This window comes from Enterobacter sp. (genome assembly GCF_977039595.1).
The window spans coordinates 56196-113256 of the sequence record NZ_CDRQYH010000004.1; the positions used below are offsets into that span (position 1 = coordinate 56196).

Sequence of the window (57061 nt, forward strand, 5' to 3'; positions counted from 1 at the left end):
CAACTGGTGAATGTTGAAGAACATGTCGAAGGTTTTCGCCAGGTCCGTGAAGCGCACCGGCGTGAACTGATTGATGATTATGTTGAACTCATTTCCGATCTGATTCGTGAGGTTGGTGAAGCGCGCCAGGTCGATATGGCCGCCAGGCTGGGGGTTTCACAGCCAACTGTCGCTAAAATGTTAAAACGCCTGGCCTCCGTGGGCTTAATTGAAATGATCCCCTGGCGCGGTGTTTTTCTGACGCCGGAAGGGGAGAAACTCGCGCAGGAGAGCCGCGAGCGCCATCAGCTTGTCGAGAATTTTTTACTGGTGCTGGGCGTCAGCCCGGAGATTGCCCGCCGGGATGCGGAAGGCATGGAACACCACGTCAGCGAAGAGACGCTGGTGAAGTTTCGTGAATTTACCCTTAAATATGGTCCCTCCGCTGAATGAAAATCCCTGGACTGCAGGCCCTGGCACGCGATCGTTTCTTCCATCTCTTATTACTCATTGGCGTAGGGTTAAGCCTCTTTGTGCCGTTTACGCCGCAGGCCTGGCCCGCCGCGATTGACTGGCGCACCATCATTACCCTGAGCGGCCTGATGATGCTCACCAAAGGGGTTGAGCTGAGCGGCTACTTTGACGTTCTTGGCCGTAAAATGGTGCGCCGCTTTGCCACCGAACGCAGGCTGTCCCTGTTTATGGTGTTTTCTGCCGCGGTGCTGTCGACGTTTCTGACCAACGATGTGGCGCTGTTTATCATCGTGCCCCTCACGCTTACGCTGCGTAAGCTGTGCGAGATCCCGGTCAGCCGGCTGATCATCTTTGAAGCGCTCGCCGTCAATGCAGGCTCACTTCTGACGCCAATCGGCAATCCGCAAAATATCCTTCTCTGGGGACGTTCCGGGCTGTCGTTCGCCGCCTTTACCTGGCAGATGGCCCCTCTGGCGCTGGTGATGATGCTGTCGCTGCTGGCGGTATGCTGGTTTGCGTTTCCTGATAAAAAACTGCAGTACCACAGCGGTACAACGGGCCCGCAGTGGCAGCCGCGTCTGGTGTGGAGCTGCCTCGGGTTATATATTGTCTTTCTCTTTGCGCTGGAGCTGAAGTATGAGCTGGCGGGCGTCCTGCTCGTTGCCGCAGGCTTTGTCGTCCTCGCGCGACGCGTGCTGGTCAGCGTGGACTGGACGCTGCTGCTGGTCTTTATGGCGATGTTCATCGACGTGCATCTGCTTATTCAGCTCCCGGTACTGCAAACCGTCCTGCACAGCGTCAGCAGTCTGCCGCAGGCAGGGCTGTGGCTGACGGCGATTGGCCTGTCGCAGTTTATCAGCAACGTGCCTTCCACCATTCTGCTGCTCAACTATGTTCCGCCGGACACGCTGCTGGCCTGGGCGGTGAACATCGGCGGGTTTGGGCTGCTGCCCGGCTCGCTGGCAAACCTGATTGCCCTGCGTATGGCCAACGATCGTCGTATCTGGTGGCGCTTCCATCTCTGGTCAATCCCGATGCTGGTTTGGGCCGCGGCGATCGGTTTCGGAATATTCCTTCTCATATAGTGCGCAATTTGTCAGTTTTTCCTGGCAAACGTATAGCAACGTCCTAGCTTTAGTGAACGGCATAGTGTGATGCCGCTCACTGACAGGACCGTTGCTGAACTATGGCTGAAGATCAAAACCCGCCTGCTGACGAGCAGGACAAAAACAATAATGAGCGTAAGCGCCCGGGCAAGAAACCGTTAATTATCCTCGGCATTGTCGTCGTGGTAATGGTCGTCGTGGCGCTGGTCTGGTGGTTTTTAACCCGTAACGAAGAGACGACCGACGACGCCTTTACCGACGGCGACGTGGTGACGATTGCCCCGAAAACGGCGGGCTACGTCACCGAGCTGCGCGTGCGTGATAACCAGCGCGTGAAAAAGGGCGATCTGCTGGTGGTCATCGATCCGCGGGATACCACCGCGCAGCGCGATCAGGCCCAGGCCCAGCTTGGGCTGGCTATCGCGCAGCTGCATCAGGCCCAGGCGCAGCTGGCGCTTTCAAAAGTCCAGTATCCCGCCCAGCGTGACGAAGCCAAAGCGCAGGTGCTGAAAGCGCAGGCCGATCTGGCTAACGCACAGGCGGAGTACCGTCGCCAGCGCGGCGTCGACCCGCGGGCAACCACCCAGCAAAGCATTGATTCCGCGAACGCTCAGCTGCGTAGCGCCCAGGCAGGGCTGGCCAGCGCCCAGGCGCAGCTGGAAGTGGCAGAGCAGGTACAGCTGCAAATCCGCCAGCAGGAAACCAACGTTGAAGCGCGCGAGCGTCAGGTCGATCAGGCGAAAGCGCAGCTTGAAACGGCCAATCTGAATCTCTCTTACACCGAAGTCCGCGCCCCGTTCGACGGATTTGTCACCAAACGCAACGTGCAGCCCGGCACGCTGGTGCAGGCGGGAACGGCGCTGTTCTCACTGGTTTCGCCGAACGTGTGGGTGGTGGCGAACTTCAAAGAGTCCCAGCTTGAGCGCATGAAGCCGGGCGATAAGGTCACCGTGTCAGTCGACGCGTGGCCGGATATGGAGCTTGAGGGGCACGTAGACAGTATCCAGCAGGGCAGCGGCTCGCGCTTCTCCGCCTTCCCGGCAGAAAATGCCACCGGTAACTTCGTCAAAATTGTGCAGCGCGTGCCGGTCAAAATCGTGATTGATAAAGGCCTCGATCCGAACAAACCGCTGCCGCTGGGGCTGTCGGTTGCACCGAAGGTGACGGTGGAATGACGGATCACAGCCACGACAGCTGGAAGCCCGCCAGCAATCCGTGGGCGGTGGCGATTGTCGTCACCCTGGCGGTGTTTATGGAAATTCTGGACACCACCATCGTCAACGTGGCGCTGCCCCACGTGGCGGGTTCGCTCTCGTCCAGCTATGACGAATCCACCTGGGTGTTAACCAGCTACCTGGTCGCGAACGGCATCGTGCTGCCCATCTCGGCGTTTCTGAGCCGGGTATTCGGCCGCAAGCAGTTCTTCCTGATCTGCATCGTCATGTTTACCGTCTGCTCGTTTCTGTGCGGGATTGCCACCGAGCTGTGGCAGATCATCCTGTTCCGCGTGATGCAGGGCTTTTTTGGCGGCGGGCTGCAGCCCACGCAGCAGTCGGTGCTGCTCGACTACTTCAAGCCGGAGGACAGGGGCAAAGCGTTTGGGCTCTCATCCATCGCGATTATCGTTGCACCGGTCCTCGGCCCGACGCTGGGCGGCTGGATCACCGACAACTACTCCTGGCGCTGGGTGTTCTTTATCAATATTCCGGTGGGGATTGTCACGGTGCTGGCGATCTACCAGCTGCTGGAAGATCCGCCGTGGGAGAGCAAATCAAAAGAGAAGCTGAGTATCGACTGGACGGGGATCGGCCTGATCGCGTTAGGGCTTGGCTGCCTGCAGGTGATGCTTGACCGGGGAGAGGATGAGGACTGGTTCTACTCGAACTTTATCCGTACCTTCGCAGTGTTAACGCTAATCGGCATTATCGGTGCCATTTACTGGCTGGTGTATGCCAAAAAGCCGGTGGTGGATCTGCACTGCATGAAGGACCGCAACTTTGCCATCTCCAGCCTGCTGATGGCGGGGATGGCGATGATTTTGTACGGCAGTTCCGTGGTGATCCCGCAGCTGGCGCAGCAGGACCTGGGCTATACCGCCACCTGGTCCGGGCTGGTGCTGTCGCCCGGGGCGGTGCTGATTGTGCTGACTATTCCGCTGGTGCTGAAGCTGATGCCGGTTGTACAGACGCGCTGGATTATCGCCTTTGGCTTTACCTGTCTGGCGGTGTCGTTCTTCTGGTCGCGCACGCTGACCCCGGATATCGACTTCGAGACGCTGGTGCTGTTCCGCAGCGCCCAGTCGCTGGGGCTGGGATTCCTGTTTGTGCCCCTGACCACCATTGCCTTTATTTCGATCCCAAGACGGCTGAATGCCGACGCGGCGGCGCTGTTCACCATGTTCCGCAACGTGGCGGGCTCGGTCGGGATCTCGCTGTCGACGGCGGCCATCACCGAACGGTCTCAGGCGCACAGTGCGCACCTTGCGTACCACGCCTCGCCGTTTAACGAGCAGTTCCAGCTGGCAATACGCGAAAGCGCCCAGGCAATCCAGAACTTCACCACCCAGGTAGGGGACCCCACCGGGATTGCCACCGGACGCATGTACCAGACCATGATTGAGCAGTCGCGCTTTTTGGCCTACATCGACGTCTTTACCATCCTGAGCGCCGTGGCCTTGTTACTGATTCCGTTTTGTTTGTTGCTCTCGCCGGTTAAGAGCGAGGGGAGTGCAGGAGCACATTGATGATACACAGACGTTTACACCCCCTGATGATAATGATGCTGCTGGCAGGCTGCGCCGTCGGGCCGGACTATCAGCCGCCCGCACCCCCTGCCGTCACGCACTGGAACGATAAGGTCGACAGCACGGTGAAATCGCAAACTACCTCCGCCGCGACAAACCCGCGCTGGTGGAAAACCTTCGGTTCGCCGCAGTTAGATAGCCTGGTTGAGCGCGCCATCGCCGGGAACCTGACGCTGCAGCAGACGGTGCTGCGCATCGCCGGAGCGCGTGAGCAGATTAACCAGGCGGGCGGGGCGTTTTACCCGTCGGTGAACGGCAATCTGCAGGCGACGCGCCAGCAGCTCGGGCTGGAAGGGGAGCTGAAGTCCCACGGCGTGTACGACCAGCTGGATAATGTCGATCCTGAGCTGCGGGGCGCGTTAGGCCCCCTGACGCAGCCGATCAACCTCTACCAGGGCAGCTTCGACGCCCAGTGGGAAATCGACCTGTGGGGCAAGGTACGCCGGCAGGTGGAAGCCGCCGAAGCGCAGCAGAAAGCCGCTATCGAGCAGCGTAACGACGCGCTGGTGTCGCTGGAGGCGGAAGTGGCGCGCGCGTGGCTCCAGCTGCGCGGGGCGCAGAGCATTATCGCCACGCTGAACACCCAGATTAAAAGCGCGCAGCAGACGCTGGATCTTACCGAAAGCCGCCAGCGCGGCGGACTGTCTCCACAGATGGACGTGGAAAACGCCCGGGCGCAGCTGGGCAACCTCGAAGCGCAACTGCCGCAGTATCAGGCGCAGGAGCGGCAGGCGATGAACGGCCTGGCGATCCTCCTCGGCAAGCCGCCGGGGGCGCTGGATGCCGAACTACAATCCGCGCAGCCGATGCCCGCGCTGCCGGATATCGTGCAGACCGGCATTCCGTCGACGCTTGCGCGACGGCGTCCGGACGTGCGCGAAGCAGAAGCGAACCTCCATGCTGCCACGGCGCAAATTGGCGTCTCGGTGGCGGAGCTGTTCCCGAGCTTTACCCTCTCCGGGCAGTTTGGCCTGCGCAACAGCGAAACCAACTGGCTGACCGACTGGAGCAGCCACTTCTACAGCTTTGGCCCGCAGGTCTCAATTCCCATCTTCCAGGGCGGGAGGCTGGTCTCCAGCGTGAAGGTGGCGCGCGCGCAGCAGGGGGCGGCGGTGCTGGACTATCGTCAGACGGTGCTCACCGCGCTTGGCGATGTCGAAAATGCCCTGGTGAGCTATCGCACCGACCAGCAGCGTGAAGCGGGCCTGGCGAAAACCATTGATGCCCTGCAAAACGCCTTCGATTTAGCCAGCGATAGCTACCGCCAGGGGATCGCCAGCTTTATTGACGTGCTGGACGCCCAGCGGCAGCTGGCGCAGGCCCAGCAGCAGCGCGCGCAGGCGCAGGTGCAAAGCGCCCTCGATCTGGTGGCGCTCTACAAGGCGCTCGGCGGCGGCTGGGAACCGTATCAGCAGGTGCAATTACCGGACTACAGCGTCTTTGGCGACGCCCCGCGCGGATAAATTCAGAGGATTGGGCAAGAAACGGACAGGAACACCACATTCGCGATGGCTGAGGGGCGGGTATAACTATCGTGTACCCCTTAAACGACATGCGAGGATTATCTTATGCGTTATCAAAAACTGGGCAATACCGGTCTGTTCGTTTCTGAACTGTGCCTCGGCACCATGACGTTCGGCGGTGAAGGCGGCATGTGGGGCAAGATTGGACAGCTCCAGCAAAGCGAAGCAGAACAGCTGGTGGGCCGGGCGCTGGATGCCGGGATCAACTTTATCGATACCGCGGACGTTTACTCGGAAGGGCGTTCGGAGGAGATCGTCGGCCAGGCGCTGAAAAACCTGAAAATCCCTCGCGAGAACGTGGTGGTCGCGACCAAAGTGTTCGGCGAAACCGGAACGGCAGGGGTGAACTCGCGCGGCAGCTCGCGCTATCACATCATCAGCAGCGTGAAGGAGAGCCTGCGCCGCCTGCAGCTCGATCATATCGATCTCTATCAGCTGCACGGCTTCGACCCGGCCACGCCGATTGAAGAGACACTGTATGCGCTGGAGAACCTGGTGCAGCACGGCCACGTGCGCTATATCGGCGTCTCGAACTGGGCGGCGTGGCAGATTGCCAAAGCGCTGGGTATTTCCGAGCGTCTCGGACTGGCGCGTTTCGCATCCCTCCAGGCGTATTACACCATCGCCGGACGCGATCTTGAGCGCGAGCTGGTGCCGATGATGCAGAGCGAAGGCGTCGGGCTGATGGTATGGAGCCCGCTGGCAGGCGGCCTGCTGAGCGGAAAATATGGTCGCGACGGGCAGAGCGAAGCCGGTAGCCGCCGTCTGGAGTTTGACTTCCCGCCGGTGAACAAAGACCGCGCCTTTGACTGCGTGGACGTGATGCGCGTGATTGCCGAAAGCAAGGGCGTCTCCGTCGCGCAAATCGCGCTGGCCTGGCTGCTGCATCAAAAAGCCGTGACCAGCGTGATTATCGGGGCCAAACGCGTCGAACAGCTGGACGACAACATTGCCGCCACCGGGATCCGCTTAAGCGAAGACGAGCTCAAACAGCTGGATGCGGTGAGCGCGCTGCCGCGGGAATACCCTGGCTGGATGCTGGAGCGTCAGGGGGAATATCGCCGCAATCAGCTGGCGCAACAGTAACCTTTTTCATCAGGTGATTTTAAATTTCTTAGCCCATCGTTACAGCAATCGGCGAAAGCGGCTTATTTCACTGAGCATGCTTTTGCCGATTCAACGATGGGCTCTGGCGGAAATCAGCAACCGTCTTTGCAGGTTGCCGCTGGATTTTGCTCAAGAACTCTTACCAGCAGGGCTCGGGGTTCTCTTACTACATCCGTTCCAACTGACAGTACTTTGCCGTCCCGCTCTGCTGAATACTTCGCGACAACATCACCGAATGCATTTCGCTGCAGGGCGACTTCTTGTCCTGCTTTTACCGTATCGCCGGGCTTAACGAATACTTCCGCAAACCCACCCGTGGTCGCTCGTATTGAACTGATAGCATTACCAATATACGTTTTATTGCTGCTGGCGGTTGCGCCGATTTTGCCTTCAATCACCTTATAATGGATCAGTACATTGCGGGCACCTTCTACACCCCGGGCAATCATATCCTGCTGGTAAATCCTCGGCTCTCCCGTCTCGGCCGTTATCGCCGGGATACCATTTTGAATAAAGGTGGTTTCCATTGAGCCGGCTTCACCGGGATCTTTCTTAATTTGATCTGCCGGAAAAAGTTCTGCAATAGTCCGGGCATCCGCATTGCGGTAGTCGGCATAAATGAACAGCGGATAAGCCGTTCCGGTAGACTGGGTGTGATAGTCAATCGCCAGGTCGACATTTCCCTTGTAAACGTTATTCCACATCATCCATGCCTGACGCTCGGCAGGGTTACCCGTTTCTTTTCCCGGATGCACGCGGTTGTAGTCGATCGTCTCACCCCCATCGGTTGAAACGGACCATGTCCGGGAGACCCTTTCAAGGCCAGAACGGTTTGGACCAATAATGGCAATAACGCTGCCGTTCATTTTTGCAGGGTCCAGTTGTTCCATCACTTTTTGTACGATGCGCACTCCGTTTAGCTCATCTCCATGGACGCCCGCCTGCAGCAGAACTTTCTTCCCGTCCGTTTTCCCTTTTGCCACCATGATGGGTACATACCAGCGCTGTCCCGTTCCTGTCTCAACCCCCTCGAACATGAAGCGATGTTGTCCTGCTGTCAGGTCTGATACATCCAGAGTCGAGATGACCGGCACTCCCTGTACCTTATCACCCGTATACACCGTTGCCGCGTAAGTCATTGAGCATGGCAGCGCTAAGCTGAGAGCGAATGCGATACGGCCAGTAGATATCTTCATGAGCGTCATTTTCCATTTGATAGAGTTAAGATTTTTTACTTTCCGGCCTGGGCCGTGGTTCGTGCTCATTAAGTTAATAGTGATTTTATGAGGCCAGCCAGTGGCACGAGCGGGAAATGTGATTTTGCATAGGCTAAGGCACCGGCTTCAATAACAGGGTTTGCGCGATTCATTTCCTGCCCGACGTTTCTTTCCGACATGCCTCACAAAAAACGATCCTCCGCTTTGATCGACATGCCATCTTCACCTATATGACTAGTCATGAATTTTTAAATGACTAGTCATATAGGGAGGGACCATGAACAATCAGCTGCCGGCAAACTTTTTATGGGGCAACTCGGTATCGAGCATGCAGACGGAAGGTGCCTGGAATGAGGGCGGAAAGGGGATGTCGGTGTACGACATTCGTGAAGCCGGGGAGAATGTCTCCGACTGGAAAGTGGCGACCGACTCCTATCACCGCTACCGTGAGGATTTCGACCTGATGCAGGATCTGGGGATGAACTGCTACCGCTTCCAGATCTCATGGAGCCGCGTCTGCCCGCTGGGAGACGGCCCGTTCAACGACGAAGGCATCGCGTTTTACGACCGCTTTATCGACGATCTCATCGCCCGCGGCATCAAGCCGATGATCTGCCTGTACCACTTCGATATGCCGCTGGCGCTGGCGCAGGAGTACAACGGCTTCAACGACCGCCGCGTGATGGACGCCTTTATCCGCTACGGCAAAAAGATGATCGACTGCTATGGCGATCGCGTGAAGTACTGGCTGACCTTCAACGAGCAGAACATCTTCCATATGCCGGAAGCGTTTCGCATTTCTGGCTACATGAAAGGCGAGAAAACCCTGCGCGAGCTGTACGAGCTGCAGCACCACACCATGGTGGCGCACATGTCGCTGACCGAATACCTGCACCAGACCAAACCGGGCCAGCTGATGGGCGGCATGCTGGCGCACCAGCTGATCTATCCGGCCACCTGCAAACCGCGCGATATTTTCTGCGCCCAGCAGTATGACGAATTTCTTAACCAGAACCTGCTGCGCGTCTTTGCCGGGCAGGGCTACAGCCCGGCGGTGATGGCGGTGGTGGAGCAGGAGGGCTTCGGCGATATCTACCGCGCTGAAGATTTAGCGCTGCTGGCGCGCACCAAAAACGACTATATGGCCTTCAGCTACTACGCCAGTAAAACGCTGGACAGCGATGCGATCCCGGAAGGCACGCCCGTGAACTATTACCTGCTGCACGGCGAGAAAAATAACCCGTACCTGAAAGCCACCGAGTGGAACTGGCAGATCGACCCGCTCGGTTTTCGCACCATCATTACCCGTTATTATAACGACTGGCGCCTGCTGGTATTCCCGATCGAAAACGGCATTGGGGTGATTGAGTCCTGGGACGGCGTGAACCCGATTGAGGACACCTACCGCATTGACTACCACCGGGCGCACATCGAGGCGATGAAGGCGGCGATGTTCGAGGACGGGGCAGCGGTCATTGGCTACCTCGGCTGGGGGTTAATCGACATTCTCAGCTCTCAGGGTGATATGCGTAAGCGCTACGGCGTGGTCTATGTCAACCGTGAAAACCACGACCTGAAAGACCTGAAGCGCGTGCCGAAGAAGAGCTACGCGTGGTTAAAACAGGTTATCCATACCAACGGACGCGAGATGTAAGCCGTACGCTGCCGGGCCGTTTTTGTGACTGATTGATGGGAAATATCCGCTATGTCTGAAACAAAAATAACACCGCACATGCAGTCTTTTGTCGATAAATTTGTAGAGTTCTCGGCGCGCCTGGCAAACCAGGTGCACCTTCGCTCCCTGCGCGACGCCTTCGCCACGGTGATGCCCATTTTCATCCTCGCCGGTCTGGCGGTGCTGGTGAACAACGTGGTGTTTCCGTGGATTTTTCACGGCGACACGCTCGCGCAGTGTAAGGTGTGGGGCGAGGCGATTATCAACGGCACGCTGAACATCGCCGCGCTGCTGCTAGCCCCGATGATTGCCTGGTCGCTGGCGCGCAACAAAGATTTCGACAATCCGGTCTCGGCAGTGGTTATCGCCGTCAGCAGTTTTATCATCATGATGCCGATGCGCTTACAGGTTACGCCCGTTGGCAGCGACGCTGCGGTGAACGTCACGCAGGTGCTGACGTTCGCCAATATCGGCTCAACCGGCATTTTCGCCGGGGTGCTGATTGGGCTGCTCTCAACGGAAGTGTTCATCGCTATTTCGCGCCTGAAGGCGCTGCACATATCGCTCGGGGAAAATGTGCCCCCGGCGGTGAGCAAATCCTTTACCGCGCTGATCCCGACGATCCTCACGCTCTCCCTGTTCGCAGTGCTGGCGGCGATACTGGCAAACGTGCTGCATACGGACCTGATCCATCTCATTACGACCTTTATCCAGCAGCCGCTGCGGCTGATCAACACCAGCCTGCCGGGGACGATTTTCATCTACAGCTTCGGTAACTTCCTGTTCACGCTCGGTATTCATCAGTCAGTCGTTAACAGCGTGGTGCTGGAGCCGTTCCTGCTGATCAACACCAACGAGAACATGCTGGCCTTCGCCAACGGCCAGCCGATCCCGCACATCATCAACAACATCTTCGTGCCGACCTTTGGCATGGTGGGCGGTACGGGCAGCACCATCTCGCTGCTGATTGCCATCTTTATCTTCTCCCGACAAAAGTCGGCGAAGCAGGTGGCGCGTCTGTCGCTGGCGCCGGGCCTGTTTAACATCAATGAACCGGTGATTTTTGGCCTGCCGATTGTGTTTAACCTGCCGCTGATGATCCCGTTTGTGCTGCTGCCCGCGATAGGCATTTACGTCGCCTGGCTCTGTACCACGCTGGGATTAATGTCGCGCTGCGTGGTGATGATCCCGTGGACCACGCCCCCGATTCTCAGCGCCTGGCTGGCGACGGCAGGGGACTGGCGGGCGGTAGTGGTGCAGTTGGCAATCATCGTATTTGGTGTATTCTTCTACCTGCCTTTCCTCAAAATTGCCGAGCGAGTGGCCTTGAAAAACAGCGGGATAGAAAACTAACAGAAAGGAAGGACGATGGCGGCGAAGTACATCACCATAGCGCGGGAAATCAAGAAACGCATTATCAGCCAGCAGTACGCCGCCAATGAACCGCTCCCGGACCAGTTTGCGCTGGCGGCGGAGTTCAGCACCAGCCGGATGACCATTCAGCAGGCGATGCGCCAGCTGATCGTCGAAGGTCTGGTCTATACACGTCAGGGCCAGGGCACATTTATCCGCAAAAACTTCCTCCAGCTCTCGCAGTGGGATCTCTCCGGCAGCGACTACTTCGGCGCGACTAAAACCTGGGAACACCTGGGCAAGGTAACCAGCCAGGTGGTGCATTTTGAGCTGCGCTTCCCGAACGAGAAAGAGCAGGCGTCGCTGATGATCAATGCCGATGCGCCGATCTATGACTTCATTCGCCTGCGTTTGCTGAACGGTGAACCTATGTCGCTGGATTCCACGGTGATGCCGATGAATCTGGTGCCGGGCCTGACGAAAAACCATCTTGAAGGTTCAGTGTTCCAGTACGTGCAGGAGACGCTGGGGCTGAAAATTATGGGGTCGTATCGGGTGGTGCGGGCGCTTAAGCCCAGCGCGCTGGACAGGGAGCATCTGGTCTGCGAGGAAACCGATCCGGTCCTGGAGGTAGAGCAGGTCATTTATCTGGAAGATGGCACAGCGCTGGAGTATGCCCACTGTCACTATCGGTACGACCACGGCGGGATTGTGATCGTGAATAACGGGTAAAAAAAAGCGGGCAACGAGGCCCGCTTTTTTAATGCTTCTCTATCAGTTCAAACGCACCGGCATACCGGAGCGGTTCTGCACGGCCTGGTCAACAATCGCCGTTTCAACGTCTGGCTGAGAAGTCACCGCCTGTACCGCGCTGTTCAGCGTAACAGGAACGACTTCGTTGTTGTTGATCTGGTCTTCGCTGGTGGACAGCGGGTTGTGCACTTCGATGTAGCGGCTGCCGTCTGGCTCAGAGGTCGCTTTCACCGGTTCGTTGATGAACTGCACGCGCGTACCGACCGGCACGTTTTCGAACAGGAATTTAATGTCATCGTTACGCAGGCGCACGCAGCCGTGGCTCACGCGCAGGCCGATACCGAAGTTGGCGTTAGTACCGTGGATAGCGTACAGGCGACCAATGTACAGAGCATACAGACCCATCGGGTTATCCGGGCCTGCCGGTACTACGGCTGGCAGCGGTTCGCCCGCAGCGATGTATTCCGCGTGCATTTTGGCAGTCGGCGTCCAAGTCGGGCCCGCTTTCTTACGCTCGACTTTCGTGGTCCAGTTCATCGGGGTATCTTTACCCAGCTGGCCGATACCGATTGGCAGCACGATAACGGTGTTGGTGCCTTTCGGGTAGTAATACAGACGCATTTCGGCGCTGTTAATCACGATACCTTCATGAACGGTATCCGGCAGGATCAGCTGCTGAGGAATATTCAGCACGGTACCCGCTTTTGGCAGATACGGGTCAACGCCCGGGTTTGCTTCCAGCATGTTAGACAGGCCCAGCTGGTACTGCGCAGCGAAATACTCCAGCGGCTGAGAGTTACCTTCTGGTACCGTCACCACTTGGTTTTGACCCACCAGACGGCTTCCGTCGGTCGGCAGGGGATACGTCACCGCAGACGCGGTCTTACAAAAACCTACTACGGCTAACGCCGCCGCAAAAAGCGTTGTTAATTTCATGTTCATGTTGTGCGAGGTATCTAAGCCATTCTGGCGATGAGTTGATAAGTCTGAATCTGTGATGGGAGCGCATTATATGTGCATTCCCGCTAACAGGGAATTCAGATGTGTACGAAATCACATTTTTTTCGATTTTGTTAAAGTTTAGTGGATTGCCGCAACACGGGATCTCAATTCGGAATTGTGGCATAATGCCGTGTTTATCACACTTTTCGCAGGAATCTCCCCGTGTTAGTTACCAGCAACGTCACTATGCAGTTTGGCAGTAAGCCGCTGTTCGAAAACATTTCCGTCAAATTTGGCGGCGGCAACCGTTACGGCCTGATTGGTGCCAACGGTAGCGGAAAATCCACCTTCATGAAGATCCTCGGCGGCGATCTGGAGCCGACCCTCGGCAACGTCTCGCTCGACCCGAACGAGCGCATCGGTAAGCTGCGTCAGGATCAGTTCGCCTTCGAAGAGTTCACCGTGCTCGACACCGTGATCATGGGGCACGCGGAGCTGTGGGAAGTGAAGCAGGAGCGCGATCGCATCTACGCGCTGACCGAAATGAGCGAAGAAGATGGCTATAAGGTGGCCGATCTGGAAACGCAGTACGGCGAGATGGACGGTTATTCTGCGGAAGCGCGTGCGGGCGAGCTGCTGCTGGGCGTGGGGATCCCCGTTGAACAGCATTACGGCCCGATGAGCGAAGTTGCCCCTGGCTGGAAGCTGCGTGTGCTGCTGGCACAGGCGCTGTTCTCTAACCCGGACATCCTGCTGCTCGACGAACCGACGAACAACCTGGACATCGACACCATCCGCTGGCTGGAGCAGACGCTGAACGATCGCGACAGCACCATGATCATCATCTCGCACGACCGTCACTTCCTGAACATGGTCTGTACGCACATGGCGGATCTCGACTACGGCGAGCTGCGCGTGTATCCGGGCAACTACGACGAGTACATGACCGCGGCCACCCAGGCGCGCGAGCGTCTGCTGGCGGATAACGCCAAGAAGAAAGCGCAGATTGCCGACCTGCAGTCCTTCGTCAGCCGCTTCAGCGCTAACGCCTCTAAATCGCGTCAGGCAACCTCGCGTGCGCGTCAGATTGATAAAATCAAGCTGGAAGAGGTTAAAGCCTCCAGCCGTCAAAACCCATTCATCCGCTTCGAGCAGGACAAGAAGCTGTTCCGTAACGCGCTGGAAGTGGAAGCTCTTACCAAAGGCTTCGATGAAGGCCCGCTGTTTAAAAACTTCAACCTGCTGCTGGAAGTGGGCGAGAAGATTGCCATTCTGGGCGCCAACGGCGTGGGTAAGTCCACCATGCTGAAAACCCTGGTCGGCGAACTGCAGCCGGACAACGGCACCGTGAAATGGTCCGAAAACGCGCAGATTGGTTACTACGCGCAGGACCATGAATATGAGTTCGAGAATGACCTGACCGTCTTCGACTGGATGAGCCAGTGGAAGCAGGAAGGCGACGACGAGCAGGCGGTACGCAGCATTCTGGGTCGTCTGCTGTTCAGCCAGGACGACATCAAGAAGCCGGCTAAAGTGCTTTCCGGTGGCGAGAAGGGACGCATGCTGTTCGGCAAGCTGATGATGGAAAAACCAAACATCCTGGTGATGGACGAACCGACTAACCACCTGGATATGGAATCGATCGAATCCCTGAACATGGCGCTTGAGATGTATCAGGGCACCCTGATCTTCGTCTCTCACGACCGTGAGTTCGTCAGCTCGCTGGCGACCCGCGTGATCGAAATTACGCCAGAGCGCGTGGTGGACTTCACCGGTAACTACGAAGATTACCTGCGCAGCAAAGGTATCGAGAACTAAAAACGCCGGGTGGCGGCTTCGCCTTACCCGGCCTACGTTCTATCCCCTCTCCCTGTGGGAGAGGGTTAGGGTGAGGGCATCCGCCCGCACTATACCACCCACTCGCTCCCTTCAGTCCCGTTCACCAGCAGTTTGCGTTTCTCCCCCGCCGGTAACGACACTTTCAGCGCTTTCCACGCTGGACGATAATCCCCGCGCGCGTTCACCTTCAGGTTGATGGTTGCGCTGTCGCACACCATCTCCCATTCCACCCACAGCGCATTGCCGTTCTGGTAGCCCCAGCTTTCACCGTCGTCTTCAAACAGCAGCCCCGAGCTTGTGCCGACGCCTTTCACCGGGAACAGCTTCAGCTCGCGGGTCGTATCTTTTTCGGCACTCACATGCGTGATGCGCTCGCTCAGCGGCAGACCGGCTCCGGCGCGCACCAGCAGCGGCAGTTTTTCCAGCGGCGCATCGAGGACGATCGATTGTCCGCCCGCATACCACGCGTGGGTGTAAAAATCGTACCAGCCCGTTTCGTTATCCGGCAGCCAAACCCGGCGCTCGCGCTGCCCGGCTTCGACGACGCTGGCGACCAGCAGGTCGCGGCCAAGCAGGAAGTCGTCGCACTCTTCGAAGGTCTGCGCATCGCGCTCGTGGTCGAGGAAGGTCGGGCGCAGCATCGGCTCGTCGTCGGCGTGCGCCTGCCAGAGCAGGGTGTAGAGATACGGCAGCAGGCGGTAGCGCAGCTCAATCGCGCCGCGAATGGCAGGCGTGACGCCCGGATACATCCACGGTTCGTTGACGGTGTGGTCATCGTTCCACGAGTGAATGGTAAAGCGCGGGTGCATCACGCCGTTCTGCACCCAGCGCACGAACAGCTCGGCGTCCGGCTTGTCGCCGGAGAAACCGCCGACGTCGTGGCCGACGTTGAACAGCCCGGACAGGCTCATGCCCAGCCCCATGCGGATGTTATAGCGCAGCGTGTCCCAGCTGGTGCGGTTGTCGCCGCTCCAGGTCTGAACGTAGCGCTGCATCCCGGCGCATCCGGAGCGGGAGATGAGGTACGGGCGTTTTTCTGGCGCAAAGCGCTGCTGGGCTTCCAGCGAGGCGCGCATCATCAGCAGCGGCATGACAGGGCGAATATGCTTGATGGCGATCTCCTTGCCGAAGCCAAAGCAGCGGGCTTCTCCGTCCCACACTTCGTACTCGTTGTTGTCGTTCCAGGTAGAGTCGATGCCCATCTCCAGCAGCTGCGTAGTGACGCCGTTCTGCCACCACTGCACCGTCTGCGGATTGGTAAAGTCGAGGTGCGAGCCTTCGTCATCCCAGAAGCTGGAGCGCTCGGGTGCATCGGTTTCTGAATCGCGAATGAACAGGCCGCTCTCCGCCACTTCGTTGTAGCGCGGATGGTCCTGCAGCAGGCACGGCTTGATGTTAGCCGCAAGCTTCAGTCCCGCGTCATGGAACGCCTGGCTCATTACCTTCGGCTGCGGCACCTTGTCGTAGTTCCAGTTGAAGACGTAGCGCTTGCCGTTGATGGAGGTATAGCCGGAGGAGAGCTGGAACGAGTCGCACGGAATGGCGTGCTCTTCGCACAGGAGGATGAAGTTCATCAGCTGGTTTTGCGCGTCCGGCGCGTCGGTGTAGTGCATGGTCGAACCGCTGTAGCCCAGGCTCCATTTCGGTCCGAACAACGTTTTCCCGGTGAGGCGAACAAAGGCTTTGGTAACGTCCAGCACGCGTTTGCCGGTAAAGATGTAGTAGTCGATATCGCCCGCTTCCGCCTGCCAGCGGCGATAGGCGGTATGGTAGTTGTCGATCTCGTTGCCCAAATCCAGCCAGCAGCTGCTCAGGTTGTCGTAGAACAGGCCGTAGCTCACGTCGTCGCGGCGGGTGATAGTGAAAGGAATATGCTTGTAGAGCGGGTCGGTGCTGGCGGCGTTATAGCCCATGGCGTCGAGGTTGCGCATCTCATAGCGTTTACCGTTGCGCTGCAGATCGCCCGCTTTCTCGCCCAGGCCGTAGAAACGCTCGTCCTTGCGGCGGCTCAGATAGTGCGCCACGCCGTCGCCGTGGGCGTTCAGCAGGTAGGCGCTGGTGGGGCGGTCGTTGACCAGCGGCTGCCACTCGCCCGCGTCATTGCGATAGTGCCACTCCAGCCACAGCGGCTGGTGCACGGTGACGCGCAGCTGTTCGGTTGCCACGGTTAACGTGTCGTCCTGCTGCGTCAGCGTCCAGGTCGGGCAGGTGAAGCCGCTGATATCGTCACGACGGCGCCCTTCCCAGGGAACGTCTTGTTCCGGCGCGATGCTCCAGGTGCGGTCCAGCGCCAGCTCGCCCTTGCGTTTGATCAGCACGCGGAACAGGTTCTCTTCCAGCACATACAGGCACAGGCGGTGCTGGTTATCGACCAGCAGTTCCAGATGGTTTGCCGACTGCGTATCAACGGTCCAGTTTTTCAGGGTTTTCATATGCAATACATCCACTATCAGGCGCGCTTGGCGCGACGTTCAGCAATAAATGCTACCAGGAAGACGGCGCCAATCAGGTCAAAGAAGCCCATGGCGATAAAGAGCGGGTTAAAGCCGATTTTGTCGGCGGTCACACCGATTAACAGGGAGAACAGGAAGCTGGCGATCCACGCCGCCGAGCCGCGCATGCCGTTGACGGTCGCCATCTGACCTTTGTCGAACGACTCCACGACCAGGGCGCTCAGCATGCAGGAAATAATCTGGTGCCCGAAACCGCCTATGGAGATCAGCACGATGGTGATGTACGGGTCGCGGGTAATGGCCACGATGCCCAGCGAGATCATCAGGAACGCGCCCGTCACGGAGCTGGCTACGACAGAGTTAACGCGTGAGCAGCCGAACATGCGGGTGTACAGACGCGTCAGGTAGCCGCTCGCCACGCTGCCGAGGTCGGCGGCGAGGAACGGCAGCCAGGCAAACATCGCAATCTGCTTCAGGTCCATGCCGTGCTCTTTGGCGAGGTACAGCGGTACCCAGAAGCTCAGCACCGCCCAGGCCGGTTCCGCCATAAAGGCGGGGATGGCGATACCGTAGAAGCGTTTGTTTTTTGAAACGGTTTTCAGCGCGGTCAGGAAGGGCAGCTTCACCGCAGGCGGTTCGTTGTCCTGCTTGATAAACGCCAGCTCGTCCTTGCTCAGATTCGGGTGCTGCTCCGGGTTGTGGTAGAACGCCCACCACAGGATCACCCACAGCAGCGCCAGCACGCCGGTAAACATAAACGCGCCCTGCCAGCCAAACGAGGCGTGAGCAAAGTAGATGATAGGCGGAGCCAGCATCGCGCCGATGGAGAAGCCCACGCCCGCCCAGCCGGCGGCAACGGGACGCTCTGATTTCGGGAACCATTCGCCGATGGTTTTGGCGTTCGCCGGGGTAGCGGCGGCCTCAGAGGCACCCATAAAGAAGCGCAGAATGGCCAGGTGCAGCCAGCTTCCGGCACCCGCGTGGAAAATACACATCAGAGCCCAGATCCCGGCGCAGACCATAAAGCCAATCTTCAGGCCAATGACGTCAATCAGCCAGCCGCACAGGGGCTGGAAAATGGTGTAGGCGATCTGGAAGGCTCCTACGATCCAGGAGTACTGCTCGGTGGTGATCCCGAGGCTCTCTTTCAGTTCCGGGGCGAGGATCCCGAGCGAGTTTCGGGTGATGTAGTTAACGGTAACGCCAAGTAAGAACAGCACCAGCACGTACCAGCGCAGGTTCTTGATGACGCGACGGGTTTTGCTTGTCGCAACGGTGTTATTGATGTCCTGACTCATTTTACTCTCCACAAGACGGACGGTAAGGGGACGGAGGTTCAGGTGTCACACGGATTTTTATGACTTTGATTTTTATCCGTTTAAAATTCTTTATCTGGTATACAACTAGTATGGAAGTTGTGTGACAAGTTCACCTTAAAGAAGAAAATGAGTGGGCAAAAGTGGATTTTGTGCAAAATTTCTCATAACTGACGAAAAGCCTCTGGCAAGATGGTATTTATGTCAGTAATTGCCTGACGAATACGCTATGAAAATTTTTTCATTTCGCAAATGGAGCCAGATCACAAAATGGACAAAAGGCTAAAAATCACCGAGATCGCGGCCCGCACGCAGCTCTCGATCAGCACCGTGTCGCGGGTGCTGGCGGGAAAAGCGAATACCAGCGAAAAGGCGCGCGCAAAGGTGCTGGCGTGCGCGCGGGAGCTGGGGGTGATGGAGGGTATGGCGGCGGGACGGCTGCTGCTCAATAGCCTGGTGGTTTTTGCCCCTCAGCGTGCGTTCGACGAGCGGTCCGACATCTTTTACTACCGTGTGATCCAGAGCGTGAGTAAAGGCCTTGCATCCCACGATGTGCGCTTGCGCTACTGCGCGCTGGAAGAGAACGATAGCGATGCCCAGCTGTTTCTGGCGCGCATGAACGAGGCGGATACCCAGGCGGCAATCCTTCTTGGCATCGACGACCCGCATATCCACGATCTGGCTGTGGATGTCGGCAAACCCTGCATGCTGATTAACTGCCGTGACCGCCACATGCGCCTGCCTGCCGTCGCGCCGGATCATCGCGCCATTGGCGAGCGGGCGGCGGAATATCTGTTTGAGATGGGACACCGTGAGGTAATGAGTGTGCTGTGCCTGCGCCGCTATACCATGGAGCTTCGCCTGACGGGGATCCGCGACGCGTGGCAGTCTCACAACCTGAAATTCAACGACAAGCGCGATCTGCTGGTGGTGCCCAGCTTCAGCGCACGCGAAAGTGAACAGGCAGTCAGCAGCTGGCTCAGCGAAATGCAGGGCAAGGATTTGCCAACCGCATTTTTGGTTGGCGGCGATTTTATGGCGGCGGGCACCATCAGCGCATTGCAAAAAAGAGGATTGCGCGTGCCGCAGGACGTGTCGGTGATGAGCATTGACGGGTTTAACCTGGCGGCAATCCAGGATGTTCCATTAACGGCCGTGCACGTTCCTCGCGATGAGCTGGGAACGGAAGCGGTTTATATGCTCCAGCAGCGGCTCATGCGCCCGGACGCGCCGGTGGGGACGTTACTGCTTAACGGCACGCTGGCCGTTCGGGAATCGGTACGGCGGATACGTCAGGGGAAACGACGCACCGCCGTTGAGCGGGAAGGTTTGTATGACAGTTAAACCATGCCCAGCGCGCGCTTGCCGTGGATGTTGAGATCGTTCACGGTAAAGCGGTCCTGCCAGCTCTTTTCATAATCTTCGCGCGGGAAATCTCCCGGTGACGCGCCGGTTTCAAGCGCTTCCTTGACCTTTTTGGCGTACGCGAGGTTCTTCTCGCACATCGGCGCGGCAGGAATGTACATCACGTTGCCCCAGCCCTGCTGATTTTCCACCGGCGCGACGGAGTGGATCACATCGCAGTGCCACCACACGGAATCGCCCGCGTCGAGTGCCGGAATGCTGCTTAATGCTTCGATGAGCAGCGGGTGCCACTTCTCGGAAACCGGCAGCACGCGCCCCGGCGCCACGCCGCACAGCTCGTCTTCCGGCACGTCGTCCAGCAGCGGACGCAGCAGAATGTACGCCATCGCTTCCGGGATTGGCACCACGTGCAGCAGCCCCTGACCGGGGATCATGTCCGACAGCGCCGTCCAGCCCTGGAAGGTGCGGAACACCGAGCATTTGGTGGTGTTATCGACGGTGTACTCTTCCACTTCGGTACGGTGCGCGGCGTTCCACGGATCGTATTTCTCGACGTTGCCGTCAAACACGCGGGCAAAGACCTGCTGGTAAGCCGGCAGCAGCCAGCGCTCCAGCGCGCCGGAGTCGGTATGTGCGCCAAGTCCTTTCGAGGTGGTTCCCGGCGGACGGCGGCGAATACGATCCGGATAAATCACGCTCACATCCGGGTCGAACCACTGCTTGCCGTTGCTCTCGAACGTCCATAAACGGTTCAGGAACGACTGTACCTGCGCCATCTCTTCGCTCTGGCGCGCCTGCATCTGCGCCTGCGACCAGTAGATCGGGTAAATCTCCGGACGGGAGGCCGTTAAGGTGCCGAAGAAGTTATCGCCAGGCCCTTTGTACACTTCGTCAAACTTGTTCAGATCGAGGTAGTCGAGCATCGACTGATCCCACGCCAGCGCCTGCTCGCGGGGGAAGTGACCTTTAATCACCGCGCAGCCGCGGCGTTTAATGGCTTCGCGCTGTGCGTTGGTAATCGTGCCGTTTTTCACATCCGCAAACGGAATCACCGGCCAGACGGATTCGCCTTTGTTCTTAAGAGCGTTGATTTCCGCCACGCGGGTGGCAATTTTATCGCTGAGCTTATTAAACACCGCCTGCACGTCGCCGATCTGCGCGCGCAGCTCACGTTTCAACTGACGGATTGCCGCTTTGTGATCCGCCGGCAAAGTTTCACTGGTAAAGGTCATAACTGCCTCGCATCTTTCATTCGAAAGTGGAAATATCTACAAGTGATACTTTAAGTTAAAATTAAGTTAATGCAAGTTTAAAAACTTGACGCAAGCCACAGGACGGGAAAAGAGTCAGGCTGCCGGAGCAAGGCTCCGGCGAGGATAAGATCAGGCGTCGAACGGGGAATGGTTGTCGAGCACGGCCTGAATGACGTTCAGCGCGCCCTGATGGTTGTTGTCGTCGGTGCTGTAGCGGCTGATTTCTTTGATGCTTTCCGCCGCGTTACCCATCGCAAAGGAATATTTTACCAGCTTCAGCATCTCGGCATCATTGCCGCTGTCGCCAATGGCCACGCACTCCTGAGGGGAGATTTTCCAGCGCTTCAGCAGACGGCTGATGCCGTTGGCTTTGTGCAGGCCGGGGATAATCAAATCGACAAACCCAAAGCCGCTGGTGACCGGCTTCATGATGCCGTCCAGGGAGACGTGCAGCTTATCCACCAGATTCGGGATATCGCTATCCGGCAGGTTCAGGGAGAACTTGAACAGCACGTCGTCAATGTCGCGGTAATCGCTGATGCGCTTTAAGCGGTGGTAGTGCTTTGACATCAGCGCCACGAAGGCGTCCGGGGCTTTGTCGCTGACGTAGGCGCTCTCCAGCCCGCAGGCCACGAAGTTCAGGCCTTTGTCTTTCAGCAGTTCGCCAATCACGATCTGCGATTCATGGCGCGTCAGCTCGCCGTGAAAAATCTGTTCTCCGCGGTCGAACACCAGCGCGCCGTTTTCCGCCACGAAGGAGATCCGATCTTTTAGCTCTGGAAAGAAGGAGATGAGCTGGTAATACTGGTTGCCGCTGGCGACAACGAATTCAATATCGCGGGCTTTAAGCTGTTCAAACTGTGCCTGGAAGCGGTCACGATCGTACTGCTTGGCATCATCAAGGAAAGTTCCGTCCATATCGGTGACGATAACTTTAACGGTCATACTGTGCTCCTGGGTCACTGCGTTTTGAAACATTCTAATAACAAGGTGACGGGGAGCACAAATTTAATTTCATTCGAAAGTAAAAGCAAAACGGCAACCTCGGTTGCCGTTTTTAGTGTTTTCTCCCTCTCCCCGTGGGAGAGGGGAGGGGTGAGGGCATCAGCGTGCGCTTTTCCCCTGAGGTGATGCCCCGTTACAGCGTATGCTCAGTACGGGCAATAATATCGTCCTGTGCATCCGGCGACAGGGCGGTGAAGAACGCCGAGTAACCCGCGACGCGCACCACCAGGTCACGATACTGGTCAGGGTGTTTCTTCGCCTCCAGCAGCGTTTCGCGGGAGACAATGTTGTACTGAATATGCCAGCCCTTATGCACCTCGAAGAAGGTGCGCAGCAGCACCATCAGCTTCTGGCGATCGCTGTCGTTTTCCAGCGTTGACGGATTCAGCTTCTGGTTCAGCAGCACGCCGCCGAGAATCGCTGCGGTCGGCAGTTTGCCCACCGAGCCAATTACCGCCGTCGGGCCAAGGTGGTCGGTACCAGAAGCCGGGCTTGCCCCTTCCGCCAGCGGCGTGTGTGCCTTACGTCCGTCCGGCGTTGCCATCGTCGCCGCGCCAAACGGCACGTTTGCGGAGATGGAGGACGTGCCCGCGTAGTAGTTACCGCCAATCGGGCCGCGGCCGTAGCGAGGGTTGTGATACTGCTTAAGCTCTTCAATGTAGGTCTGATAAGCACGGGTCAGCAGCATATCCACGCTGTCATCGTCGTTACCGTACTTCGGCGCGCCGTTAATCAGACGCTGACGCAGCTGCTCGTGAGTCAGCCCGTCGAAGTCATCCGCCAGCGCCGCCGCCAGCTGCTGTTGGCCGATAGTGCCCTGTTCGAACACTAGCTTTTTCACCGCCGCCAGGCTGTTGCCGAGGTTGGCGATACCCACCTGCAGGCCGGAGACCCAGTCATACTTCGCGCCGCCCTGCTTGATGCTTTTCGCGCGCTCGATGCAGTCGTCCACCAGCGCCGAGCAGAGAATATCGTGGACGTTCTCTTCCAGCATGGTGTCTACCACGTACTCAATCTCAATGGATTTGCGGGTGTAGTAGCGGATCTGGCTATCCCAGGCTGACATCACCTCCTCGAAATTTTCGAAGTTACCTGCAGAGAGCGCTTTCTCCTGCGGCAGGAATACCTTGCCGCTGGTGGCATCGCGGCCGCCTTCCAGCGCCGCCAGCATCACGCGGGCGAAGTTGATAAAGCTCATGCCGGTGCAGCGATAGCCCCACTTGCCGCCCACTGCGGTTTCGATACAGCCAATGGCCGCGTAGTCGTAGGCGTCGTCGCGTTCAACGCCGAGCTTGATGAATTCCGGAATGACGATTTCATCGTTGTTGAACGCCGGCATCCCGAAGCCGCAGCGGATCACCTGCACGCACGCATCGAGGAAGTCGTTGCTCATGCCCGCGTGATAGCGCACGCTCAGGTTCGGCTGGGTGGAGCGCAGGCGACCGCAGGATTCCAGAATTGCGTAGGAGAGCGGGTTCACCGCGTCCATCGGCTCACCGTTGACCAGCTTCTGGCCGCCGATGGTGACGTTCTGGTACAGCGGGCTACCGGCAGAGGCTTTGGAGTGCGAGCCGGAGCGGATCTTGTTCACTTCAAGCAATTTCAGCCAGCAGCTGTGCAGCAGTTCAATGGCGTGTTCGCGGTCGAGGCTCTGGTTCAGCTCCACGTCGCGGCGGTAGTACGGATAGAGATACTGGTCCATCCGCGCAAACGACACGGAGTGGCCGTTGGACTCAATCTGCAGGATCAACTGAATGAAGTAGCACAGCTGCAGCGCCTGCCAGAAGGTTTTTGGCGGCTCGTGGGCAATCACGTCGCAGTTTTCCGCCATTGCCAGCAGCTCGTCGCGGCGGCTTTCGCGGGTTTCGGTCGCGGCCATTTCACGCGCCAGGTCGGCAAAACGTTTGATGTGCAGGCTTACCGCTTCCAGCACGATATCGATCGCCTTCAGGAACTGATCGCCGTGCAGGTCTTCCAGCACCGTCAGGTTGATGCGCGAGCGGCGTTCGGCCACTTTGGCGCGCAGGCCGTCGAGACCTTTCTCCAGCACCAGCGGGAAGTTCACCGCCAGGTGCGCGTCGCCTGAGGTCATGTTGCCTTCGGCTTTGATAATGCCGGTTTCCAGCAGGCCTTTCTGCTCGTCGGTGAACATGCCGTAGCAGCGATCCTGCACCGTCTGGCCGCGCCACCAAGGGCAGATCTCGTGCAGCACACGCTTGTTCTGTTCGCTCACCGCAAAGCCCGCGCCCGGGCGGTCTGCCAGGTCGTCGATCTCTTTCTCAATCCAGGAGACGGTGTATTCCGGGAAGATCGGCGCGGCGCGCACCTCGCTTGCCTGGTTACCGATAATCAGCTCGTCGTGTTTGATCCAGATGGTACGTTCGGCCAGGTGATGCGCCAGCGCCAGAGCGCGACGCACCGGGATCGGCTTGTCAATGTGCTGCTGGTACATTTCGGTGTAATGCTGCGCGCGCTCGGTACATACCGGCGGCTTGACGATATGCACCAGGGCCGTTTTGTGCGCCTTAATGCGTTCGCTGAGGGTATTGAGATTCAGGGTGGTCATAAGTTTATCCTCGTAAGGTCGCGGTTAACCCTTTCTGGCGGGCGTACTGCTGCGCAAAGTCCAGTAGAGCAGGGTTATCCAGCGGTTTGTCAGGGGCAGAGTAGGGTTGGCCGAGCAGGGTGTATTTGTTCATGCCCAGCGTGTGATACGGCAGAAAATGAATATCGTCGACGCCGAGTTCATCGGCAGCGAAGTTGGTAATGGCGGTTATGGAGGCTTCATCTGCGTTGAAGCCCTGGATGAGCGGTACGCGGATGGTGATGTTCTTCCCTGCGGCTGCCAGGCGTTTCAGGTTATCCAGGATGCGCTTAGCCGAACCGTCCGTCCACTGCTTGAAAACGTCACCGTCGACATGCTTCAGGTCGGCGAGGAACAGATCGACGTACGGTAATGACGGCTCGATATAGTGCCACGGCACGTGAAGGCAGGTTTCGACGGCGGTGTGGATCCCTTGGTCATGGCTGGCTTTAAACAGGGCCTGCGCCAGATCCGGGTTCATAAACGGCTCGCCACCGGAGAGGGTGATCCCGCCACCGCTGCGGTCGTAGAAGGGCTTGTCGCGCAGTACGGTCGCCATGATCTCCTCGACCTGCTGTTCTTCGCCACAGACGGTCAGCGCCTGCGTCGGGCAGCAGTCGGTGAGGGCGTTAAGCGTCTCTTCACTCAGCTTTTCGCGGTGGATGATCGGGCCATTCAGCGCGCGTTCGATGCAGCCCGGCGCGGCCTGCTGGCACAGATCGCAGCCGTCCAGGCACTGACGTGCATCAAACAGCACGTCCCGGCTGCGGGAGCGGCTTTCCGGGTTCTGGCACCAGCGACAGCCCAGCGAGCAGCCTTTCAGGAACACCACGGTACGAATACCGGGGCCGTCGTGGGTAGAGTAACGCTGAATATTGAAGATCATGTTTTTGCCTCTCATATTGCATATGAAGATTAAATTACTTTCGAATGAAAGTTATCTTGATGCAGGTCAACTCTTCAGCAGGTTTTGTCGTGATAGGGTAAGTGCAGGCTAATTTTGAGGGTGACATCATGGAACTTTATCTCGACACATCTGACGTTGCGGCAGTCAAAAAGCTGGCGCGTATCTTCCCGCTGGCGGGCGTGACCACCAATCCAAGCATCGTAGCTGCCGGTAAAACGCCGCTCGATGAACTGCTGCCCGCGCTGCACGACGCGCTGGGCGGCAAAGGTCGTCTGTTCGCACAGGTGATGGCGACCACCGCCGAAGGGATGGTGGAAGAAGCGCGTAAGCTTCGCGCCATCATTAACGATCTGGTGGTGAAAGTGCCGGTAACCGCAGAAGGGCTGGCGGCGATCAAGATGCTGAAAGCGGAAGGGATCCCGACGCTGGGTACGGCAGTCTACGGTGCGGCGCAGGGGATGCTGTCCGCACTGGCGGGGGCGGAGTATGTGGCCCCTTACGTTAACCGCGTGGACGCGCAGGGCGGGAACGGGATCCAGACCGTAATTGAGCTGCAACAGCTGCTGACGCTGCACGCGCCGCAGTCAAAGGTGCTGGCCGCGAGCTTTAAAACCCCGCGTCAGGCGCTGGACTGCCTGCTGGCAGGGTGCGAGTCCATCACGCTGCCGCTGGACGTGGCGCAGCAGTTTATTACCTCTCCTGCGGTAGATGCGGCAATTGTGAAGTTCGAGCAGGACTGGCAGGGGGCGTTTGGACGGACGTCGATCTGACGGGTGCGGCCTGATGCCCTCACCCCAACCCTCTCCCACAGGGAGAGGGAGCAAACACTAAAACGGCAACCTGAAGGTTGCCGTTTGCTTTAACCTCCGCACACCTCACACACCGGGTTACGCATCAGCTTCATCTCGCGGAACTGGCAGGTCATCGCGTCGTACATCACGATTTTCCCCGCGGCAGGCGTGCCGTAGTGTGCCAGCACCTTGATCGCTTCCATCGCCTGCAATGAGCCAATCACGCCGACGAGCGGCGCCATCACGCCCGCCTCAACGCAGGTCAGCGCATTCTCGCCAAACAGGCGGCTCAGGCAGCGGTAGCAGGGTTCCCCCTCGGCGTATGTGAAGACGCTGATTTGCCCCTCCATGCGGATAGCCGCGCCGGAAACCAGCGGCGTTTTATGGGCAAAACAGCCCGCGTTGAGCTGGTTACGGACGGTGACGTTATCGGTGCAGTCCAGCACCAGATCGTGCCGGGCAATCTGCGCGGAGAGCGCGTCGTCATCCAGCATCGCGTCAATCAGGGTGAACTGTACGTTGGGGTTGATGCGCGCCAGCGCCGTGCGGGCAGAGTCCACTTTCGGCTGGCCCACCGTCGCGTCACTGTGCAGCGTCTGGCGCTGCAGGTTGGACACCGACACGGTATCGAAATCCAGCAGCGTCATCCTGCCCACGCCCGCCGCGGCAAGGTACTGCGCGGCGGCGCAGCCCAGCCCGCCCAGCCCGACGACCAGCACGCTGGCCGCCTTGAGCGCTTCCTGACCTTCGAAATCAAACCCGCGCAGCACAATCTGGCGGTTGTAGCGCATCATCTCCGGGTCGCTCAGCTCCACCGTCATATCAGCCTCCGAACAGGTGGTTAAAGCGCTCTATCTCAACCCATTCGCCGGCTTCCACGTTGCCGCGCTCGCGCTCCAGCACGATAAAGCAGTTGCCCTGGCTGAAGGAACTGAAAATGTGTGAGCCCTGGTGCCCGGTGGTACTCACTTCGAGCTCACCGTCCGCGTTGCGCGACAGAATGCCGCGCTGAAAATCGAGACGACCCGGTGATTTTTTCATCCGCGTGGCAGCACGCACGCGCACGCGTTCCGGCAGCGGGCTGGCCTTGTTGCCGGAAAGCTTCGCCAGCAGCGGGATCGCCAACTGGTAAAAGGTGAGTGCCGCCGAGACCGGGTTACCCGGCAGGCCGCAGAACCAGCTGTGTGAAAGCTTGCCAAACGCAAACGGCTTGCCCGGCTTGATTGCAAGCTTCCAGAAGGCGATTTCACCCAGCTCTTCAAGAAGGGTTTTGGTGTAATCCGCTTCGCCCACGGAAACGCCGCCGGAGCTGATGACCACGTCGGCGGATTTATCCGCCTCGATAAACGCCGCGCGCAGTTTTTCCGGATCGTCTGGAATAATGCCGAGGTTAATGACCTCGCAGCCCAGCTGCTCCAGCATCAGGTGTACCGCCAGGCGGTTGGTATCGTAAATCTGGCCGTCCTGCAGCGGCTGGCCCGGAAGCTGCAGCTCGTCGCCGGTGGAGAAGACGGCGACGCGCACTTTGCGAATAACGTCGACTTCCGCGATGCCGAGCGAGGCCAGCACCGGCAGCTCCGCCACCGTCAGCCTTTGCCCGGCGGTAAAAACGGTCGCGCCGAGGGTAATGTCCTCGCCGGTACGGCGGATGTTCTGGCCTGCTTTGACGCTGGCGGTAAAACGCACGCCGTCGTCGGTCTGTTCGGTCTCTTCCTGCATCACCACGGCGTCGCAACCGGCCGGAACCGGCGCGCCGGTCATGATGCGCACGCAGGTGCCCGCAGGCCATTCACCGCTAAACGGCTGACCCGCAAAGGCTTTACCCGCCACCGGCAGGGCGTTACCCGTCTCGAGATCCGCCAGGCGTACCGCGTAACCGTCCATCGCTGAGTTATCAAACCCCGGCACGTTAAGCGGAGAGACGATATCGCGCGCGGCAATACGGCCAAAACAGCGCACGAGGGGCAGCGTCTCTACGTCATGCAGCGGGGAAACTCGGTCAAGCATCTGCGTGAGTGCCGTCTCAAGCGGCATCAGTCCGGCGGTAAAATCCATGGTGGGCTCCTGCGGAGTAACAACGAAAGCGTCCATTATGGCAGAAAAGTGCGGCTAACTGTATGACCGAAGGGTGCACGCTTTACATCACTGTTACGTCTTTCTATATTCAAAAATCATCTGAAGTTTCGTCGACGATAATGATATTTATAGAAAAAGCCGCAAAACAGGCTAACGGGTGATGCGAATGGTTAATGCGGTAATCGCAATTCATGGTGGCGCCGGGGCAATCACCCGAGCACAGCTCAGTCCCGAGCAGGAAAAGCGTTACATCGACGCGCTGTACGCCATTGTGGAAACGGGCCAGAGAATGCTGGAAGCGGGCGAAAGCGCGCTGGACGTGGTCACCGAGGCGGTGCGCCTTCTGGAAGAGTGCCCGTTATTTAATGCGGGGATCGGTTCGGTCTTTACCCGGAATGAAACGCACGAGCTGGATGCCTGCGTGATGGACGGTATTACCCTGAAAGCGGGCGCCGTGGCGGGCGTCAGTCACCTGCGTAACCCGGTGCTGGCCGCGCGTCTGGTGATGGAAGAGAGTCCGCACGTGCTGCTGACGGGGGCCGGGGCGGAGACCTTTGCCTTTGAGCACGGGATGGAGCCGGTATCGCCCGATCTGTTTTCCACGGAAGCGCGCTATCAGCAGTTACTGGAAGCTCGTTCGGCGGGCATGACGCAGCTTGACCATACTGCGCCGCTGGATGAGCGCAGCAAAATGGGCACGGTCGGCGCGGTGGCACTTGATAAAGCCGGAAACCTCGCGGCGGCGACGTCAACGGGCGGGATGACCAACAAGCTGCCTGGACGCGTCGGCGACAGCCCGCTGCCGGGCGCCGGCTGCTATGCCAATAACGCGACGGCGGCGGTGTCGTGTACCGGCACCGGGGAAGTGTTTATTCGCGCCCTCGCGGCCTACGACATTACCGCGCTGATGGATTACGGCGGCTTAAGCCTGAGCGAGGCCTGCGAGCGCGTGGTGATGGAAAAACTGCCTGCCCTGGGCGGCGTCGGCGGACTCATTGCGGTGGATCGTGAGGGCAACGTGGCCCTGCCGTTCAACAGCGAAGGCATGTATCGCGCCTGGGGCTATGCCGGTGATGAGCCGAGCACGGGGATCTATCGTGAATAAGGGGGCAGCGCGTGCCGCACAGTGAAGAGCTGGACAACCGCGAAGTATTGGCTGTCCATCAGCTGAATATTGCGTTTCAGGAAGAGCGGCAGTTCTTCCCCGCAGTGCAGAATTTATCGTTCACGCTCAGGCGCGGCGAGACGCTGGCGATTGTTGGCGAATCCGGTTCCGGGAAATCGGTCACCGCGCTGGCGCTGATGCGCCTGCTGGAACAGACGGGCGGGCAAATCAGCAGCGAGAAAATGCTCCTGCGCCGCCGTAACCGTCAGGTCATTGATTTAAATGAGCTAAGCGGTTCGCAGATGCAGGGCGTACGCGGGGCGGACATTGCGATGATCTTTCAGGAGCCGATGACCTCCCTGAACCCGGTTTTCCCGGTCGGGGAACAAATCGCCGAGTCCATCCGCCTGCATCAGGGGCTGAGCGGCGATGAAGCGCTCAAAGAGGCCCGACGGATGCTGGAGCTGGTGCGCATTCCGGAGGCACAGGCTATTCTGGGCCGCTATCCGCATCAGCTTTCCGGCGGCATGCGCCAGCGGGTAATGATTGCCATGGCGCTTTCCTGCCGTCCGGCGGTGCTCATTGCCGACGAGCCGACAACGGCGCTGGACGTGACCATTCAGGCGCAGATCCTGCAGCTCATCAACGTGCTGCAGCAGGAGATGGAGATGGGGGTGATCTTTATCACCCACGATATGGGTGTGGTTGCCGATATCGCCGATCGCGTACTGGTGATGCATAAGGGCTGCGCGGTAGAAACCGGCCCGGTCGAGCAGATTTTTCACGCGCCCGCGCATCCTTACACCAAAGCGCTGCTGGCGGCGGTCCCGCGCCTGGGGGCGATGAACGGCAGCGATCTGCCGCGCCGTTTTCCGCTGATTTCCCTCGAGGCGTCTGAGCTGCAGGAGGATGAGCGCGAGCAGGACACCGTGGTGCCGGGCAAGCCCATTCTGGAAGTACGAAATCTGGTCACTCGGTTTCCGCTGCGCAGCGGCGTGTTGAACCGGGTGAAGCGCGAAGTGCACGCGGTGGAAAACGTCAGCTTCGACCTCTGGCCGGGCGAAACGCTGGCGCTGGTGGGGGAGTCCGGCTGCGGTAAATCCACGACCGGGCGCGCGTTGCTCCGTCTGGTGGAATCTCAGGAGGGCAGCATCACCTTTAACGGCGAGCGCATTGATACCCTTCCGGACAGCAGGCTGCAGGCGGTGCGGCGGGATATTCAGTTTATTTTTCAGGATCCGTATGCCTCCCTCGATCCGCGCCATACGGTGGGATATTCGATCATGGAGCCGCTGCGGGTGCATAACCTGCTCGACGGCGAGGCGGCGCAGCGTCGCGTGGCATGGCTGCTGGAGCGCGTTGGCCTGAAGCCGGAACACGCCTGGCGTTATCCGCATGAGTTTTCCGGCGGGCAGCGGCAGCGTATCTGCATCGCCCGCGCGCTGGCGCTGAACCCGAAAGTGGTGATTGCGGATGAATCCGTCTCTGCGCTGGATGTCTCTATTCGGGCGCAAATCATCAATCTGTTGCTGGATTTACAGCGGGATATGGGTATCGCCTTCCTGTTTATCTCGCACGACATGGCGGTGGTCGAGCGCATCAGCCATCGCGTGGCGGTAATGTTTATGGGGCAGATCGTGGAGATTGGGCCGCGAAGGACAGTGTTCGAGAACCCGCAGCACCCGTACACCCGCAAGCTTATTGCGGCGGTTCCGGTTGCCGATCCCGCGCATCGTCACGGCCAGCGCGTGCTGCTGCAGGATGATATGCCGGGTAATATTCATAAACTCGGCGAGGCCGTGGAGCGCGTGACGCTTCGCGAGGTCGAGCCGGGTCATTTCGTCGCTCCCCCGCGTCAGGACAATGCTTTTTCGCGGTTATAACTTACAACAGGCAGGAGAACACAATGGTTACATTTGTAGCGCGTAGATGGTTGTTAGCCGCGAGCGTGACGGCAGCCCTGGCCGCTGCCCCCGCGTTCGCTGCCAAAGATGTGGTGGTTGCCGTCGGCTCCAATTTCACCACGCTCGATCCGTATGACGCCAACGACACGCTCTCTCAGGCGGTGGCGAAATCGTTCTACCAGGGCCTGTTCGGCCTGGATAAAGAGATGAAGCTCAAAAACGTGCTGGCGGAGGGGTACACCGTGTCCGACGACGGGCTGGTCTACACCATCAAGCTCAGAACCGGCGTGAAGTTCCAGGACGGGACAGACTTCAATGCGGAGGCGGTGAAGATTAACCTCGATCGCGCCAGCAATCCTGAAAACAGCCTCAAGCGCTATAACCTTTATAAAAACATCGCCAAAACCGAGGTGGTCGACCCGGCGACGGTAAAAATCACCCTGAAAGAGCCGTTCTCCGCGTTTATCAATATTCTGGCGCATCCGGCAACGGCGATGATTTCCCCTGCCGCGCTGCAGAAATACGGCAAAGAGATCGGTTTCCACCCTGTTGGCACCGGCCCTTACGAACTGCTCACCTGGAACCAGACCGATTTTGTGAAGGTGAAGAAGTTCGCGGGATACTGGCAGCAGGGGCTGCCGAAGCTGGATACCATCACCTGGCGCCCGGTGGTGGACAACAACACCCGCGCGGCGATGCTGCAAACCGGCGAGGCGCAGTTTGCCTTCCCGATCCCGTATGAGCAGGCCGCCATTTTGCAGAAAAACAGCAAGCTGGAGCTGGTCGCCAGCCCGTCGATCATGCAGCGCTACATCAGCATGAACGTCACGCAAAAGCCGTTCGATAACCCGAAGGTGCGCGAAGCTATTAACTATGCCATTAACCGTCAGGCGCTGGTGAAGGTCGCTTTTGCGGGCTATGCCACCCCGGCCACCGGCGTGCTGCCGCCGGCTATCGCCTATGCGCAAAGCTATCAGCCGTGGCCGTACGATCCGGCTAAAGCGCGCGAGCTGCTGAAAGAGGCGGGCTTCCCGAACGGTTTTAGCACCACGCTGTGGTCGTCGCATAATCACAGCACCGCCCAGAAGGTGCTGCAGTTTACCCAGCAGCAGCTGGCGCAGGTGGGTATCAAGGTACAGGTCACGGCAATGGATGCCGGACAGCGTGCGGCAGAAGTGGAGGGGAAAGGGCAGAAAGAGAGCGGCGTGCGGATGTTCTACACCGGCTGGTCGGCATCGACTGGTGAAGCCGACTGGGCGCTGTCGCCGCTGTTTGCCTCGCAGAACTGGCCGCCAACCCTGTTCAACACCGCGTTCTACAGCAACCCGCAGGTGGACAAAGACCTTGCCGATGCCCTGAAAACCACTAAACCGGACGAGAAAGCTCGTCTCTATAAGGACGCACAGGACATCATCTGGAAAGAGTCGCCGTGGGTGCCGCTGGTGGTGGAGAAGCTGGTGTCAGCCCATAACAAAGCGTTGACCGGGTTCTACATCATGCCTGATACGGGCTTTAGCTTTGACGATGCGGATTTAAAATAACGCCCATGCTGAATTATGTTTGTAAACGCCTGCTGGGGCTTATTCCGACGCTGCTGATTGTGGCGGTGCTGGTGTTTTTGTTTGTCCATATGCTGCCGGGCGATCCGGCGCGTTTGGTTGCCGGGCCCGAAGCGGATGCCACGGTCATTGATCTGGTGCGTAAACAGCTGGGTCTTGACCAGCCTCTGTATATGCAGTTTCTGCACTATATTGGCAACGTTCTTCAGGGTGACTTTGGTATTTCGATGGTGTCGCGTCGTCCGGTGTCGGAGGAGATCGCCACCCGCTTTATGCCGACGTTCTGGTTGACGATTGCCAGCATGAGCTGGGCAGTCGTGTTTGGGCTTGGCGCCGGTATTGTCGCTGCCGTCTGGCGCAACCGCTGGCCGGACAAGCTCGGCATGGCGCTGGCGGTCACCGGTATCTCTTTCCCGGCGTTCGCGCTGGGGATGCTGCTGATGCAGATCTTCTCCGTTGAGCTGGGCTGGCTGCCCACCGTCGGGGCCGATACCTGGAAGCATTACATCCTGCCTTCCATGACGCTTGGGGCTGCCGTGTCGGCCGTGATGGCCCGCTTTACCCGCGCCTCGTTCGTTGACGTGCTGAGCGAAGATTATATTCGCACCGCGCGGGCGAAAGGGGTCAGCGAGAAGTGGGTCATTCTCAAGCACGGGTTCCGCAACGCGATGATCCCGGTGGTGACGATGATGGGGCTGCAGTTTGGCTTCCTGCTGGGCGGCTCTATCGTGGTGGAAAAGGTCTTCAACTGGCCGGGGCTGGGACGCCTGCTGGTCGACTCCGTCGAGATGCGCGACTACCCGGTAATTCAGGCGGAAGTCCTGCTTTTCTCGCTGGAGTTTATTCTTATCAACTTAGTGGTGGACGTGCTCTACGCCGCCATTAACCCGGCCATCAGGTATAAGTAAGATGCGATTATTGAACTGGCGACGTCAGGCCGTTTTAAACGCGATGCCGGGGCTCAAACCGGACCACGTCCGCACCCCGTGGTCTGAATTCTGGCGGCGTTTTCGCCGTCAGCCGGTCGCGATGACCGCGGGGCTGTTTGTGCTGCTGCTTATTGCTGTGGCGGTGATTGCGCCGTGGGTGGCGCCATTTGATGCGGAAAACTATTTTGACTACGACCGTCTGAACGACGGACCGTCGATGCTGCACTGGTTCGGCGTGGACTCCCTCGGGCGCGATATCTTTAGCCGCGTGCTGGTCGGGGCGCAAATCTCGCTTGCCGCCGGGGTGTTCGCGGTGCTGATCGGCGCGGCCATCGGTACCGTGCTGGGGCTCGTTGCCGGATATTACGAAGGCTGGTGGGACCGCATCATCATGCGCATCTGCGACGTGCTGTTTGCTTTTCCCGGCATTCTGCTGGCGATTGCCGTGGTGGCGATCATGGGCAGCGGCATGGCCAACGTCATCATTGCGGTCGCGGTGTTTTCGATTCCGGCGTTTGCGCGCCTGGTGCGCGGCAACACGCTGGTGCTGAAACAGCAGACCTTTATAGAATCTGCCCGCAGCATGGGGGCCAGCGACGCCACCATCCTGTTCAGCCATATTCTGCCGGGTACGGTGTCGTCCATCGTGGTCTATTTCACCATGCGTATCGGCGTGTCGATTATCTCGGCGGCCAGCCTGTCGTTTTTAGGGTTGGGGGCTCAGCCTCCAACGCCGGAGTGGGGCGCGATGCTGAACGAGGCGAGGGCGGATATGGTGATTGCACCGCACGTGGCGATCTTCCCGAGCCTGGCAATTTTTCTGACCGTGCTGGCGTTTAACCTGCTGGGTGACGGTCTGCGCGACGCGCTGGATCCGAGGATTAAGGGATAGCGCAGTGAAATGTGCCGGGTGGCGGCTACGCCTTACCCGGCCTACAAAAGAGGAGCAGGAAGATTAAACCCGGCTACCCCACAGGTCATACTCGTCGGCGTTTTCAACCTTCACGCGAATAATATCACCTGGCTTAACGTTGGTTTCGCCATTCAGGTACACCGCGCCGTCGATTTCAGGGGCGTCCGCCATGCTGCGGCCAATCGCGCCTTCTTCGTCAACTTCGTCGATGATAACCATTATCTCGCGGCCCACTTTTTCCTGCAGACGCTCGGCAGAAATCTGCTGCTGCAGCTGCATGAAGCGGTTCCAGCGTTCTTCTTTCACCTCTTCCGGCACCTGGTCCGCCAGCTCGTTGGCGGTTGCGCCTTCTACCGGGCTGTACTTGAAGCAGCCGACGCGGTCCAGACGCGCTTCTTTCAGGAAGTCGAGCAGCATCTGGAAGTCTTCTTCGGTTTCACCCGGGAAGCCGACGATAAAGGTGGAGCGCAGCGTCAGTTCCGGGCAGATCTCACGCCACTGCTTGATGCGGGCCAGCTGGCGGTCAACGGAGCCAGGACGTTTCATCAGCTTCAGGATACGCGGGCTCGCGTGCTGCAGCGGGATGTCCAGGTACGGCAGAATTTTGCCTTCCGCCATCAGTGGGATGACATCGTCAACGTGCGGGTACGGGTAGACGTAGTGCAGGCGCGTCCAGATACCGAGTTTGGACAGCTGTTCGCACAGGCCAACCATGCTGGTTTTCACCGGCTCGCCGTTATGGAAACCGGAGCGGTGCTTCACGTCCACGCCGTAGGCAGAGGTGTCCTGGGAGATGACCAGCAGCTCCTTCACGCCCGCGTCGGCCAGACGTTTGGCTTCAGCCAGCACTTCGCCAATCGGACGGCTCACCAGATCGCCACGCATGGATGGGATGATGCAGAAGGTGCAGCGATGGTTGCAGCCTTCGGAAATTTTCAGGTACGCGTAGTGGCGCGGCGTCAGCTTCACGCCCTGTTCCGGCACCAGGCTCAGGAACGGGTTATGCTTTGGTTTTGGCACGTAGTGATGAACATGTTGCAGCACCTGTTCGTAGCTGTGCGGGCCGGTGATCTCCAGCACCTTCGGGTGCACTTCGCGGATCTGGTCTTCTTTCGCGCCCAGACAGCCGGTCACGATCACTTTACCGTTTTCCGTCAGGGCTTCACCGATGGCTTCCAGTGATTCCTGGACCGCGCTGTCGATAAACCCGCAGGTGTTAACGATCACCATATCGGCGTTGTCGTAGCTTGGCACCACGTCATAGCCCTCGGTGCGCAGTTCGGTCAGGATGCGTTCTGAATCCACCAGGTTTTTCGGGCAGCCCAGGGAGACGAAGCCGATTTTCGGCTGGTGCGTAACATTGCTCATAGGTTAAAAATTCATCAATTATGGAGTTATCAGGGCGGGATTTTACAGCGTATCGCGGGGGATTTATACACTCTTTGCAAGGTGGATGCGTCGGGCTGACGTTGTAACATTGTAAATAATGTTAATCAGTTAATAAAAATTGATCCCAGGCATTAAACTGTACAAAAAATGTACTTACCCTGACTATGCACCATGGCTGACAGAGGAGGAAAGAGCATGACCGTTGACAGACTAAAACGCGATCTGCTGAACAAGCTGATCAACGCCCGAATCGACCTGGCCGCGTACCTGCAGTTGAGGAAGGCAAAAGGGTATATGTCAGTCAGCGAAAGCGAACATCTGCGTGATAACCTGTTTGAACTGTGTAATTTCATGCGTGAAAAAGCACCGACCCTGAAGGCGAATTACGGCGAAAGTGAGCTGATCGCGCTGCGCCGCGCCGCTGAGGTGCTCTCCATCGCTGGGGTATGTCTGATGAACGGACGCCACGACTGCCCGAACTTTATCGCCGTAAACGCGGAGAAGCTTGAAAACTGCCTGACAACGCTCTCTCTTTGCATCATGTGCCTGAACGAGCACGAGAAGCTTGAACAGCACTGATCCAGGGGGAGGCAACTCCCCCTTCTGCTTAAGCTTTTGTAAAAGTGCTAACGCGCCCGGACGCAGTGGCTAATCTTTATGCCATATGCCGATAAAGGAGTGCGTTATGCCTCGATCCTCGCTGATTTCCCTGCCTGTATTATTCATTCCGTTTGCACTTCTTGCTGCGCCAGAGGCGGTAAAGGTCGAGGTGCTGCAAAACAGACTCGATCACCCCTGGTCCCTGGCGTTCCTGCCGGATAATGACGGGCTGCTGGTGACCCTGAAGAGTGGTCAGCTCAAACGCTGGCAGGCCGGAAAAGGGCTCTCCGATCCGATTGTAGGAGTGCCGAAGGTCTGGGCAAACGGTCAGGGAGGGTTGCTGGACGTGGTGCTTGCCCCGGATTTTGAGAAGTCGCGCCGCGTCTGGCTGAGCTACGCCGAGGCCGGGCATGACGGCAAAGCCGGCACGGCGGTAGGCTATGGCCGCCTGAGCGACGACTATTCCCGCATCGAGGGATTCCAGGTGGCGTTTCGCCAGATGCCGAAACTCTCAACCGGTAACCATTTTGGCGGGCGACTGGTGTTCGACGGCAAAGGCTCTCTCTTTATCGGACTCGGCGAGAACAATCAGCGTCCGACGGCGCAGGATCTGGATAAATTGCAGGGTAAAGTGGTGCGCCTTACCGAAGACGGAAAAGTCCCGCCGGATAACCCCTTTGTGAATACCCCCGGTGCGCGACCCGAAATCTGGTCTTACGGCATTCGCAACCCGCAGGGGATGGCGATGAACCCCTGGAGCGACACGCTCTGGCTGAACGAGCACGGCCCGCGAGGCGGGGATGAGATCAACATTCCGGAGAAAGGAAAAAACTACGGCTGGCCGCTGGCGACGCACGGCATTAACTACAGCGGCCTGAAAATCCCGGAAGCTAAAGGCGAGCACGTTGAGGGAACCGAAAAACCGCTGTTCGTCTGGAAAGTGTCACCTGCGGTGAGCGGCATGGCGTTTTACAACAGCGACGTCTTCCCGCAGTGGAAAAACAAGCTGTTTATCGGCGCGCTGAAGGAGAAGGACGTGATCGTGCTGAGCGTGGACGGCAATAAGGTGACGGAGGACGGGCGTATTCTGGGCGACCGGGATCAGCGTATTCGCGATGTGCGGGTCGGGCCGGATGGATATCTGTATGTCCTGACCGACGAGACGGACGGGCAACTGTTGAAAGTCAGCCCGTCCGGCGCGTAATCAGGTGACCGGGATCATTACCACGTTGCGGTACGCCGGGCGATCGCTCAGCTGTTTTAGCCAGCGCTCAAGGTGAGGGCGCGGCGTCCACTTCAGGCCCATATTGGTCAGGTTCCAGACGAAGGGTGCCACGGCAATATCGCCCACGCCGAACGCCTCGCCGGAGAACCAGGCGTGCTTCGCCAGCTCCTCATCCATCATCGCAAACAGATTTTCGCAGGCATCCTGCGCGGCGTGAATCGCGGGATAATCGCGTTCGGCTTCCGGCGTGCGGATAAGCCCCATCAGGATCACGCGGTGGGTTGGAGACAGCGTCTGGTTCGCCCAGTCCATCCACTTTTCACCCTGGGCACGCCGGGCGGGGTTTTCAACCCACAGGCGGCCCTGACCGTACTGCGCGGCAAGGTAACGGACAATGGTGTTGGACTCCCAAAGCGTCGCGTCTGTTTCATCATCGCGCAGCAGCGGCACCAGGCCGTTCGGGTTCATGGCCAGATAGTCGGCCTCTTTGTTCACGCCGAACGACATACCGGCCATAATTTGGTTGAACGGTAAATCCAGCTCCTCGAGCGTCCAGAGCACTTTCTTAACGTTGGTCGAGTTGTTCCTGCCCCAAAGCGTAATCATGTTTACTCCTGATGAGATGTGAATCCGGGTCAGCTTTTGCCATGGTGAGATAAACCTAACAATTACGCAACAGAAGACAAAAAAATCGTCAGAATCAAAGCGTATCTGAATGTTATTGCATAAACTTTAATAACTTTACCCTCGTTGGGTTTCTTTAACCGTTTTAGTGCGCTATTACTCATCGCTTCTTGCGACACGGTGATGTGACGTAATTTTTGAATGGACACTCGGGTGGCATTTATGACGCGTAAAATGACTTCTCTGCGCAGCCTTGCGACAGGCTCTGCGCTCCTTTTCATGTTTGCACCAACTCTCTACGCAGCTGAGCAGGCTGCGCCCGAAGCGCCGCCTGTGGACGCGCGCGCATGGATCCTGATGGATTATTCCAGCGGTAAAGTGCTGGCGGAAGGTAATGCAGATGAGAAACTCGATCCGGCAAGCCTGACCAAAATCATGACCAGCTATGTGGTCGGTCAGGCGCTGAAAGCGGGCAAGATCAAGCTGGACGATATGGTCACCATCGGGAAGGATGCCTGGGCGACCGGCAACCCGGCGCTGCGGGGCTCTTCGGTGATGTTCCTGAAGCCTGGGGATCAGGTCTCCGTTTCCGATCTGAACAAAGGGGTAATTATTCAGTCGGGAAATGATGCATGCATCGCGCTGGCCGATTATGTTGCCGGCAGCCAGGATTCTTTCATTGGCTTGATGAATGGCTATGCGCAGAAACTGGGCTTAACCAACACCACGTTCAAAACGGTTCACGGTCTGGATTCGCCGGGACAGTTCAGTACCGCGCGCGACATGGCGCTGCTGGGGAAAGCGCTGATCCACGACGTGCCGGATGAATACGCCATCCATAAAGAGAAAGAGTTTACCTTCAATAAAATCCGTCAGCCGAACCGCAACCGACTGTTGTGGAGCAGCAACGTTAACGTGGACGGAATGAAAACCGGCACCACGGCGGGCGCGGGCTATAACCTGGTGGCCTCCGCGACCCAGGGCGACATGCGCCTGATTTCGGTAGTGCTGGGCACCAAAACCGACCGTATTCGCTTTAATGAGTCAGAAAAACTGCTGACGTGGGGCTTCCGCTTCTATGAAACCGTGACGCCGATTAAACCGGATGCCACGTTCGTCAGCCAGCGCGTCTGGTTTGGTGACAAGAGCGAAGTGAACCTGGGCGCGGGTGAGGCGGGCTCGGTGACCATTCCGCGTGGTCAGCTGAAAAACCTGAAGGCCAGCTACACCCTGACCGACCCGCAGCTCACCGCGCCACTGAAAAAAGGCCAGGTAGTCGGGACGATTGATTTCCAGCTAAACGGTAAATCAATTGAACAGCGTCCGTTAATTGTAATGGAAGCGGTCGAAGAGGGCGGCTTCTTCAGCCGGATGTGGGATTTCGTGATGATGAAATTCCACGGTTGGTTCGGCAGCTGGTTCAGCTAAACCTGATGGGTTTTCTCCCTCTCCCTGTGGGAGAGGGCTGGGGTGAGGGCATCAGACCGCACCCTCTTAATACATCAACTTCACCTGCTGCGCCTTCGCGTGGGCCACAATCTCGTCGTCCGGGCGGCAGTCGCTAACGATGGCGTCGAACTGCGCCAGCTCGCCCATTCTTGCCGAACGGACCTTACCAAATTTGCTGTGATCGACCACCAGCACATGGTACTGCGCGGCGCTTAATGCCCAGTGCTTCACCGGTAGCTCTTCCAGGTTAAAGCAGGTCGCGCCCTGGCGCACGTTGACGCCCGCCGCGGAATAAAACGCGATATCCGGGCAGAGATTGCTGAGCGTGTCCTGCAGGTTGAGCGGCTTAAAGATGGCGTTGCTGGCGTGAAACTCGCCGCCGCACAGGATCACCCGGCACTCGGGTTTCTCCTGAAGCGCCAGAAAGGTGTTCAGGGAGTAGCACACGGCAGTAAAAGGAATGCTGCTGTCGATGGCCTCGATAATCCACGGCGTGGTGGTGCCGCAATCAAAAAATAGCGTCTGGTGCGGCTGTACCAGCGAGGCTGCAAGCCGGGCGGCTTTGCGTTTCTCTTCCACCAGGCGCGTCTTCTGGTCGCTGATCAGATAATGGCTGGCGCTACGCGGCTCAAGCACAATATACCCGCCCAGCAGCACGACGGGCGCGCTTTCGCTGTTAAGATCCCGACGAATGGTCATCTCTGAGACGCCGAGGAGGTTGGCGGCTTCCTTAAGATGCAGCTTATCGCTGCGCTTCAGCGCCTGTAGCAGCTGAGCAATGCGGTCATCGCGACGTGTTTCCATAGTTCCTCGGGATAAAAAAGTGAACCCCCGCAGGGCGGGGGTTCAAGTGTAACCTGTCAGGTTGGGGTTAGTCACGTATCCAGCCTTTGCGGATCGGGATAGCGAAAATGGCGCGATAGAGTGATGACAGCGTGCGGTAGAGCGCTTCACCAAAGAGGCTCCACAGGATAGCCGCGCTCACGCAGCCAATCAGCCCGACCAGGAAGCCGCCCACCATATCCAGCGGCCAGTGGACGCCCAGGTAAACGCGAGACCAGGCGATGGCCACGGCGACCACCATCAGCACCGCACCAGACCACAGGCGATGCCAGAACAGGAAGGCTAGCGCAAAGGTGAAGATCACCGTACCGTGATCGCTCGGGAACGAGTCATCCGGCGCATGATGCAGGAAGGTATAGCCGACGTGATCGACAAACGGACGATCGTGCGGGAACGCGTGGCCCAGAATGTAGCTCACCAGGACGCTTACGCCGAGAGCCATCGCCACTTTGATTACCAGCTTGCGCTGTGCTTTTACCTGGCTACGAGGCCCCCACAGCCAGAGAATGGCTGCCAGCGCGGGCACGATACCGATCAGGTCTTTTGCCAGAAAGGTGGCAAAGTCGATCATCCACTCGGGCGAGGCCGGTGTGGCGTTGATCAGATAAAACAGCTGATAATTCAGATTCTCTAGCATAGCGTTATCACTCTTTAGCAAACCGGGTGGAAATCAGCCCGTAGACCACCACCTGGGAAAACCAGACCCACCACCCGGCCCACAGGTTGTGAGAGAAAAAATGCGCCCCGCGCATGACCTGACCGAAGCCCATCGCCAGACCTAACACCACGCCCAGCGCGACGAAGAACCAGGCGAGACGCGGACGTTCGCGCCAGAAGGCAAAAAACAGCCCCATCACCATAAAACCGCTGGAGGCATGACCGCCGGGGAAACAGCGCCCCGGACCGCTGTCAGCAGGAATGGCGCTGAACAGGGGGTAGGACACGGCCTTCCCGCCATATTCCACCAGGTCCCACGGACAGCTGTGATGGCTCATGCTTTTCAGCAGGCCTACCACCAGCGCGCCAACGCCCATCAGCATCGCCGCCGTAACCAGCCTTGCGTTACGCTTGTAGGCGCCATAAAACAGCGCCGCGGCGCCTAAGGCGATGGCAATGTACTTCGCCAGTCGGTGGTTGAGCAGATCCAGCAGGTGGTCTTTCTGCAGCGGAAAGCTCTGCGTCGCCGCGTCATACCAAAAGCCGGTTATCCATCTGTCGAGCGCTTCATTGCGCGATAGCCACGTAAATACCACGGCAAGGGCAATCAGTATGAAAAGCTGATAACCATAAAAGCGGGACGGTAAGCGGTAAAGGCGTTTTGTCTTATTTGTCTGTAACTTAGACAATTCTGAACGGCTGGAGGTAAGTGCCATGATTTGGGGTCGTTGACGAGTAATGGGGCTATCATAAAAGTGTCAACTTAAGGAAACCTTAAACGAAGACGATATGTGCTTTATTTCTGTTTATCCTCGATAAATCACTATCTCGGGCTGCGGCATTTCATTACACTCGTCGCGATTTTGTCATTATAAAGAGATTGCATGTTAAACCGTTCTTCTTCTGGTTCACGTCTGGGTCGTCAGGCGTTGCTTTTCCCTCTGTGTCTGGTGCTCTACGAATTTTCTACCTATATCGGCAACGATATGATCCAGCCCGGTATGCTAGCCGTGGTGGCGCAGTACAACGCCGGAATCGAGTGGGTACCGACCTCCATGACCGCCTATCTGGCCGGCGGCATGTTTTTGCAGTGGCTGTTAGGTCCGCTGTCGGATCGCATTGGCCGCCGTCCGGTGATGCTGACGGGCGTGGTGTGGTTTATCGTCACCTGTCTTGCCACGCTGCTGGCGCAAAACATTGAACAATTTACCCTGCTGCGCTTCCTGCAGGGGGTGAGCCTGTGCTTTATCGGCGCCGTGGGGTATGCCGCCATTCAGGAATCGTTTGAAGAGGCGGTGTGTATCAAAATTACCGCGCTGATGGCGAACGTGGCGCTGATTGCCCCATTACTCGGGCCGCTGGTGGGTGCCGCGTGGGTGCATATGGCGCCATGGGAAGGGATGTTTGTGCTGTTTGCCGTTCTCGCCGCCATCGCGTTCTTTGGTCTGCACCGGGCGATGCCGGAAACGGCCACCCGCATCGGCGAGAAACTCTCGCTGAAAGAGCTGGGTCGGGATTATAAAGAAGTGCTGAAGAATGGCCGCTTTGTGGCGGGCGCGCTGGCGACCGGGTTCGTTAGCCTGCCGCTGCTGGCGTGGATCGCCCAGTCTCCGGTTATTATCATCAGCGGCGAAAAGCTCAGCAGCTATGAGTATGGTCTGCTGCAGGTGCCGATCTTTGGCGCGCTGATTATCGGGAACCTGGTGCTGGCACGTTTGACGTCACGCCGCACCGTGCGTTCGCTTATTATCATGGGCGGCTGGCCGATTGCTGCAGGGTTGATTCTGGCGGCGGTGGCGACCGTCGCGTCATCACACGCTTATCTGTGGATGACGGCGGGACTGAGCATCTACGCCTTCGGGATTGGCGTGGCCAACGCCGGTCTGGTGCGCCTGACGCTGTTCGCCAGCGAGATGAGTAAAGGCACGGTCTCCGCGGCGATGGGGATGCTCCAGATGCTGATTTTTACCGTAGGTATCGAGGTGAGCAAGCATGCCTACGCGATGGGCGGCAACGGGCTGTTCAGCCTGTTTAACCTCGCCAACGGCGTGCTGTGGGTTGCCCTGATGGTGGTGTTCCTGAAAGACAAGCGCGTCGGAAACGCCCTGCAACCTTAACTGTTTATTCCCTCTCCCTGTGGGAGAGGGGTAGGGTGAGGGCACCAGACCGCTCGGTGTTAATTAAACGGCGCCTCCCCATCCAGCACCTTATCAATCACATCCAACACGCCTTCATCGTTATTGTGCGGCGCTTCAAAACGCGCCGCCGCTTTGATATGCGGTCTGGCATTAGCCATCGCAAAGCTGAACCCGGACTGGCGCAGCATCTCCACGTCGTTGCCGCTGTCGCCGAAGGCCACCACTTCGCTATCGGCTATGCCCCAGCGCTTTTGCAGGATCCGCAGGCCGTTTGCTTTGTGCACGCCGGGGATGATCAGGTCGATACTGCCGTGACCGGTGGTGACGGGCACCATGATGTCACTCAGCTTTTCATGCAGCAGCGCCTGAATACGCGGAATTTCATCGTCAGACACGTTGAGCCCGAACTTGAAGAAAATATCGTTCAGGTTGTCGAAATCGCTGACCATTTCCAGACGGTGATAGTACTTCGCCGCGATACCCTTAAAGCCTTCGTCATAGCACTTCAGCGTGTAGGCGCTGCTCTTCCCGCAGGCGATAATCTCAATGCCGGGAACGTCGCTTAACACGTTCGCAACGGTCTCGAAATGGGCTTTCGACAGTTCACCGTTAAAGACGTCTTCACCCTCACTTACGACCCAGCCGCCGTTTTCGGCGACGAATGAAATTTCATGCGCAATCTCCGGGAAAAAGGAGATCAGCTGGTAGAACTGGTTGCCGCTGGCGACCACGAAGCGAATGCCTTGCGCCTTCATGCGGGCGTACTGCGCCAGAAAGCGCGGACGATTGTAGGTCTTGGCATCGCTGAGGAATGTGCCATCCATGTCGACGGCAATCAGTTTAACGCTCATATCCCTTCTCCAGTGTCGTTTGATTCGTTTCCGGCTTTGCCACCGCGCGCGCCACCAGCGCCGCGATGATGACCAACCCTAACACCACCAGCATGGCGCTGCGCAGCCCGTAGTGCTCGCCGAGGAAGCCAAGCAGCGGCGGCCCGACCAGGAAGGCGAGATAGCCCGTGGTTGCCACCACGCTGACGCGCGTCGGGGCATCCGGGCCGGTATCGCTGGCGGCTGAAATGGTAAGCGGAAAGCCGAGCGACGCGCCCAGTCCCCAGAGGATCACCGAGACCCCGGCAATCCAGTCCACATCGACAAATATGATCATCGCGATACCCAGGCCGCCCAGCAGGGCGCTGGCGCGCACCACCGCTACACGGCTGTAGCGGTCGATAAACCAGCCGCCGGTGAAGCGCCCGACGGTCATCCCCAGCGTAAACCCGGCGTAGATCAGCGAGCCGGAGGTCGGGCTAAAGCCGTGACCGTCTACCATCAGCAGCGGCAGCCAGTCGTTGGCGGACCCTTCGGCGAAGGCCATAGCCAGCACCACCACGCCGATCAGCATCAACTGGAAGTCGCGGTAGAAGGGCAGCCCTTTTTCGGCCGAGTGCTGTTCGTCAGCGGAGTTCTTACCTGTGCCGTCCGGGATCGCCCGGATGCCGGTCAGAATAGGAATGATACACACCAGCGCTGCCAGCAGGATATGCAGATTGGCGCTCACGCCAGTGGCCGTCAGCGCCATTCCCACGCCCGCACCGGCCAGCGTGCCGAGGCTGTAAAAACCGTGCATCATCGGCAGCACGGTTTTGTTCATCTCACGCTCGACAGCCGCTCCTTCAACGTTGATGGCAACTTCCGCCGAACCGAAGCTGCCGCCAAATACCGTCAGCCCCAGCGCAAACAGCACCGGTGAGGCAAACCACAGCGCGACGCTGAGCACGATCATCCCGAATACCGCGAAGCACATGGTGGTGCGGATCACCGCCCGCGTACCGAAGCGCTTCACCAGCCACGCGGAGCAGAGGATGCCGCTCATGGAGCCTATCGACAGGCCAAACAGCACGATACCCATCTCAGCTGTAGAGACGGACAAAATGTCGCGAATGGCGGGGGTGCGCGTGGCCCAGGAGGCCATCAGCAGACCGGGAATAAAGAAGAACATAAACAGCGCCCACATGCGGAGCTGCAGGGCTTTACGGGAAGAGGTCAGCGTCATTGGGGTAGCACCAGAAGTACAACAATAGCGACAACACTAGCAAGTTTGTGTACATTTGTACACAAACCAGGTGAGGAAATGATGAGCAGACCACCCAACGATCCGCATCGCCGGGAGAAAATCCTGCAGGCGACCCTCGACACCATTGCTGAACACGGTATTCACGCCGTCACGCACCGGAAAATCGCCACCTGCGCGGGCGTGCCGCTGGGGTCGATGACCTACTATTTCGACGGTATGGAGCCGCTGCTGGAGGAGGCCTTCACGTGGTTTACCCGCCAGATGTCGCAGCAGTACCGGGATTTCTTCGCGGGCGTCACCGGGCCGGAAATGGCGTGCGAATCCATTACCACCCTGATCCACAGCTCGCAGGTGACGACGCCGCACAACATGGCGCTGATGTATCAGCTTTACGCTTTTATGCACCGTAGCGCGGCGCTCAAAACGGTGATGCAGGACTGGATGAAGATGAGCCAGACAACGCTCGAGCAGTGGTTCGACCCGGTCACCACCCGCGCGCTGGATGCCTTTATTGAAGGAATGACGCTGCACTACGTCACCGACCGGGCGCCGCTATCCCGCGAAGAGATCCGGGCGATGGTGGGGAGAATTGCGGGCGAGGGGAACCCTTAGGTATCGCTCGCCCTGCCAGTTTTACCTGCGCTCGATTTTATTCCCGCTGGCGTCAACCACCGCTTCGCCATCTTCTTTCGTAAATGCCCCTTTCTGTGCGTCCGGCAGGATGTCGAGGACGACTTCAGACGGGCGGCACAGGCGAGTGCCCAGCGGCGTCACGACGATCGGACGGTTAATCAGGATCGGGTATTGCAGCATAAAATCGATAAGCTGGTCGTCGGTGAAGCTGTCTTCGGCCAGGCCGAGCTGTTCGTAGGGCTCCACGTTTTTACGCAGCAGATCCCGCACCGAGATCCCCATATCGGCAATCAGGGTTGTCAGCTTATCGCGCGACGGCGGGGTTTCCAGATAGAGGATAATCTCTGGCTCCGTGCCGCTGTTGCGGATCATCTCCAGCGTGTTGCGCGACGTGCCGCAGGCGGGGTTGTGGTAGATAGTGATGTGGCTCATATCAGTGGCTCATTACAGTGTGAAGGAGAGACGTAGCGCCAGCGCGGCGAGCGTCACAAACAGGACCGGCAGCGTCATAATGATGCCCGTCCGGAAATAGTAGCCCCAGCTAATCGTCATGTTTTTCTGCGCCAGCACGTGAAGCCAGAGCAGGGTGGCAAGGCTGCCGATAGGCGTGATTTTCGGCCCCAAATCGCAGCCAATCACGTTGGCGTAAATCATTGCTTCCTTGATCAGTCCTGTCGCCGTACTGCCCTCAATGGAGAGCGCGCCAATCAGCACCGTGGGCATATTGTTCATTATGGATGACAGAAACGCGGTGATGAACCCGGTTCCCAGCGTGGTGGCCCACAGCCCTTGCCCGGCCAGGCTATTCAGTACGCCTGAGAGATATTCCGTCAGCCCGGCATTGCGCAGGCCATACACCACCAGATACATCCCCAGCGAGAAGATGACGATCTGCCACGGTGCGCCGCGCAGCACTTTTCCGGTATTTATCGCATGTCCGCGTTTTGCAACGGCAAACAAAACCAGCGCGCCCGCAGTCGCAATGGCGCTGACCGGAATACCCAGCGGTTCTAGCACAAAGAAACCGACGAGAAGAAGGAGCAGCACGATCCAGCCCGTTCTGAAGGTCGGGAGGTCGTGAATGGCCCGCGCGGGCTCACGCAGTTTCGCCAGGTCATATTCCGGCGGAATTTCCTTGCGGAAGAACAGATGGAGCATGGCCAGCGTTGCGGCAATCGCGGCGACATCAACGGGAATCATCACCGAAGCGTATTCGCTGAACCCCAGCGTGAAGAAGTCTGCCGAGACGATGTTGACCAGGTTCGACACAATCAGCGGCAGGCTGGCGGTATCGGCGATAAAACCTGCCGCCATCACAAATGCCAGCGTAGCCTGCTTGCTGAATCCCAGCGCCAGCAGCATGGCGATAACGATAGGGGTTAGGATCAGAGCCGCACCGTCATTGGCAAACAGCGCCGCCACGGCTGCGCCCAGCAGCACGATATACGTAAACAGCAATCTTCCGCGGCCGTTCCCCCAGCGGGCAACGTGCAGTGCCGCCCACTCGAAAAAGCCGGACTCATCCAGCAGCAGGCTGATGATGATGACGGCGATAAACGTTGCCGTGGCGTTCCAGACGATATTCCACACAACCGGAATATCGTTTACGTGAATCACGCCGCTGGCGAGCGCCAGTACGGCACCAATAGTCGCGCTCCAGCCGATGCTGAGCCCTCTGGGCTGCCAGATGACCAGTACCAGCGTAAACAGAAAAATAGCCCCTGCCAGAAACATCTGTTACTCCGTTATATCTGTTTTTGTGAATGTGTTTTGCTTAGCACAAGCCCGGAAGTCGGTTTTTCAGCTTCATGCGCGTCTCTTCCCGCAGGCAGTTCCAGCTGTTGTCGATAATCGTTGCCGCCCACGCGGGCATGTTGGGAGAGAGACGGTAATAAACCCACTTACCCTCACGACGGTCGATAACCAGCCCGGACTCGCGCAGCAGCGCCATATGGCGGGAGACCTTCGGCTGCGATTCGGCGGTGGCGGAGCAGAGATCGCAGACGCACAGCTCGCCCGCTTCGCGGAGCAGCATGGCGATGGCGAGCCGCGTTTCGTCAGAGAGGGTTTTGAAGAGCTGGAGTGGGTGGAGCATTCGGTCATCCTGAATGTCTTTTGTCATATTCATTAAATCATATATGTTTATAGCTGGCGAGAGAAGAGGAAAAAGCAGCAAGGATAGAAAAACTCAGGGAGGGCTTGTAGAAGGTCAAAATAGTCTTTATGGCTTGCCCGGAGCAATCCTGACAGTCATGGGAAAGAAACCGTCCCCTGGAGCGGTTTCTTTTTATCTGCTCACTTTCAACACTCTTCTGCGCTCAGGCGCAACAGCGATCGTTCCAGGTTTCACGGTAAATGATATTCCCCTCCGTGTACTTCCATGAGATGGCTTCATAACGCAATTCGAGCGTTTCAAGATGGGTGCTGCTCATCCCGTTAGGGGTCAGGAAGGGTGCCACTGTCGTGAACTTAACGTTTTCCATCACGATATTGAAATATTCGGCCTCGATACCGGACTCCAGAATACGGTACATCTTAATAATCCCCTTCTTCATCACTCGCCCTTCACACACGGCGCGGTAAAGAAGTGGGGTAGTCTGATCAAATTCTTTGATTATCGTAATAGGGCGATGGACGCGCGTGTCGGTGAGCTTGCCCCAACCAGAAAATACATCATTTTTCCACTTTACAATCACCAATTTTGTCATCAGCTTCAACTTCGTTAGCTTTATAAAGTTCAGCTAGAGCTTTCGCCGTAGTTCGATACACGCTTTCGTCTGAAGTTGTCACCTTTGATTTTGCGACACCTGCTGGCGGAGCTAAAGGCATTAGCCCCGCGAGGGTCATCTTTCTAAAATCTTTCTGTATCAATGCATAAGCACCAACACCACCGCAACTATCTATTCCAATTTTGTCTTTCGTTGCCAGAATCATTTTCTGTTTCTTGGCATTTTTCAGCTTATCTCCCATCTCAGCCCCAAAAACGATTGAATTATAAACAGCGCAGTAACTTTCCGTGTCGGTAGTCATACCTTTGGTGGCGCTAGCGCTAATGGACTTGATGGCTCTATCAATGGAGTTCGTTCCATCATCTGAAAGTACGTGGTCGCAACTAGCTTTAACAAGCATTTTGAAATAGGCAGACAGGTAATCAGGATATGCCTGGATTTCGCCCGAGACCGCACCACCAGCTACGGATGAGAAAGCGCAGAATACCAGAGGCAGCGCAATAATACTTTTCATGCTTCTTCCTGAATGCAGACTTGACCGTTAAAATTAATAATAGGCCTTATCGATTGAAATTATATTATTGATTGTTTTTATGGATTAATTATTAAGGTGCATCCTACATAGGCCGCTTGCAGGAAGGAGGCTGAAATCAGCTTTAATGGAGGTTTAGAGCTGGTAAGAAAAGTGCTGTTGACGGGATTTATTCTTGCTGCGTTCAGTGCCTGCACCGGAAACATAACTATGAGCAACCCGGAGCAGACGACCACGGCGAACGGGCAAACCTTGTGCGTCTACTCCAATAAAATTTATATCTTCACCTACCGGACAAAATCGAAACATTGCCCGTACAGCAAAAGTTTCGACACAACTGACAGTGAGTAAAGTCTCTTTATGGTATGGGCTTACCGAATGTTACGAAAGAAAGTTTTACTTAAGTTTAATGCTTATTGCCCATGTGGTTATTGTTTGTAAAATAAGCTAAAACTGCTTCATCAAAGGCTTAACTTCTTAGCTGTAAGGGACTATGCAAATGGACATCTGTTTTCCTGCCAAAAAAGCAAACGGCGACCATTACTCCACAGTAGATGACATTATGGCCCGTATACTTCAGGAGCCTCATGGTTCCTGGCTTGGCGGGACAAATGCCATGTGGCATGGTGGACTTCATATTACAGATGTCAGTGCGCCGGGAGCAGTACTCACTCACGAAACAGCGGATACCGCCGTCCCGCTTCCGTTTATGACTGGTGGCGAGGTGGTAGCCTGGCGACTGAATCAGGACTATCTGTCCGGCGATTACATGGGGAATGCGTTGCAGTACTCCAGCACCTTTGTGCTGGTGAAATCCACCTGTACGCCAGACCCTGAGAAACCGGATAACGCCCTGGATTTTTACGCGCTTTACATGGGGCTTGCCCCGCTGTCCGCCTTTCCAGTACATCAGATATATCAGGTCACGGAGCGGGGAAACCGACTTCGGAAACGTCACCATACCGGGCAGGAAAGGCCGGGCGAGCAGGTTCCCGTGCCAGACGGCGGGCATCTGACGACAGGCGATCGCGTGGTAGTACTGCGGGAAAACACGTTTGAACTAAACGGGGTAGCCCAGAGATTCGGGCTTGCCCGGACACTGAACAGCAAATCAGAGATGAACGGGGCGGCGTTCTGGGTATCGCTTGACCCGATGTTTATGAACCCGGACGGCGAGCAACGGGCGCACCTGCCTGCGTGGATGCAGCAGGCCATCACACAGGGTGCTTATGATGCTGTTGTTACCCCAGCCACAAAATGCGTGGTTGCTGCCGGGGATGCGGTGGGGTATCTGGCGGAGGACATCGCCCCGGACGGTGAGCAGCGAGTGGAGAAAAGCGCCTTTGTGCATATCGAACTGCTGAGCACCGACAGCCGGATGCGTGATTTTCTTAACAACACCGCCGGGGTGAAAAGCGGGCAGAAGTATCTTCATATCCACCCGGAGAGCTACCTGTATCAACGCACCGGCGACACTTTTACCCGCACAGACGGGCTGGTGAAGAAAGACATTCACCAGATCCTGCCGCAGGACAAGTGCCACCCGTTCACCGACAACAGCGGAAAACGCTGGTTTGATATCGGGGAAAGTGCCTAGTTGAGCGAGGAGGATGTGGATGCAGACATTGCGCAGTATGACCTGATGAAGCTCGGGTTCTCAGCCTTTGAGGAGCCGCCCACGTCCGATATGACGCAATCCCTGCATGAGGGCTGGGTAAAATCAGCATTCACACAGCTTGCGGAGTGGGTACGGCCTGAGCGCGGCATTCAGGAACAGCAGGTTTCCACCTGGTATAAGGCCATCCTGCGAAAAATGGACAGTGACAGCAGTGGCGACCTGTCCGGGGCGGAGCTGTATCACGCGGTCCACTTTCCGGAGATGGATGTGCGGGATATTGCGTCCCGAATGGTGGTAAAGCATGACAGCGAATGGTTTGGCGGCAGTCAGCATCACCGCTGGAAAACGTTCCTGCAACGCACAGACCGTCTGTATGTGTCGTATGTACGACAGTGGTTCGACAATATGGAATGGATGAGCCAGGTGCCAGAGTTCAGCAATGGTGAACCTGTCTGGCATATGCATCCCGTGGTATTTCTTGATGCGTTGAACTTTTCTGCATTGTCTCTTGAAGAAGCAAGGGTAAGGGCATTTATGCGTATGCTCCGAGTTGGAGAAGGCACGGTAGGGGAAGCTGGATATGAAACGTTATTCGGTGGACAATCCTTCATTAGGCATTACCATAAAGACTTTAGCAATCACCCCCAAATTTCGATTACACGAGGTAATCTTACTTCGTCAGCAGCAGGAGCATACCAAGTAATGGGCTATACCTGGAATGATCCGAAAATGACATCAATTAGGGCTAATAAAGGAATTACTGATTTTACACCTGAATCTCAGGATAAATTTTGTCTTTTAATTTTCAAATATAAAAGAAAACGCTCTTTAGATAAAATCATGTCTGGTGATATTGTAGGAGCGTTAGATATACTGAGCTATGAATGGGCAAGCCTTCCGCCGGGTAGGTATGGTCAGCCTGCAAAATCAGAGCAAGAAGCACTTTCTTTGTACAATCATTATCTTGAGGAAGAATTAGCTGGCAGGTCAGATCTTCATCTTGATATTGGGTATATTTCAACTATTGCGGAGTCTAACCAATGAAAACTTGGCCATTTTTGCTATTATTAATTTCTATGACAACACATGCAAACTCAAATTTCGGCATGTGGTCGACCTCCTGTGATAATGATGGTTTCTCTATAAAAATCGATAACAAACCAACCAGTCTCGTTGTTAATGATAATCAAATAGTTATCAACATTCATGCAAAGGAAGTCGATAACGATAAAATTGATATTTTTTATGATAGTGTTGCAGACCTTGGCAGAGGCGGCATGAACTTCGACTGGAAAAATGTAAGCCCGATAAAACCTGTGGCAGAACTTAGTATGATCAAAAAAAATGGCGAATTCCGCTGGAAAGGGTTTTTCGACAATAAGAAATTGAAATATTTTTGGGTTAATGATCCTGATTTCATGCAGTTTTATGCTGATGATGGTGTTATTATTCTACATAAATGTGAAAAATAACTCTCGCCCCATCCTTAAGTATATTAAATGTGGAAACAAGAAATCGCGGAGCTAATACCTCCGCGTGTAAAAATTAAAAGCCCCCTTACCGAACATCCATCACTTGCTTACAAAGTCTGATGGTTTTATCTGAGGAAATCCGGCTAATATTTCATCTATTTTTTCTTGAAGCAATTTGGGCAACTCCAGACATCCCCAACCCGCCAATAGCCGCGCCCGTTAATCCTGAAACGACCTTTACTTCTGAAGGTGGGATGGTCACATAGAGGCAAATAGTCGATGCAGCGCCTGCAGAGAATGAATACGAGGTTAGCGTGCTGGTGGATATGTGAACGTTAGCGCGCATTAGAGCATGCTGTATCGCTGATAATTCTGCCGGGGAATAATTCTTAACCAGCTCCTCAACGTACGTGTTGATTAGGTCAAAGACGATGTTCCAGCGAGAAACGAGATGGAATATGCCCTTTCGGAAGCGAGCGTCCTCCAGGTTTTGTCGGGTGCATACATCGTAATATTCATCAGTAAAGCAGGAGGTGTAGTACAACAGGCGTTGGGCACCGGCACCTATATTACTCAACTGGCTCTTTACTTCTTCACCTACCGCGCGTACCCCCTGGTCCAGCTTCATGGCCGGTATCTTTTGGCTCTGAAGCTGTCGGATGATCTCTTCAGAATGGTACATGCTTACTGACCTCGCACTTCAGCTCACTTGAGCGATCTTTTGCTGCATTCCCTAAGACCGGAATTGCCATTACTGAGCTTGAAAACTGCATTCCTGTCCCCTCCATAGTGTTTCTATCCGCTCCAGCGTATGCCTGTAACTAATATGGACGTTCAAAGCAGTTCATGTTTATGAAAAGCAGGGGATTTTTAGGATAATGACCTGATTTTTTTTAATCAAAATACGATTTATCGGGAGCTTTAAGTGCGAATCGATGAGTTCAATACTGAGTGGCGCGTTCCAAAATCCGGAAGAATTGCAGGAACAATTAGCTGACTGATACAGACCCGCCGCTGGCTGGTTTTTTATTATCTGTTACAGCTATATAAAAGTTCTGCCGCGACGATGTCGCTATGCAGGGGAACCTGGAGGCATAAAGCATTAATTTACAGAGTGGTAGTTTTCAGGCAACAAAAAACCCATCAACCTTGAACCAAAACGGCGGGGTTGATGGGCTCCACAAATTGGGGACATCAAAGAAAAGCAGTGGCACTAGTTATGACTGCCCCCTGATAAAAAAGTTCTGCGCGTAACGAAAATAATTTCACCACGCGCAAACTTAGGAGTTATCCGAGTCCGGGCCAGATGATGATGATTAGCGTACCCGCCAGCGTCAGCAGCACGTTAGCGATAGCATACGTGCCCGCATAGCCCAGCGCCGGGATGTTGCTGCGCGCGGTATCGCTGATGATTTCCATGGCCGGGGCACAGGTACGCGCCCCCATCATCGCCCCGAAGAGCAGGGCGCGGTTCATGCGCAGCACGTAGGCGCCGAACAGGAAGCAGATCACCACCGGCACCAGGCTGACGATAAGTCCGGAAACCAACATTTGCCAGCCGACGGCGCCCAGGCTGTGGCCAATGCCGCTGCCCGCGCTTAGGCCCACGCCCGCCATAAAGACCATCAGACCGAACTCTTTCACCATGTTCAGCGCGCCCTGCGGAATGTAGCCGAAGGTAGGATGGTTCGCTCGCAGGAAGCCTAGCATGATCCCGGCGAACAGCAGCCCGGCGGCGTTACCGATGCCGAAGCTAAAGTTGCTGAACTGGAAGGTGATCATCCCGATCATCAGGCCTACGATAAAGAAGGCGCAGAAGGCCAGCAGGTCGGTGACCTGGCTGTGAATGGAGATAAAGCCGATGCGGTCGGCCACGGTTTTCACGCGTCGGGCGTCGCCGCTGACCTGCAGCACGTCGCCTTTGTTGAGCACGACGTTGTCGTCGATAGGCATCTCAATCTGGCTGCGGATCACGCGGTTGAGGAAGCAGCCGTGGTCGGTCAGCTTCAGCTGCGCCAGGCGGCGGCCAACGGCGTTATGGTTTTTCACCACGATCTCTTCGGTGACGATACGCATGTCGAGCAGGTCGCGGTCGAACACCTCTTTGCCGTTACGGAAGCTCGGGTCGAGACGGGCGTGGGCGTCCGGGTAACCCACCAGCGCGATGTCGTCGCCCATCTGTAGCACCGCATCGCCGTCCGGGTTCGCCAGAATGCCGTTGCGGCGGATACGTTCGATATAGCAGCCCGTCTGGCGGTAAATCCCCAGCTCGCGCAGATTTTTGCCGTCTGCCCATGCCACCAGCTCTGGCCCGACGCGATAGGCGCGGATCACCGGGAGATAGACTTTACGTTTGGAATCGGTATCCAGACCGCGCTCGCGGGCGATTTGCTGGGCGCTGGTCTGTAGATCCTGGTGCTGCAGTTTTGGCAGATAGCGTGCGCCGACAATCAGGCTCACCAGACCAATCAGATAGGTCAGGGCATAGCCCAGGCTCAGGTGGTCGAGTGCGGCAGAAAGCTGTGCGCCGGCCATGCCGGAATGACGCAGGGTATCACCGGCACCCACGAGCACGGGAGTGGAGGTCATGGAGCCTGCCAGCATACCGGCCGTTAACCCGATATCCCAGCCAAACAGTTTACCCAGTCCTAACGCGATCAGCAGCGCGCTGCCGACCATCACCAGCGCCAGCATCAGATAATTTTTGCCGTCGCGGAAGAAAATTGAAAAAAAGTTCGGTCCCGCTTCCACGCCAACACAAAAAATAAACAGCATAAAACCTAAGTTGAGCGCGTCCGTGTTAATGCTGAAGTGCTGTTGACCTAATAATAAGGAGACGACTAAAACGCCAATGGAATTACCAAGTTGAACTGAACCCAGGCGCAATTTACCCAGGCAAAGGCCCAGCGCCAGTACCACAAATAATAACAGGATGTAATTCCCATTTAACAAGTCTGCGACGTTTATATTCACGGAGGCTAACTTCTTGTTTACCAGTAAGTTGTTGAATGAAAGGACTATTTGGGCTACTGTTTTCTGGGTCAGGGAAAGGCGTTAACGCTCCCTGTTTCCTGCTTTATTCCCTAAAACATTAGCTGGCGTGTAGTTTAATCGCATTAGCTACTGACAGCTACCTATTATCGCATCACCCTGTGCGTACTTTGGCAAGGATTGCCGCATTGCTTTATCTGACTGGGCGTCTACCCGACGAAGCTGTATTTGATAGAGATAAGTCAGGAGGATAGTTTGAACATTAAACGAAACTGGGCGGGGGTGATCAGCTGCTTTTTGCTGTTTACCGTCGTGTGCATGTCGCTCGCTTTTAATCTGAAAGGGGCATTCAGGGCTGCCGGACACCCGGAGCTGGGGCTGCTCTTTTTTACCCTGCCGGGAGCGGCAGCCAGTTTTCTTTCCCGTAAAGGGGAAGTGGTCAAGCCGCTAATTGGCGCCATGCTGGCGGCACCGCTGTGTCTGCTGCTGATGCGCATGCTGTATGTTTCAACGCGAAGTTTCTGGCAGGAGCTGGCGTGGTTGATGAGCGCCGTATTCTGGTGCGCCCTTGGCGCGCTCTGCTACTTATTTGTGCGCAGTCTGCTTCAACGCCGACGGCACCACAAATAAAAACGCCCTCTCGGTGAGGGCGTCCTTTCATTACTGGGCAGCAAACAGGCCCAGGTGCTCTTTGGCGTAAGCTTCGAAGTCGGTGCAGCCGCCGATGTGTTTCTGATCGAGGAAGATCTGCGGTACGGTTTCAACCGGCTTACCGACGGTTTTTTCGAGATCCGCTTTCGTGATGCCTTCCGCGTGGATATCCACGTAGCGGAAGTTGAAGTCATCGCGCTCTTCGGTCAGTTTCTCAGCCAGCTCTTTCGCGCGCACACAGTAAGGGCACCCTGGACGACCAAAAATTACTGCAAACATTTCTCTCTCCTCAAAAAACAAGCCTGACGGCGAATGACACGTATAGTGCCCCATAACCTCTCGTCATTAAAGAAGGTTTCGCCTGTCGTTATAATATCTATGAGCTATGTTTCGCCAATTACACAGCGCATATCATTGCCTATACTGGCTGGCATACGTATTAAGCAAGACAAAGAGAGACAAGATGACGCCAACCATAGACCTGCTCCTTTCCCATCGTTCCA

General features: G+C 57.1%; 52 protein-coding genes and 1 pseudogene (2 of these 53 only partly in view). 28 read left to right on the forward strand and 25 right to left on the reverse strand.

Going from position 1 to position 57061, the window contains the following annotated elements; genetic code table 11:
• From mntR to ACWYRJ_RS02495, 6 genes are all read left to right on the forward strand, one after another.
• Window positions 1-432: the 3' portion of a manganese-binding transcriptional regulator MntR gene (gene mntR, locus ACWYRJ_RS02470; protein ID WP_023310887.1), read on the forward strand. 42 nt of this gene lie to the left of the window's left edge; the window shows 432 of its 474 coding nt (coding positions 43-474); the start codon falls outside the window, past its left edge; its stop codon occupies window positions 430-432.
• On the forward strand, window positions 429-1538 hold the full coding sequence (locus ACWYRJ_RS02475) for an anion transporter (RefSeq protein ID WP_455507350.1): 1110 nt from the start codon (window positions 429-431) through the stop codon (window positions 1536-1538). Before mntR ends, ACWYRJ_RS02475 begins: the two co-directional genes overlap by 4 nt.
• 101 nt (window positions 1539-1639) lie before the next feature.
• Window positions 1640-2734: an HlyD family secretion protein gene (locus ACWYRJ_RS02480; protein ID WP_047742414.1), complete on the forward strand. Its 1095-nt coding sequence runs from the start codon at window positions 1640-1642 to the stop codon at window positions 2732-2734.
• Window positions 2731-4302, forward strand: a complete 1572-nt coding sequence (locus ACWYRJ_RS02485; protein WP_111963845.1) for a DHA2 family efflux MFS transporter permease subunit — start codon at window positions 2731-2733, stop codon at window positions 4300-4302. The genes ACWYRJ_RS02480 and ACWYRJ_RS02485 overlap by 4 nt, the downstream gene beginning before the upstream one ends.
• Window positions 4302-5825 (forward strand): efflux transporter outer membrane subunit, encoded by a 1524-nt coding sequence (locus tag ACWYRJ_RS02490; protein ID WP_455507351.1) that lies wholly within the window; start codon window positions 4302-4304, stop codon window positions 5823-5825. Before ACWYRJ_RS02485 ends, ACWYRJ_RS02490 begins: the two co-directional genes overlap by 1 nt.
• 105 nt (window positions 5826-5930) lie before the next feature.
• Window positions 5931-6971 (forward strand): aldo/keto reductase, encoded by a 1041-nt coding sequence (locus tag ACWYRJ_RS02495; RefSeq protein ID WP_455507352.1) that lies wholly within the window; start codon window positions 5931-5933, stop codon window positions 6969-6971.
• A gap of 113 nt (window positions 6972-7084) precedes the next feature.
• Here the strand turns inward: ACWYRJ_RS02495 and ACWYRJ_RS02500 are convergent, their stop codons facing one another.
• On the reverse strand, window positions 7085-8188 hold the full coding sequence (locus tag ACWYRJ_RS02500; protein WP_223581712.1) for a M14 family metallopeptidase: 1104 nt from the start codon (window positions 8186-8188) through the stop codon (window positions 7085-7087).
• A gap of 298 nt (window positions 8189-8486) precedes the next feature.
• Here ACWYRJ_RS02500 and ACWYRJ_RS02505 point away from each other — a divergent pair, with 298 nt between their 5' ends.
• From ACWYRJ_RS02505 to ACWYRJ_RS02515, 3 genes are read left to right on the forward strand one after another with little or no spacing between them, the layout of a single operon-like run.
• Window positions 8487-9863 (forward strand): glycoside hydrolase family 1 protein, encoded by a 1377-nt coding sequence (locus ACWYRJ_RS02505; protein WP_455507353.1) that lies wholly within the window; start codon window positions 8487-8489, stop codon window positions 9861-9863.
• Between the two features lie 51 nt (window positions 9864-9914).
• Window positions 9915-11237 carry a PTS sugar transporter subunit IIC gene (locus ACWYRJ_RS02510; RefSeq protein WP_455507354.1) on the forward strand — a complete coding sequence of 441 codons (1323 nt, stop codon included), beginning with the start codon at window positions 9915-9917 and terminating at the stop codon, window positions 11235-11237.
• A 15-nt stretch (window positions 11238-11252) separates the two neighbouring features.
• On the forward strand, window positions 11253-11969 hold the full coding sequence (locus tag ACWYRJ_RS02515) for a GntR family transcriptional regulator (RefSeq protein WP_115874566.1): 717 nt from the start codon (window positions 11253-11255) through the stop codon (window positions 11967-11969).
• Window positions 11970-12011: 42 nt separating this feature from the next.
• On the opposite strand, the gene ldtB is transcribed toward ACWYRJ_RS02515, so the two are convergent.
• On the reverse strand, window positions 12012-12932 hold the full coding sequence (gene ldtB, locus ACWYRJ_RS02520; protein ID WP_023335026.1) for a L,D-transpeptidase: 921 nt from the start codon (window positions 12930-12932) through the stop codon (window positions 12012-12014).
• 222 nt (window positions 12933-13154) lie between these two features.
• On the opposite strand from ldtB, the gene ACWYRJ_RS02525 reads away from it, so the two are divergent.
• On the forward strand, window positions 13155-14750 hold the full coding sequence (locus ACWYRJ_RS02525; protein WP_455507355.1) for an ABC-F family ATPase: 1596 nt from the start codon (window positions 13155-13157) through the stop codon (window positions 14748-14750).
• Between the two features lie 89 nt (window positions 14751-14839).
• Here ACWYRJ_RS02525 and ACWYRJ_RS02530 read toward each other — a convergent pair whose 3' ends face one another.
• Together ACWYRJ_RS02530 and ACWYRJ_RS02535 are read right to left on the reverse strand one after the other, a co-directional pair.
• Window positions 14840-17203, reverse strand: coding sequence for a TIM-barrel domain-containing protein (locus ACWYRJ_RS02530; RefSeq protein ID WP_455507356.1), 2364 nt, complete (start codon window positions 17201-17203; stop codon window positions 14840-14842).
• A 17-nt stretch (window positions 17204-17220) separates the two neighbouring features.
• Window positions 17221-18522, reverse strand: a complete 1302-nt coding sequence (locus tag ACWYRJ_RS02535; RefSeq protein ID WP_143344858.1) for an MFS transporter — start codon at window positions 18520-18522, stop codon at window positions 17221-17223.
• A gap of 288 nt (window positions 18523-18810) precedes the next feature.
• Between ACWYRJ_RS02535 and ACWYRJ_RS02540 the strand changes: the two genes are divergently transcribed.
• A complete protein-coding gene (locus ACWYRJ_RS02540) occupies window positions 18811-19884 on the forward strand; it encodes a LacI family DNA-binding transcriptional regulator (protein ID WP_455507357.1) in 1074 nt (357 codons plus the stop codon).
• Here ACWYRJ_RS02540 and ACWYRJ_RS02545 read toward each other — a convergent pair.
• From ACWYRJ_RS02545 to ACWYRJ_RS02560, 4 genes are all read right to left on the reverse strand, one after another.
• Window positions 19881-21137: a DUF1479 domain-containing protein gene (locus ACWYRJ_RS02545; RefSeq protein ID WP_455507358.1), complete on the reverse strand. Its 1257-nt coding sequence runs from the start codon at window positions 21135-21137 to the stop codon at window positions 19881-19883. The two genes, ACWYRJ_RS02540 and ACWYRJ_RS02545, sit on opposite strands and share 4 nt — an antisense overlap.
• A 150-nt stretch (window positions 21138-21287) precedes the next feature.
• On the reverse strand, window positions 21288-22103 hold the full coding sequence (locus ACWYRJ_RS02550; RefSeq protein WP_045417410.1) for a Cof-type HAD-IIB family hydrolase: 816 nt from the start codon (window positions 22101-22103) through the stop codon (window positions 21288-21290).
• A gap of 193 nt (window positions 22104-22296) precedes the next feature.
• Window positions 22297-24729 carry a formate C-acetyltransferase/glycerol dehydratase family glycyl radical enzyme gene (locus tag ACWYRJ_RS02555; protein ID WP_455507359.1) on the reverse strand — a complete coding sequence of 811 codons (2433 nt, stop codon included), beginning with the start codon at window positions 24727-24729 and terminating at the stop codon, window positions 22297-22299.
• Window positions 24730-24733: 4 nt separating this feature from the next.
• Complete coding sequence (locus tag ACWYRJ_RS02560) at window positions 24734-25633, reverse strand: glycyl-radical enzyme activating protein (protein WP_455507360.1); 900 nt, start codon at window positions 25631-25633, stop codon at window positions 24734-24736.
• Window positions 25634-25761: 128 nt separating this feature from the next.
• Between ACWYRJ_RS02560 and fsa the strand changes: the two genes are divergently transcribed.
• Window positions 25762-26424 carry a fructose-6-phosphate aldolase gene (fsa, locus tag ACWYRJ_RS02565; RefSeq protein WP_455507361.1) on the forward strand — a complete coding sequence of 221 codons (663 nt, stop codon included), beginning with the start codon at window positions 25762-25764 and terminating at the stop codon, window positions 26422-26424.
• An 89-nt stretch (window positions 26425-26513) separates the two neighbouring features.
• On the opposite strand, the gene moeB is transcribed toward fsa, so the two are convergent.
• Window positions 26514-27266 (reverse strand): molybdopterin-synthase adenylyltransferase MoeB, encoded by a 753-nt coding sequence (moeB, locus tag ACWYRJ_RS02570; RefSeq protein WP_455507362.1) that lies wholly within the window; start codon window positions 27264-27266, stop codon window positions 26514-26516.
• Window position 27267: 1 nt separating this feature from the next.
• Complete coding sequence (gene moeA, locus ACWYRJ_RS02575; protein ID WP_455507363.1) at window positions 27268-28500, reverse strand: molybdopterin molybdotransferase MoeA; 1233 nt, start codon at window positions 28498-28500, stop codon at window positions 27268-27270.
• A 187-nt stretch (window positions 28501-28687) separates the two neighbouring features.
• On the opposite strand from moeA, the gene iaaA reads away from it, so the two are divergent.
• Genes iaaA through gsiD form a run of 5 tightly spaced genes read left to right on the forward strand, consistent with a single transcriptional unit; the run spans window position 28688 to window position 34910 of the window.
• Window positions 28688-29626: a beta-aspartyl-peptidase gene (gene iaaA, locus ACWYRJ_RS02580; protein ID WP_115876043.1), complete on the forward strand. Its 939-nt coding sequence runs from the start codon at window positions 28688-28690 to the stop codon at window positions 29624-29626.
• A gap of 11 nt (window positions 29627-29637) precedes the next feature.
• Window positions 29638-31509, forward strand: coding sequence for a glutathione ABC transporter ATP-binding protein GsiA (gene gsiA / locus ACWYRJ_RS02585; protein ID WP_455507364.1), 1872 nt, complete (start codon window positions 29638-29640; stop codon window positions 31507-31509).
• Window positions 31510-31532: 23 nt separating this feature from the next.
• On the forward strand, window positions 31533-33071 hold the full coding sequence (gsiB, locus tag ACWYRJ_RS02590) for a glutathione ABC transporter substrate-binding protein GsiB (protein ID WP_149366230.1): 1539 nt from the start codon (window positions 31533-31535) through the stop codon (window positions 33069-33071).
• A gap of 5 nt (window positions 33072-33076) precedes the next feature.
• Window positions 33077-33997: a glutathione ABC transporter permease GsiC gene (gene gsiC, locus ACWYRJ_RS02595; protein ID WP_274242420.1), complete on the forward strand. Its 921-nt coding sequence runs from the start codon at window positions 33077-33079 to the stop codon at window positions 33995-33997.
• 1 nt (window position 33998) lies between these two features.
• Window positions 33999-34910, forward strand: a complete 912-nt coding sequence (gene gsiD / locus ACWYRJ_RS02600; RefSeq protein ID WP_024908682.1) for a glutathione ABC transporter permease GsiD — start codon at window positions 33999-34001, stop codon at window positions 34908-34910.
• A gap of 63 nt (window positions 34911-34973) precedes the next feature.
• Here the strand turns inward: gsiD and rimO are convergent, their stop codons facing one another.
• Window positions 34974-36299 (reverse strand): 30S ribosomal protein S12 methylthiotransferase RimO, encoded by a 1326-nt coding sequence (gene rimO / locus ACWYRJ_RS02605; protein ID WP_032639113.1) that lies wholly within the window; start codon window positions 36297-36299, stop codon window positions 34974-34976.
• A gap of 216 nt (window positions 36300-36515) precedes the next feature.
• Between rimO and bssR the strand changes: the two genes are divergently transcribed.
• On the forward strand, window positions 36516-36899 hold the full coding sequence (gene bssR, locus ACWYRJ_RS02610) for a biofilm formation regulator BssR (RefSeq protein ID WP_111963863.1): 384 nt from the start codon (window positions 36516-36518) through the stop codon (window positions 36897-36899).
• A 106-nt stretch (window positions 36900-37005) separates the two neighbouring features.
• Window positions 37006-38124 (forward strand): PQQ-dependent sugar dehydrogenase, encoded by a 1119-nt coding sequence (locus ACWYRJ_RS02615; RefSeq protein WP_455507365.1) that lies wholly within the window; start codon window positions 37006-37008, stop codon window positions 38122-38124.
• Here ACWYRJ_RS02615 and ACWYRJ_RS02620 read toward each other — a convergent pair whose 3' ends face one another.
• Window positions 38125-38751 (reverse strand): glutathione S-transferase family protein, encoded by a 627-nt coding sequence (locus ACWYRJ_RS02620; protein ID WP_455507366.1) that lies wholly within the window; start codon window positions 38749-38751, stop codon window positions 38125-38127.
• A 240-nt stretch (window positions 38752-38991) separates the two neighbouring features.
• On the opposite strand from ACWYRJ_RS02620, the gene dacC reads away from it, so the two are divergent.
• Entirely contained in the window at window positions 38992-40197 is a 1206-nt protein-coding gene (gene dacC / locus ACWYRJ_RS02625; protein WP_111963928.1) for a serine-type D-Ala-D-Ala carboxypeptidase, read from the forward strand.
• Window positions 40198-40263: 66 nt separating this feature from the next.
• Here dacC and deoR read toward each other — a convergent pair whose 3' ends face one another.
• From deoR to ACWYRJ_RS02640, 3 genes are all read right to left on the reverse strand, one after another.
• Complete coding sequence (gene deoR, locus ACWYRJ_RS02630; RefSeq protein ID WP_008503427.1) at window positions 40264-41022, reverse strand: DNA-binding transcriptional repressor DeoR; 759 nt, start codon at window positions 41020-41022, stop codon at window positions 40264-40266.
• A 67-nt stretch (window positions 41023-41089) separates the two neighbouring features.
• Complete coding sequence (gene ybjG, locus ACWYRJ_RS02635) at window positions 41090-41698, reverse strand: undecaprenyl-diphosphate phosphatase (protein WP_111963866.1); 609 nt, start codon at window positions 41696-41698, stop codon at window positions 41090-41092.
• A 7-nt stretch (window positions 41699-41705) separates the two neighbouring features.
• Complete coding sequence (locus ACWYRJ_RS02640; protein ID WP_455507367.1) at window positions 41706-42434, reverse strand: phosphatase PAP2 family protein; 729 nt, start codon at window positions 42432-42434, stop codon at window positions 41706-41708.
• Between the two features lie 168 nt (window positions 42435-42602).
• Between ACWYRJ_RS02640 and ACWYRJ_RS02645 the strand changes: the two genes are divergently transcribed.
• The gene (locus ACWYRJ_RS02645; RefSeq protein ID WP_111963868.1) at window positions 42603-43835 is read left to right on the forward strand and encodes an MFS transporter; all 1233 of its coding nucleotides are present in this window, start codon (window positions 42603-42605) and stop codon (window positions 43833-43835) included.
• A 59-nt stretch (window positions 43836-43894) separates the two neighbouring features.
• Here the strand turns inward: ACWYRJ_RS02645 and ACWYRJ_RS02650 are convergent, their stop codons facing one another.
• Both ACWYRJ_RS02650 and ACWYRJ_RS02655 read right to left on the reverse strand, forming a co-directional pair.
• Window positions 43895-44707 (reverse strand): Cof-type HAD-IIB family hydrolase, encoded by an 813-nt coding sequence (locus ACWYRJ_RS02650; protein ID WP_111963869.1) that lies wholly within the window; start codon window positions 44705-44707, stop codon window positions 43895-43897.
• Window positions 44697-45911, reverse strand: coding sequence for an MFS transporter (locus ACWYRJ_RS02655; RefSeq protein WP_127730188.1), 1215 nt, complete (start codon window positions 45909-45911; stop codon window positions 44697-44699). Before ACWYRJ_RS02655 ends, ACWYRJ_RS02650 begins: the two co-directional genes overlap by 11 nt.
• Window positions 45912-45992: 81 nt before the next feature.
• Between ACWYRJ_RS02655 and ACWYRJ_RS02660 the strand changes: the two genes are divergently transcribed.
• Complete coding sequence (locus tag ACWYRJ_RS02660; RefSeq protein ID WP_111963929.1) at window positions 45993-46544, forward strand: TetR/AcrR family transcriptional regulator; 552 nt, start codon at window positions 45993-45995, stop codon at window positions 46542-46544.
• Between the two features lie 21 nt (window positions 46545-46565).
• Here ACWYRJ_RS02660 and arsC read toward each other — a convergent pair whose 3' ends face one another.
• The 5 genes and pseudogenes from arsC to ACWYRJ_RS02685 all read right to left on the reverse strand — a co-directional run bounded on the left by arsC (window position 46566) and on the right by ACWYRJ_RS02685 (window position 49808).
• On the reverse strand, window positions 46566-46997 hold the full coding sequence (arsC, locus tag ACWYRJ_RS02665) for a glutaredoxin-dependent arsenate reductase (RefSeq protein WP_111963871.1): 432 nt from the start codon (window positions 46995-46997) through the stop codon (window positions 46566-46568).
• 12 nt (window positions 46998-47009) lie between these two features.
• Window positions 47010-48299, reverse strand: coding sequence for an arsenic transporter (locus ACWYRJ_RS02670; RefSeq protein WP_455507368.1), 1290 nt, complete (start codon window positions 48297-48299; stop codon window positions 47010-47012).
• Window positions 48300-48339: 40 nt separating this feature from the next.
• On the reverse strand, window positions 48340-48660 hold the full coding sequence (locus ACWYRJ_RS02675; protein ID WP_302234638.1) for a metalloregulator ArsR/SmtB family transcription factor: 321 nt from the start codon (window positions 48658-48660) through the stop codon (window positions 48340-48342).
• A 223-nt stretch (window positions 48661-48883) separates the two neighbouring features.
• Window positions 48884-49225 (reverse strand): annotated as a pseudogene (gene tssD, locus ACWYRJ_RS02680) (type VI secretion system tube protein TssD); the annotation flags it as partial.
• Window positions 49226-49238: 13 nt separating this feature from the next.
• Window positions 49239-49808 (reverse strand): OB-fold protein, encoded by a 570-nt coding sequence (locus ACWYRJ_RS02685; protein WP_455507369.1) that lies wholly within the window; start codon window positions 49806-49808, stop codon window positions 49239-49241.
• Between the two features lie 159 nt (window positions 49809-49967).
• Between ACWYRJ_RS02685 and ACWYRJ_RS02690 the strand changes: the two genes are divergently transcribed.
• The 4 genes from ACWYRJ_RS02690 to ACWYRJ_RS02705 all read left to right on the forward strand — a co-directional run bounded on the left by ACWYRJ_RS02690 (window position 49968) and on the right by ACWYRJ_RS02705 (window position 52916).
• On the forward strand, window positions 49968-50177 hold the full coding sequence (locus tag ACWYRJ_RS02690; RefSeq protein WP_455507379.1) for a hypothetical protein: 210 nt from the start codon (window positions 49968-49970) through the stop codon (window positions 50175-50177).
• 211 nt (window positions 50178-50388) lie between these two features.
• Window positions 50389-51423 (forward strand): hypothetical protein, encoded by a 1035-nt coding sequence (locus tag ACWYRJ_RS02695; protein WP_455507370.1) that lies wholly within the window; start codon window positions 50389-50391, stop codon window positions 51421-51423.
• A 15-nt stretch (window positions 51424-51438) separates the two neighbouring features.
• Window positions 51439-52488, forward strand: a complete 1050-nt coding sequence (locus tag ACWYRJ_RS02700; protein WP_455507371.1) for a glycoside hydrolase family 24 protein — start codon at window positions 51439-51441, stop codon at window positions 52486-52488.
• Entirely contained in the window at window positions 52485-52916 is a 432-nt protein-coding gene (locus tag ACWYRJ_RS02705; protein WP_455507372.1) for a hypothetical protein, read from the forward strand. The genes ACWYRJ_RS02700 and ACWYRJ_RS02705 overlap by 4 nt, the downstream gene beginning before the upstream one ends.
• Before the next feature lie 151 nt (window positions 52917-53067).
• Here the strand turns inward: ACWYRJ_RS02705 and ACWYRJ_RS02710 are convergent, their stop codons facing one another.
• Window positions 53068-53598, reverse strand: a complete 531-nt coding sequence (locus tag ACWYRJ_RS02710; protein WP_455507373.1) for a hypothetical protein — start codon at window positions 53596-53598, stop codon at window positions 53068-53070.
• Window positions 53599-54203: 605 nt separating this feature from the next.
• Window positions 54204-55889, reverse strand: coding sequence for an aspartate:alanine antiporter (locus tag ACWYRJ_RS02715; RefSeq protein ID WP_111963874.1), 1686 nt, complete (start codon window positions 55887-55889; stop codon window positions 54204-54206).
• 273 nt (window positions 55890-56162) lie between these two features.
• Here ACWYRJ_RS02715 and ACWYRJ_RS02720 point away from each other — a divergent pair, with 273 nt between their 5' ends.
• The gene (locus ACWYRJ_RS02720; RefSeq protein WP_111963875.1) at window positions 56163-56537 is read left to right on the forward strand and encodes an inner membrane protein YbjM; all 375 of its coding nucleotides are present in this window, start codon (window positions 56163-56165) and stop codon (window positions 56535-56537) included.
• Window positions 56538-56567: 30 nt separating this feature from the next.
• Here ACWYRJ_RS02720 and ACWYRJ_RS02725 read toward each other — a convergent pair whose 3' ends face one another.
• On the reverse strand, window positions 56568-56837 hold the full coding sequence (locus tag ACWYRJ_RS02725; RefSeq protein ID WP_006809455.1) for a GrxA family glutaredoxin: 270 nt from the start codon (window positions 56835-56837) through the stop codon (window positions 56568-56570).
• Between the two features lie 184 nt (window positions 56838-57021).
• On the opposite strand from ACWYRJ_RS02725, the gene nfsA reads away from it, so the two are divergent.
• Window positions 57022-57061, forward strand: partial view of a nitroreductase NfsA gene (gene nfsA / locus ACWYRJ_RS02730; protein WP_111963876.1) — the beginning only. The gene runs 683 nt beyond the window's last position; 40 of the gene's 723 nt are visible here — the first part of the coding sequence; the start codon lies at window positions 57022-57024; its stop codon lies off the right edge, out of view.

Coding starts and splice junctions, on each gene's coding strand:
- gsiB (WP_149366230.1), top strand. CDS start 31,533: ATGGTTACATTTGTAGCGCGTAGATGGTTGTTAGCCGCGAGCGTGACG.
- ACWYRJ_RS02485 (WP_111963845.1), top strand. CDS start 2,731: ATGACGGATCACAGCCACGACAGCTGGAAGCCCGCCAGCAATCCGTGG.
- bssR (WP_111963863.1), top strand. CDS start 36,516: ATGACCGTTGACAGACTAAAACGCGATCTGCTGAACAAGCTGATCAAC.
- ACWYRJ_RS02640 (WP_455507367.1), bottom strand. CDS start 42,434: ATGGCACTTACCTCCAGCCGTTCAGAATTGTCTAAGTTACAGACAAAT.
- ACWYRJ_RS02535 (WP_143344858.1), bottom strand. CDS start 18,522: ATGAGTCAGGACATCAATAACACCGTTGCGACAAGCAAAACCCGTCGC.
- ACWYRJ_RS02725 (WP_006809455.1), bottom strand. CDS start 56,837: ATGTTTGCAGTAATTTTTGGTCGTCCAGGGTGCCCTTACTGTGTGCGC.
- ACWYRJ_RS02675 (WP_302234638.1), bottom strand. CDS start 48,660: ATGCTCCACCCACTCCAGCTCTTCAAAACCCTCTCTGACGAAACGCGG.
- ACWYRJ_RS02670 (WP_455507368.1), bottom strand. CDS start 48,299: ATGTTTCTGGCAGGGGCTATTTTTCTGTTTACGCTGGTACTGGTCATC.
- ACWYRJ_RS02695 (WP_455507370.1), top strand. CDS start 50,389: ATGGCCCGTATACTTCAGGAGCCTCATGGTTCCTGGCTTGGCGGGACA.
- ACWYRJ_RS02655 (WP_127730188.1), bottom strand. CDS start 45,911: ATGACGCTGACCTCTTCCCGTAAAGCCCTGCAGCTCCGCATGTGGGCG.
- ACWYRJ_RS02555 (WP_455507359.1), bottom strand. CDS start 24,729: ATGACCACCCTGAATCTCAATACCCTCAGCGAACGCATTAAGGCGCAC.
- moeB (WP_455507362.1), bottom strand. CDS start 27,266: ATGACGGTGGAGCTGAGCGACCCGGAGATGATGCGCTACAACCGCCAG.
- ACWYRJ_RS02660 (WP_111963929.1), top strand. CDS start 45,993: ATGAGCAGACCACCCAACGATCCGCATCGCCGGGAGAAAATCCTGCAG.
- iaaA (WP_115876043.1), top strand. CDS start 28,688: ATGGTTAATGCGGTAATCGCAATTCATGGTGGCGCCGGGGCAATCACC.
- ACWYRJ_RS02560 (WP_455507360.1), bottom strand. CDS start 25,633: ATGATCTTCAATATTCAGCGTTACTCTACCCACGACGGCCCCGGTATT.
- ACWYRJ_RS02545 (WP_455507358.1), bottom strand. CDS start 21,137: ATGACCTTTACCAGTGAAACTTTGCCGGCGGATCACAAAGCGGCAATC.
- ACWYRJ_RS02620 (WP_455507366.1), bottom strand. CDS start 38,751: ATGATTACGCTTTGGGGCAGGAACAACTCGACCAACGTTAAGAAAGTG.
- ACWYRJ_RS02685 (WP_455507369.1), bottom strand. CDS start 49,808: ATGAAAAGTATTATTGCGCTGCCTCTGGTATTCTGCGCTTTCTCATCC.
- ACWYRJ_RS02705 (WP_455507372.1), top strand. CDS start 52,485: ATGAAAACTTGGCCATTTTTGCTATTATTAATTTCTATGACAACACAT.
- ACWYRJ_RS02615 (WP_455507365.1), top strand. CDS start 37,006: ATGCCTCGATCCTCGCTGATTTCCCTGCCTGTATTATTCATTCCGTTT.
- moeA (WP_455507363.1), bottom strand. CDS start 28,500: ATGGATTTTACCGCCGGACTGATGCCGCTTGAGACGGCACTCACGCAG.
- ACWYRJ_RS02480 (WP_047742414.1), top strand. CDS start 1,640: ATGGCTGAAGATCAAAACCCGCCTGCTGACGAGCAGGACAAAAACAAT.
- ACWYRJ_RS02495 (WP_455507352.1), top strand. CDS start 5,931: ATGCGTTATCAAAAACTGGGCAATACCGGTCTGTTCGTTTCTGAACTG.
- ACWYRJ_RS02650 (WP_111963869.1), bottom strand. CDS start 44,707: ATGAGCGTTAAACTGATTGCCGTCGACATGGATGGCACATTCCTCAGC.
- dacC (WP_111963928.1), top strand. CDS start 38,992: ATGACGCGTAAAATGACTTCTCTGCGCAGCCTTGCGACAGGCTCTGCG.
- ybjG (WP_111963866.1), bottom strand. CDS start 41,698: ATGCTAGAGAATCTGAATTATCAGCTGTTTTATCTGATCAACGCCACA.
- ACWYRJ_RS02505 (WP_455507353.1), top strand. CDS start 8,487: ATGAACAATCAGCTGCCGGCAAACTTTTTATGGGGCAACTCGGTATCG.
- ACWYRJ_RS02645 (WP_111963868.1), top strand. CDS start 42,603: ATGTTAAACCGTTCTTCTTCTGGTTCACGTCTGGGTCGTCAGGCGTTG.
- ACWYRJ_RS02710 (WP_455507373.1), bottom strand. CDS start 53,598: ATGTACCATTCTGAAGAGATCATCCGACAGCTTCAGAGCCAAAAGATA.
- arsC (WP_111963871.1), bottom strand. CDS start 46,997: ATGAGCCACATCACTATCTACCACAACCCCGCCTGCGGCACGTCGCGC.
- deoR (WP_008503427.1), bottom strand. CDS start 41,022: ATGGAAACACGTCGCGATGACCGCATTGCTCAGCTGCTACAGGCGCTG.
- ACWYRJ_RS02515 (WP_115874566.1), top strand. CDS start 11,253: ATGGCGGCGAAGTACATCACCATAGCGCGGGAAATCAAGAAACGCATT.
- gsiC (WP_274242420.1), top strand. CDS start 33,077: ATGCTGAATTATGTTTGTAAACGCCTGCTGGGGCTTATTCCGACGCTG.
- ACWYRJ_RS02475 (WP_455507350.1), top strand. CDS start 429: ATGAAAATCCCTGGACTGCAGGCCCTGGCACGCGATCGTTTCTTCCAT.
- ACWYRJ_RS02550 (WP_045417410.1), bottom strand. CDS start 22,103: ATGACCGTTAAAGTTATCGTCACCGATATGGACGGAACTTTCCTTGAT.
- ACWYRJ_RS02510 (WP_455507354.1), top strand. CDS start 9,915: ATGTCTGAAACAAAAATAACACCGCACATGCAGTCTTTTGTCGATAAA.
- rimO (WP_032639113.1), bottom strand. CDS start 36,299: ATGAGCAATGTTACGCACCAGCCGAAAATCGGCTTCGTCTCCCTGGGC.
- ldtB (WP_023335026.1), bottom strand. CDS start 12,932: ATGAACATGAAATTAACAACGCTTTTTGCGGCGGCGTTAGCCGTAGTA.
- ACWYRJ_RS02490 (WP_455507351.1), top strand. CDS start 4,302: ATGATACACAGACGTTTACACCCCCTGATGATAATGATGCTGCTGGCA.
- fsa (WP_455507361.1), top strand. CDS start 25,762: ATGGAACTTTATCTCGACACATCTGACGTTGCGGCAGTCAAAAAGCTG.
- ACWYRJ_RS02530 (WP_455507356.1), bottom strand. CDS start 17,203: ATGAAAACCCTGAAAAACTGGACCGTTGATACGCAGTCGGCAAACCAT.
- ACWYRJ_RS02540 (WP_455507357.1), top strand. CDS start 18,811: ATGGACAAAAGGCTAAAAATCACCGAGATCGCGGCCCGCACGCAGCTC.
- gsiD (WP_024908682.1), top strand. CDS start 33,999: ATGCGATTATTGAACTGGCGACGTCAGGCCGTTTTAAACGCGATGCCG.
- ACWYRJ_RS02500 (WP_223581712.1), bottom strand. CDS start 8,188: ATGAAGATATCTACTGGCCGTATCGCATTCGCTCTCAGCTTAGCGCTG.